31 protein-coding genes are annotated in these 43,497 nt (G+C 70.6%); 7 read left to right on the top strand and 24 right to left on the bottom strand.

The window, feature by feature from the left end; all coding sequences use genetic code 11:
• Nucleotides 1-39: 39 nt before the first annotated feature.
• The 10 genes from secA to ABD172_RS09150 form a co-directional block, all read right to left on the bottom strand.
• Entirely contained in the window at nucleotides 40-2,754 is a 2,715-nt protein-coding gene (gene secA, locus ABD172_RS09195; RefSeq protein WP_344308971.1) for a preprotein translocase subunit SecA, read from the bottom strand.
• 113 nt (nucleotides 2,755-2,867) lie between these two features.
• Nucleotides 2,868-4,124, bottom strand: coding sequence for a winged helix-turn-helix domain-containing protein (locus ABD172_RS09190; protein ID WP_344308969.1), 1,257 nt, complete (start codon nucleotides 4,122-4,124; stop codon nucleotides 2,868-2,870).
• A 66-nt stretch (nucleotides 4,125-4,190) separates the two neighbouring features.
• Nucleotides 4,191-4,862, bottom strand: coding sequence for a ribosome hibernation-promoting factor, HPF/YfiA family (gene hpf, locus ABD172_RS09185; protein ID WP_344308967.1), 672 nt, complete (start codon nucleotides 4,860-4,862; stop codon nucleotides 4,191-4,193).
• A 163-nt stretch (nucleotides 4,863-5,025) separates the two neighbouring features.
• Nucleotides 5,026-5,733: a ComF family protein gene (locus ABD172_RS09180; RefSeq protein ID WP_344308965.1), complete on the bottom strand. Its 708-nt coding sequence runs from the start codon at nucleotides 5,731-5,733 to the stop codon at nucleotides 5,026-5,028.
• A 94-nt stretch (nucleotides 5,734-5,827) separates the two neighbouring features.
• The gene (locus ABD172_RS09175) at nucleotides 5,828-7,609 is read right to left on the bottom strand and encodes an LpqB family beta-propeller domain-containing protein (RefSeq protein ID WP_344308963.1); all 1,782 of its coding nucleotides are present in this window, start codon (nucleotides 7,607-7,609) and stop codon (nucleotides 5,828-5,830) included.
• On the bottom strand, nucleotides 7,606-9,381 hold the full coding sequence (gene mtrB / locus ABD172_RS09170; RefSeq protein WP_344308961.1) for an MtrAB system histidine kinase MtrB: 1,776 nt from the start codon (nucleotides 9,379-9,381) through the stop codon (nucleotides 7,606-7,608). Before mtrB ends, ABD172_RS09175 begins: the two co-directional genes overlap by 4 nt.
• Nucleotides 9,378-10,058, bottom strand: coding sequence for an MtrAB system response regulator MtrA (mtrA, locus tag ABD172_RS09165; RefSeq protein WP_344308960.1), 681 nt, complete (start codon nucleotides 10,056-10,058; stop codon nucleotides 9,378-9,380). The genes mtrB and mtrA overlap by 4 nt, the downstream gene beginning before the upstream one ends.
• 106 nt (nucleotides 10,059-10,164) lie before the next feature.
• Nucleotides 10,165-11,670 (bottom strand): adenosylhomocysteinase, encoded by a 1,506-nt coding sequence (gene ahcY, locus ABD172_RS09160; protein WP_344308958.1) that lies wholly within the window; start codon nucleotides 11,668-11,670, stop codon nucleotides 10,165-10,167.
• A 21-nt stretch (nucleotides 11,671-11,691) separates the two neighbouring features.
• Nucleotides 11,692-13,200 (bottom strand): phosphohexomutase domain-containing protein, encoded by a 1,509-nt coding sequence (locus ABD172_RS09155; protein WP_344308957.1) that lies wholly within the window; start codon nucleotides 13,198-13,200, stop codon nucleotides 11,692-11,694.
• A gap of 1 nt (nucleotide 13,201) precedes the next feature.
• A complete protein-coding gene (locus ABD172_RS09150; RefSeq protein ID WP_344308955.1) occupies nucleotides 13,202-13,528 on the bottom strand; it encodes a DUF3499 domain-containing protein in 327 nt (108 codons plus the stop codon).
• A gap of 50 nt (nucleotides 13,529-13,578) precedes the next feature.
• On the opposite strand from ABD172_RS09150, the gene ABD172_RS09145 reads away from it, so the two are divergent.
• On the top strand, nucleotides 13,579-13,992 hold the full coding sequence (locus tag ABD172_RS09145) for a metallopeptidase family protein (protein WP_344308953.1): 414 nt from the start codon (nucleotides 13,579-13,581) through the stop codon (nucleotides 13,990-13,992).
• 59 nt (nucleotides 13,993-14,051) lie between these two features.
• On the opposite strand, the gene ABD172_RS09140 is transcribed toward ABD172_RS09145, so the two are convergent.
• Nucleotides 14,052-18,749 carry a DUF5719 family protein gene (locus tag ABD172_RS09140; protein WP_344308951.1) on the bottom strand — a complete coding sequence of 1,566 codons (4,698 nt, stop codon included), beginning with the start codon at nucleotides 18,747-18,749 and terminating at the stop codon, nucleotides 14,052-14,054.
• Entirely contained in the window at nucleotides 18,746-18,973 is a 228-nt protein-coding gene (locus ABD172_RS09135) for a WhiB family transcriptional regulator (RefSeq protein ID WP_344308979.1), read from the bottom strand. Before ABD172_RS09135 ends, ABD172_RS09140 begins: the two co-directional genes overlap by 4 nt.
• Before the next feature lie 649 nt (nucleotides 18,974-19,622).
• Here ABD172_RS09135 and ABD172_RS09130 point away from each other — a divergent pair.
• The 3 genes from ABD172_RS09130 to ABD172_RS09120 are packed head-to-tail and all read left to right on the top strand — an operon-like array spanning nucleotide 19,623 to nucleotide 22,191.
• Entirely contained in the window at nucleotides 19,623-20,414 is a 792-nt protein-coding gene (locus tag ABD172_RS09130) for a 2-phospho-L-lactate transferase CofD family protein (RefSeq protein WP_344308950.1), read from the top strand.
• The gene (cofE, locus tag ABD172_RS09125) at nucleotides 20,411-21,532 is read left to right on the top strand and encodes a coenzyme F420-0:L-glutamate ligase (RefSeq protein ID WP_344308949.1); all 1,122 of its coding nucleotides are present in this window, start codon (nucleotides 20,411-20,413) and stop codon (nucleotides 21,530-21,532) included. Before ABD172_RS09130 ends, cofE begins: the two co-directional genes overlap by 4 nt.
• A complete protein-coding gene (locus ABD172_RS09120; RefSeq protein ID WP_344308948.1) occupies nucleotides 21,532-22,191 on the top strand; it encodes a hypothetical protein in 660 nt (219 codons plus the stop codon). The genes cofE and ABD172_RS09120 overlap by 1 nt, the downstream gene beginning before the upstream one ends.
• A 21-nt stretch (nucleotides 22,192-22,212) precedes the next feature.
• Here ABD172_RS09120 and manA read toward each other — a convergent pair whose 3' ends face one another.
• From manA to ABD172_RS09090, 6 genes are all read right to left on the bottom strand, one after another.
• Nucleotides 22,213-23,436, bottom strand: a complete 1,224-nt coding sequence (manA, locus tag ABD172_RS09115) for a mannose-6-phosphate isomerase, class I (RefSeq protein ID WP_344308947.1) — start codon at nucleotides 23,434-23,436, stop codon at nucleotides 22,213-22,215.
• A gap of 182 nt (nucleotides 23,437-23,618) precedes the next feature.
• Entirely contained in the window at nucleotides 23,619-25,799 is a 2,181-nt protein-coding gene (locus ABD172_RS09110; protein WP_344308945.1) for an N-acetylmuramoyl-L-alanine amidase, read from the bottom strand.
• 208 nt (nucleotides 25,800-26,007) lie between these two features.
• The gene (locus ABD172_RS09105; RefSeq protein WP_344308944.1) at nucleotides 26,008-27,423 is read right to left on the bottom strand and encodes an LCP family protein; all 1,416 of its coding nucleotides are present in this window, start codon (nucleotides 27,421-27,423) and stop codon (nucleotides 26,008-26,010) included.
• 169 nt (nucleotides 27,424-27,592) lie between these two features.
• Nucleotides 27,593-28,759 carry an acyl-CoA dehydrogenase family protein gene (locus ABD172_RS09100; RefSeq protein ID WP_344308942.1) on the bottom strand — a complete coding sequence of 389 codons (1,167 nt, stop codon included), beginning with the start codon at nucleotides 28,757-28,759 and terminating at the stop codon, nucleotides 27,593-27,595.
• A 176-nt stretch (nucleotides 28,760-28,935) separates the two neighbouring features.
• Entirely contained in the window at nucleotides 28,936-29,523 is a 588-nt protein-coding gene (gene purE, locus ABD172_RS09095) for a 5-(carboxyamino)imidazole ribonucleotide mutase (RefSeq protein WP_344308940.1), read from the bottom strand.
• A complete protein-coding gene (locus ABD172_RS09090; RefSeq protein WP_344308938.1) occupies nucleotides 29,523-30,683 on the bottom strand; it encodes a 5-(carboxyamino)imidazole ribonucleotide synthase in 1,161 nt (386 codons plus the stop codon). Before ABD172_RS09090 ends, purE begins: the two co-directional genes overlap by 1 nt.
• A gap of 130 nt (nucleotides 30,684-30,813) precedes the next feature.
• Here ABD172_RS09090 and ABD172_RS09085 point away from each other — a divergent pair, with 130 nt between their 5' ends.
• A complete protein-coding gene (locus ABD172_RS09085; protein WP_344308936.1) occupies nucleotides 30,814-31,266 on the top strand; it encodes a GtrA family protein in 453 nt (150 codons plus the stop codon).
• A 139-nt stretch (nucleotides 31,267-31,405) separates the two neighbouring features.
• Here ABD172_RS09085 and ABD172_RS09080 read toward each other — a convergent pair whose 3' ends face one another.
• Both ABD172_RS09080 and ABD172_RS09075 read right to left on the bottom strand, forming a co-directional pair.
• Nucleotides 31,406-32,575 (bottom strand): alkaline phosphatase family protein, encoded by a 1,170-nt coding sequence (locus ABD172_RS09080; protein WP_344308935.1) that lies wholly within the window; start codon nucleotides 32,573-32,575, stop codon nucleotides 31,406-31,408.
• The gene (locus ABD172_RS09075) at nucleotides 32,572-33,171 is read right to left on the bottom strand and encodes a DUF5998 family protein (RefSeq protein ID WP_344308934.1); all 600 of its coding nucleotides are present in this window, start codon (nucleotides 33,169-33,171) and stop codon (nucleotides 32,572-32,574) included. Before ABD172_RS09075 ends, ABD172_RS09080 begins: the two co-directional genes overlap by 4 nt.
• Nucleotides 33,172-33,322: 151 nt before the next feature.
• Here ABD172_RS09075 and ABD172_RS09070 point away from each other — a divergent pair, with 151 nt between their 5' ends.
• Nucleotides 33,323-36,004, top strand: a complete 2,682-nt coding sequence (locus tag ABD172_RS09070; protein WP_344308932.1) for a bifunctional acetate--CoA ligase family protein/GNAT family N-acetyltransferase — start codon at nucleotides 33,323-33,325, stop codon at nucleotides 36,002-36,004.
• A gap of 78 nt (nucleotides 36,005-36,082) precedes the next feature.
• Here the strand turns inward: ABD172_RS09070 and ABD172_RS09065 are convergent, their stop codons facing one another.
• Entirely contained in the window at nucleotides 36,083-36,652 is a 570-nt protein-coding gene (locus tag ABD172_RS09065) for a GNAT family N-acetyltransferase (RefSeq protein ID WP_344308930.1), read from the bottom strand.
• A gap of 118 nt (nucleotides 36,653-36,770) precedes the next feature.
• On the opposite strand from ABD172_RS09065, the gene ABD172_RS09060 reads away from it, so the two are divergent.
• Nucleotides 36,771-39,476, top strand: a complete 2,706-nt coding sequence (locus tag ABD172_RS09060; protein WP_344308928.1) for a DNA gyrase/topoisomerase IV subunit A — start codon at nucleotides 36,771-36,773, stop codon at nucleotides 39,474-39,476.
• A 133-nt stretch (nucleotides 39,477-39,609) separates the two neighbouring features.
• On the opposite strand, the gene ABD172_RS09055 is transcribed toward ABD172_RS09060, so the two are convergent.
• From ABD172_RS09055 to ABD172_RS09045, 3 genes are all read right to left on the bottom strand, one after another.
• Nucleotides 39,610-40,860 carry a Zn-dependent hydrolase gene (locus ABD172_RS09055; protein ID WP_344308926.1) on the bottom strand — a complete coding sequence of 417 codons (1,251 nt, stop codon included), beginning with the start codon at nucleotides 40,858-40,860 and terminating at the stop codon, nucleotides 39,610-39,612.
• Nucleotides 40,857-42,155 (bottom strand): M20 family metallo-hydrolase, encoded by a 1,299-nt coding sequence (locus ABD172_RS09050; protein WP_344308924.1) that lies wholly within the window; start codon nucleotides 42,153-42,155, stop codon nucleotides 40,857-40,859. The genes ABD172_RS09055 and ABD172_RS09050 overlap by 4 nt, the downstream gene beginning before the upstream one ends.
• 77 nt (nucleotides 42,156-42,232) lie before the next feature.
• Nucleotides 42,233-43,497, bottom strand: a 1,265-nt coding sequence (locus ABD172_RS09045) for an adenylate/guanylate cyclase domain-containing protein (RefSeq protein ID WP_344308922.1), incomplete at its 5' end; no start/stop codon positions are given.

The following is a 43,497-nucleotide window of genomic DNA, read 5'->3' as shown; positions in this document are numbered from 1 at the left end:
GCCCACGCGGCGCCTCGGGTGTTGTGGTGATGTCGCGGTTCAGCCGCGGCGGCGCTGTGCCCGGTTCTTCGGCACGGCGTTCCCGGTGCCCCCGGTGCCGCCGGCGGACTGGGCGGGACCGTTCTCCGAACGGACCTCGACCCCACCGGAGTCCGAGGGTGCGGAGAGGCTGAGCTTCGGGGTGCGCGGGCGGAGTTCGGCCGCGTCGACCTCGACCTTGTCGTCGCTCGGGTCCTCGGCGTCCGCACCCGGATCGACGCGGACCTTCACCTCGAGCTTGTTCGTGAGGCGAACGACGTCCTCCTTGATGCCCTCCTGCATCGTCGTGAACATGACGAAGCCCTCGCGCTGGTACTCGACGAGCGGATCGCGCTGGGCCATCGCCCGCAGTCCGATGCCGTTCTTGAGGTAGTCCATCTCGTAGAGGTGCTCGCGCCACCGCTTGTCGATGACGGAGAGGACGACCCGGCGTTCGAGTTCGCGCATCGCCTCCTCACCGAGCTGTTGCTCGCGCTTGTCGTACGCGAGGTCCGCGTCCGCCCGGATCTCCGCCAGCACCTTCTCGCGGGTGAGGTGCTGGATCCCACCGGCGTCCTCGATGAGGTCCTCCGCCGTGATCGACGGGGTGTAGAGATCGGACAGGGCGGTGAAGAGCCCATCGAGGTCCCAGCTGTCCGAGGAACCCTGCGTCGCACCCCGCACGTACGCCTCGAGCACGTCGTCACGGAACAGCTGCACCTGCTCGGTGAGGTCCGCCCCGTCGAGGACCCGCTTGCGTTCGGAGTAGATGACGGTGCGCTGCCGGTTGAGGACGTCGTCGTACTTGAGGACGTTCTTGCGCTGTTCGGCATTGCGCTGCTCGATCTGGGTCTGGGCCGAGAGGATCGCGCGGGAGACCATCTTCGACTCGAGCGGTACGTCGTCGGGGACGTTCGCGGTCGCCATGATGCGTTCGGCCGCACCGGACCCGAACAGGCGCATGAGGTCGTCCGTGAGTGAGAGGTAGAACCGGGACTCGCCCGGATCGCCCTGACGTCCCGAACGACCGCGCAGCTGGTTGTCGATCCGGCGGGACTCGTGACGCTCGGTACCGAGGACGTACAGTCCGCCGAGCTCACGGACCTCGTCGCCCTCCTCGTGCACGCGCTTCTCCGCGGCTGCGAGGACCTCCGGCCACACCTTCTCGTACTCCTCGGAGTGCTCGACCGGGTCGAGTCCGCGTTCGGCCATCTGCGCGACCGCGATGTGCTCGGCGTTGCCGCCGAGCATGATGTCGGTACCGCGGCCGGCCATGTTCGTGGCCACGGTGACGGCGCCCTTCCGACCAGCGAGCGCGATGATCGATGCCTCACGGGCGTGGTTCTTCGCGTTGAGGACCTCATGGCGCACGCCCTTGCGGGAGAGCTGTTTCGAGAGGTACTCGCTCTTCTCGACGCTCGTCGTGCCGACGAGGACCGGCTGCCCCGTCCGATGACGCTCGACGATGTCCTCGACGACCGCGTCGAACTTCGCCTTCTCGTTCTTGTAGACGAAATCCGGCTGGTCGATGCGCTGCATCGACTTGTTCGTCGGGATCGGGACGACCCCGAGCTTGTACGTCGACATGAACTCGGCGGCCTCGGTCTCCGCGGTACCGGTCATGCCCGAGAGGGTGTCGTAGAGACGGAAGTAGTTCTGCAGCGTGATCGTCGCGAGGGTCTGGTTCTCCGGCTTGACCTCGACGCCCTCCTTGGCCTCGATCGCCTGGTGGAGACCCTCGTTGTACCGGCGGCCCTTGAGGATGCGGCCGGTGTGTTCGTCGACGATGAGCACCTCGCCGTCGAGCACGACGTAGTCCTTGTCGCGCTTGAACAGTTCCTTCGCGCGGATCGCATTGTTGAGGAAGCTGATGAGCGGGGTGTTGTCGGAGTCGTAGAGGTTCGAGATCCCGAGGTAGTTCTCGACCTTGTCGATGCCGGCCTCGAGGATGCCGATGGTGCGCTTCTTCTCGTCGACCTCGTAGTCGCGGTCGACCCGCAGGCGCTTGACGACGGTCGCGAACTCGCCGTACCAGCGGTTGCTGTCACCGTCGGCGGGCCCGGAGATAATGAGCGGGGTGCGCGCCTCGTCGATGAGGATCGAGTCGACCTCGTCGACGATCGCGAAGTTGTGGCCGCGCTGGACCATCTCCTCGGACGTCCACGCCATGTTGTCGCGGAGGTAGTCGAAGCCGAACTCGTTGTTCGTGCCGTAGGTGATGTCCGCCGCGTACTGCTTGCGGCGTTCGTCCGGACGCATGTTCGCGAGGATGCAGCCGGTCTCCATGCCGAGGAAGCGGAAGACGCGCCCCATGAGGTCCGACTGGTACTTCGCGAGGTAGTCATTCACCGTGACGACGTGGACACCCTTGCCGGAGATCGCGTTGAGGTACGCGGGCAGCGTCGCGACGAGGGTCTTGCCCTCACCGGTCTTCATCTCCGCGATGTTGCCGAGGTGGAGTGCCGCACCGCCCATGAGCTGCACGTCGAAGTGGCGCATCCCGAGTGTGCGGGAGGAGGCCTCACGGACCGCGGCGAAGGCCTCGGGCAGCAGCGCGTCGAGGCTCTTGCCGTCCTCGTAGGCCTTCCGGAAGCGCCCCGTCTCCTCGCGGAGTTCGGTGTCCGACATCCTCTCGAATTCGTCGGACAGGGCGTTGATCGCCTGGGTGTAGTTCCGGAGCTTCTTGAGCGTCCGCCCCTCACCGGTCCTCAACAGCTTTTCCAGGAAGTTGGCCACGATTCTCCTTGACGGCGACAACGGACGACGATCCCCGACGTCCGCCCCATAGCTTAACGCGAGGTGCTCCGCGTCTCCTCCCGAGCGATTCGGACGAGGCGTTCACCCGCGGTTCACGTTCCGGGTGCCGGTTCCTCCCCCGGCGGCTCCGGCCGTGCCCGGGCCACCTCGTCCGGCAGACCCCCGGACACCACGGTGCGTGCCAACCCGAGCCAGACGCGCATCCGTTCGAGTTCCTCGCCCAGCGCCACCGGATGGTACCGGCCGGGTTCCCAGTACACCCCGTGGACCCGGAGGACTTCCGCCTTCCGGTCCGCCGCGAGGTCCACCCGGCCCACGAGCCGGTCCCCGTGGAGGAACGGCAGCACGTAGTACCCGTACACCCGCTTGTGTGCCGGCGTGTAGATCTCGATCCGGTAGTCGAAGTCGAACAGCCACGCGATCCGTTTCCGGTTGAATACGAGCGGGTCGAAGGGCGCGAGCAGCGCGGTCGCCTCCACCTTCCGCGGTACCCGGGTACCGGCGCGGAGGAACGCCCGATCCCGGGCGACCTCGACCGGTTCGAGCTCACCGGCGGCGACGAGCGATTCGACCGCCCGTTTCACGGGGGTGAGCGGCAGCCGGTAGTAGTCGGCGAAACAGTCGTACCGTCCGATCCCGAGTGCCACCGAGGCGCGGCGCACGAGTGCGAGGACGTCGTCCCGCGGTGCCCCGGGCGCCTTCGGGTCCGGGACCTCGAAGGAGAACTCCGGTACCCGCGGCAGGTCCGGGTGGACGTGCTCGGGCAGCGCGAACACCTTCTCGAAGTGGGCGTTCCGGGCGGCGACGGAGATACGGCCGGACCGGAACAGCGCCTCGAGGGCGGATTTCACGCGGCTCGGGTTCCAGCCCCAGTGCCGGTGGTCGCGTTCGGGGATGTCGTGGTCGACCCGGGCCTCGAGTTCACGGGCGGTGGCGGGACCTACCGCGAGTTCGTCCACGAGCGCGTGCATGAGCGCCCGGAAGCCCTCCCCCGTCTCCGGGTCGGTGTGACCGTAGCCGTACTTCGCCCAGCGTGCCCGCCGGCCGTCGAGGAGGGCGATCGTGCTCGGCGGGGCGTAGGCCGCCTCGTGGACCCAGTACTCGACACCCATCCGGGGAGCGCGGTGGAAGAGCCGGTCGAGGGTCGCCCGGTCGTAGGGACCGAGCCGGGAGAAGAACGGCAGGTAGTGGGACCGGACGACGCGGGCGACCGAATCGATCTGCACGAGCCCGAGGCGTTCGAAGGTCCGGCGCAGGTGGCCGGCGTTCGGGGCGGCCGGACGGGGAGCGGAAAAGCCGGAGGCGGCCAGGGCGATACGCCCGGCCGCCTCCTGAGTCAGTGTTCTCACCCGGTCAGTGTATTCATCGTCCGTGTTCCCACGAACCGGGTGTTCACCGTACGCCGTTGTGCTTCGTCATTTCGCTGTCGCGTCGTCGAGGTCCTTGTCGAGGGCGATGACGCCGTAGCTCCAACCCTTGCGGCGGTAGACCACGGACGGCTTGCCGGACTCCTCGTCGATGTAGAGGTAGAAGTCGTGACCGACCATCTCCATGCGGTTGAGGGCTTCCTCGATCCCGATCGGGGTGGCGGGGAAGTTCTTCTCGCGCAGGACCACGGGGGAATCGCCCTCGGCCCTGATCCGACCACCGGTGGGATCAGCAGCGGCCTCCTCCTCGACGACGATCTCCGGCTCCGCGTCGATCGCGGCTTCCTGGATCGTCTCCGCGGGGGCCAGCTTCGCAAGGACCTCGGCAGTGGACTCGTTCCGGTGGCGACCCTGACGGCTGGTCTTCTGGCGGTCACGTGCCCGCCGCAGCCGTTCGAGGAGCTTCGCCCATGCGAGATCGAGTGCTGCGTACTTGTCCGAGGCGTGGGCCTCGGCCCGGAGGACGCGTCCCTTTCCGATGACCGTGATCTCCACTCGTTCGGAGTTCTCCGGATCCTTGACGTGGGGGTCGTTGGTCACCTGGACCTCGACCCGCACGGCACGCGAGGCGAACTGCTCGACCTTCGCGACCTTGTCCTCAATGTGCGAACGGAAGCTGTCGGAGATGGTCTGATTGCGACCCTTGACGACGGTGTCCATTTTCGCTCCTAGCACTCGGGCGTTACTGCCGTGGTATACGGAGGGTCCCACCCACGGGGGTCGGTTCCTGCCGGTGCTCCCCGTCGGCTGCCCGGGATCCGGGCCTCGTGCGGGGAACGTCGGATCGGATGACCCTCCGCTCTCGTCGGTTTGGCGAGTACCTTCATTTAACACCCTCGAGCGGTTCGAAGCGAGGACCGCCCGGGGTCGTTCCGACAGTTGCGACACCCGGTGTCGGGATGCGGTACCCCCGGAGAACGCGCGCGCTTTCAGCTAGGGTCGCGCCGGTCGTACAGATGTCGTCGACGAGGACGACGGTCCCGGTGAGAAGGCCGGCGAGCGCCCGGCGCCCGGCCCGCGGATCGAGCCGGTGCGTACCTGCGACATTGCGCCTGCGACCGTGCGATCCGAACCCGACCTGGTCCCGGTGCGCCCGCACCGCCAGCACCGGTGCCGGGTGTGTGGGCAGCCCGTCCGCCCGGAGGATCCGCGCGGCCTCCGTCGCGAGGACGAGGACGTGGTCGGCTCCCCGGCGCCGCCGGGCACCCCGGGTGCTCGGCACCGGAACGAGGTGGACGGGCGGACGGGGCGCCCCGGGCAGGGACAGGAGCGCTCCGGTCACGGCCCGGGCGAGGAGGAGCCCCAGGACGGGGGCGAGATCGTGACGGCCCCGCTCCTTGAACCCCACGAGGAGCTCACGCAGGACCCCTTCGTACTCCCCGGCGGCGACGACCGGGACGGTGCCGAACCGCGGCACGGTGCCGTGAACGGGCACCGCGAGCTCGGTGAGGCAGTGCGCGCAGAGACTCACGGACTCGGTCCCGCAGCCGGCGCAACGGCGGGGCACGAGGAGGTCGAGGAGGTCACCCATGGATCCAGGGTCACCGACGCGGCGGGCGGGCACCAGAACGAGCCGAGGAATGTGACCGGAGGAGGTCGGCTGTGACCTCCGGTGCGTGGCGGGGTCAGCCGGGGTACGACACGTCGAACACCGCCGCGCCCACGACCTTCTGCCACGAGCCGCCGCCGTAGGTGAAGAGGTCACCGCTCTCGGTACCGGCGCGCACCGACCGCAGGTCCTCGGCCGCGGTGATGCTCGAGCTGCCGTCGATCGACCCGAGGGAGTCGAGGAGGCCGGGGAGGTGCTGGACGTACGGCTGGGGAGAACCGCCGGCCTCCCGGGCACCGAGCACGACGAGCTGATCGGGGCCGGCCCAGGAGAAATCGGTGATCGACCGGAACGTCGTCCCGACCGCGAGCGGGGCACTCGAGGCGAGACCCGTGGGGTGACCGTCGACGTTGCGCAGGATCCCGACGACGTCGATCCGCGGGGCGTCGTCCTCCCCCGTGCTCAGCACCGCGAGCCGGGTACCGTCCCGGGACACCGCGAGCCGGGCGACGGTCCGGCCGTCGAGGAACTCGGCATTGAGGCCGGTCTCCGTACCGGCGGCGGAGATCGTGCGGATCCGTCCGTCGGACGTCCGCTCCCCCGTCCAGACGAGCCCGAACCGGTCGACACTCGGAGCGACGAGATCCTCTCCCTCCGCCACGACGGCTGCGCCGCCCGTGCCGCCCTGGGCCTGCGTCCCGAGGATCTGCCGGCGCAGTTCCCTCCCGTCGCCGGACAGGTACGCGTACACCGTGCCGGACCCGAAGTCGTGGATCTGCGCATCGGACACCGCGGGGTCGCTCGCGCCCTCGACGGGGGCGTCGAGCCCCGGCACGGCCTCGACCGTGGTGCCGGAGATCCGCACGATCGCGTTCTCGGACAGCGCCACCGGCCGGGCGTCCTTCATCCCGACCCCCGTCGGATCGAGGTTCGCCCCGGGGACGAGCGTGCCGGAGGGGCCGGACACCTGGACCGAGGTGATCGCACCGACCTCGCCCAGCGTCGCCGTGATCTGGTCGATCGCCCGTTCGAGGGTGACGGGATCGAGGTCCTCGATCTGCTGCGAGAGACCGACCTGGGCCTGCCCCTCCGCGACCGTCACCGAACGCGGGTCGAGCTGGGTGCCCTCGGGGATCGCCGAGGCGACGGCACCCGAGAGGTAGTCGGCGGGTCCGCGCAGGTACTCGGTCATGACCTCCGACGCGGTCGCCGGGGACCGGACGAACCACCGGGTGTCCGGGACGAGTGCCGTGTAGTCGGGGGTGTAGAAGAAGAGCGGGTACGCCTGGAAGAGCGTCGAGAAGTTCGCCGAGGACAGCACGATGCCCTGCGGGGCGTGCGCGATCCGCCATTCCCCGTTGACCTGTCGGAGGGTGAACTCGAGGTCGGACATCGCACCCGGGTTCGCCTCGCGCATGATGCGGCGGTCGTCGAGGACCGCCTGGACGGGCACCGAGAAGGACACCGTCTGCTGGTCCGTCGTCACCTCGGCGGTCATCCCGTCGAAGTTCGTGCCCGGGGTGAGGACCGTGACGTTCGCGAAGGGGTTCCATTCCGTCGAGAAGTCCTCGGTGAGGAACGAGCGCGCGACCTCGAAGTCGTCGGCGTACCCGGACCCGGCGGCGAGGAAACCACGGACGATCTCGTCCGGACCGTCGCCCTCGGCCGGGCCCTCCGCGTCGATCTGCGACTGCACCGCGGAGTCCGTGTCGTCGAGCGGGATGACCCCGACTCCCCCGCCCGAGGGGATCGAGGCGCACCCGGAGACGAGCACGACCGCGGCGAGCGCGCCCGCCACCGGCGCGAGGCCGCGCGGGCGGGAACGACGTCCGGCCGGGCTGTGGGTACGGCGGGTCATGCGCGTTCCTCCTGTCCGCCGGTGGTGCCGGGGTCGGGGTTCTCCGGACGGAAGTCGGAGTCCTCGGCGGCGAGCGCCTCGGCCTCGACGACGAGCGGGATGCTCCCGGTCTGGATCCGGACGGTGCCGTCCGAGGTGCTGGGGCCGGCGACGAGTTCGGTGCCGCGGATGACGGCGTCGGCCGGCGGCAGGGGCAGCGGGGAGGACGTGATGGCACGGCCCTCCCGGCGTGGCACCGTGAGGCGGAAGCACGCACCGTCCCCGAGGCGCCCCCAGGCCTGGAGCCACCCGTGGTGGAGGTGCGCGTCCTCGAGGGAGATCGCGAGGCCCAGACCGGAACCGCCGAGGGTCCGACGGCGCGAGGGGTCGGCGCGCCAGAACCGGTCGAACACGTGCTCGACCTGTTCCTCGTCCATCCCGACGCCGTGGTCGCGGACGCTCACCGCGGCGACCTCCGCGTTCGCGGCGACGAACACGTCGATGCGATTGCCCTCGCCGTGCTCGATCGCGTTGACGACGAGGTTGCGGACGATCCGGGTGATGCGCACCGAGTCGACCTCCGCCATGACCGGGGAGGACGGGGCGTGGAGGACGATCTCGGTGTCCATCTCCGCGGCGATGACGGTGAGGTTCTCGAGCACCCCGGTGACGATCTCCCCCATGTCGACGGGCTTGGTGACGAGCTGTGCGGCACCGGCGTCGTAGCGGGAGATCTCGAGGAGGTCGTTGAGGAGCGCCTCGAAGCGTTCGACCTGCGATTTGAGGAGTTCGGCGCTGCGTTTCGTCACCTCGTCGAAGTCGTCCCGGGACTCGTAGAGCATGTCCGAGGCGACGTTGATGGTGGTGAGCGGCGTCCGGAGCTCGTGGGAGACATCGGAGACGAACTGCCGCTGGAGGACCGTGATCTGCTCCATGCGGGTGATCTGGTCCTGGAGGGTCGCCGCCATGTCGTTGAAGCTCTGGGCGAGGGTCGCGATCTCGTCGCGTCCGTGCACCGGCATGCGCTGGTCGAGATTGCCGTCGGCGATCTCGCGGGCCACCTGGGCGCCCGTGCGGACGGGGACGACGACGAGGCGGGTGACGACCCAGGCGACCGCACCGACGAGGACGACGAGGACGATCGCGGCGACGACGAGGGCGCGTTGCACGAACTCGAGGGTCTGACGGTCCTCGGCGAGGTCCGCGACGACGTAGAGCGCGAACTCGCCGCCGGAGGGCACGGACACGGTCTGCGCCATGACGATGCCGGGGGCGCGGTCGTCGCCGGGGAGCGTGACGGACTGGTGGACCTGGGCGTCGGAGCCGGAGTCGGCGACGGCGGTGCGGAACACCTCGGGCAGGGAGGCCACCGAGATCGTCTCCTCGCCGCTCATCACCGCGGACATCGGCTGCATGCCGGTGCCCTCGTCGAGCGGTTCGAGGGAAATGGACCGCAGGTCGATCGACGAGCGGGTGAGCATACTCCGTACCTGCGCGTTGAGGGTCTCCGTGAGCGTGTCCTCGTCCTCCGAGTAGGAGAGCGACTGCAGCTCACCGGCGTAGGTGACGACCTGCTGGGAGAGTGCGTCCCGCTTCGACTCGTAGAGGCCCCGCGCGATCTGCTGGGACACATAGGTGCCGACCCCGAGGATCGCGACCGTCGTGAGGATGACGGTGAGCGCGACGATACGCATCTGGAGCGAGCGCATGAACGCCCGCACCACCGAGCGGTAGAGCCGTGCGAGACGTTGCCGCCCGGCGCGGATCCACTCGGGGAGTCCGCGTGGGTTCACGCGGCCTGACCCGCTTTGTACCCCACTCCGCGGACCGTGACGACGATCTCCGGCTTCTCCGGGTCGCGTTCGATCTTCGAGCGCAGGCGCTGGACGTGGACGTTCACGAGGCGCGTGTCCGCCGCATGGCTGTAGCCCCAGACCTCCTCGAGGAGGGTCTCCCGCGAGAACACCTGCCAGGGCTTGCGCGCGAGCGCGACGAGGAGATCGAACTCGAGCGGGGTGAGCGAGACCGGCTGTCCGCCCTTCGTCACCGAGTGCCCGGCGACGTCGATCGTCACGTCCGCGACCTGGAGGATCTCCGGCTGCGAGGGCTCGGACATCCGCAGGCGGGCGCGGATCCGGGCGATGAGCTCCTTCGGCTTGAAGGGCTTCGGCACGTAGTCGTCGGCGCCGGACTCGAGGCCGAGGACGACGTCGACAGTGTCCGACTTCGCGGTGAGCATGATGATCGGGGTGCCGGACTCGAGCCGGATCTCCCGGCACACCTCGAGCCCGTCCTTGCCCGGCAGCATGAGGTCGAGGAGGACGAGGTCGGGGCGGACCTGGTGGAAGGCGTCGACCGCTCCCGACCCGGTGGCGCAGAAATGCGGTTCGAAGCCCTCGCTCTTGAGGACGATGCCGATCATTTCCGCCAATGCCGTGTCGTCGTCGACGACCAAGATCCGAGCGTTCATGTGCTTATTGTCGCGCACCGGCCGCCCCTGTCGAATCCGTACGCGCTGTGGGGCGTGTCACGGAACGGCAACGAGCGGGCTGGGAGGGCGGCCGGCGCGGGAGTGCTCAGTACCGGTAGTGCTCGGGCTTGAAGGGCCCCGCGACGTCGACACCGATGTACTCGGCCTGCTCCTTCGTGAGCTCGCTCAGCTGCGCGCCGAGCGCCGGCAGGTGGAGGCGGGCGACCTTCTCGTCGAGGGCCTTCGCGAGCCGGTGCACCCCGGGGGTGTAGTCCGCGTGCCGGGCGAACAGCTCGATCTGCGCCATCACCTGGTTGGTGAACGAGGCACTCATGACGAACGAGGGGTGCCCGGTCGCATTGCCGAGGTTGAGGAGGCGGCCCTCGGAGAGCACGATGAAGGAGGTCTCCGTGCGGCCGAGGCGGGATGCCGACTCCGCCGGCACGCCCACCGTCCATTCGTGGACCTGGGGCTTGATCTCCGTGATCCGGGTGTCGGGGAGCTTCTGCAGGCCGGCGAGGTCGATCTCGTCGTCGAAGTGTCCGACGTTGCCGACGACCGCTCCCGGCTTGAGCACCTGGAGGACCTCGACGGGGACCACCCGGGTGTTGCCGGTGGTCGTGATGACGAAGTCGGCGTGGGGTGCGGCCTCGGGCAGGCGCACGACCTCGTACCCGTCCATCGCCGCCTGGAGAGCACAGATCGGGTCGATCTCGACGATCTGCACCCGCGCCCCCTGCCCCCGGAGGGACTCCGCCGCGCCCTTGCCGACGTCCCCGTACCCGACGACGACGGCGACCTTGCCGCCGATGAGCACGTCGGTCGCCCGGTTGAGCCCGTCGGGCAGCGAGTGGCGGATGCCGTAGCGGTTGTCGAACTTCGACTTCGTCACCGAGTCGTTCACGTTGATCGCGGGGAACGGCAGGCGTCCCTCCTCCGCGAGGCGGTAGAGGCGGTTGACTCCCGTCGTGGTCTCCTCGGACACCCCGAGCATGCCCGGGAGGATCCGGGTGAACCGGGTGGGGTCCTCCACGAGCGACGCCGCGACCCGGGCCACGAAGACGTGCTTCTCCGCGGGATCGTCCGCACCGGCGGGGGTCACTCCCCCGGCGGCCTCCGCCGCGGCTCCCTCGAGGAGCAACATCGTCGCGTCCCCGCCGTCGTCGAGCACGAGGTTCGGACCCGCGACGGAGTCCGCCCCGGCGGGGAACCGGAAGATCATGTCGGTGCACCACCAGTACTCCTCGAGACTCTCCCCCTTCCACGCGTACACGGGGACGCCCTGCGGGTCCTCGGGGGTACCGGAACCGACGACGACGGCGGCCGCGGCCTCGTCCTGGGTGGAGAAGATGTTGCACGAGGCCCACCGGACCTCGGCGCCGAGGTCGACGAGGGTCTCGATGAGGACGGCCGTCTGCACGGTCATGTGGAGGGAACCGGCGATCCGGGCACCGGCGAGCGGGGCCCGCCCGGCGTACTCCTCGCGGAGGGCCATGAGCCCGGGCATCTCGCGTTCGGCGAGGCGGATCTGGTGACGACCGGCCTCCGCGAGCGCGAGGTCGGCGACGCGGTACGGCAGGTCCGTGGAGAAGGAGGGGGTGGGGAGTGTCATGGACCGCAGTCTAGACGGCCCTCATCCGGCATCCCGCACGAGCTGCAACACACGTGACGCGAGCGCGTCGGTCCGTTCCCTGTCGGGGGACTCGACGTTGACGCGGACGAGCGGTTCGGTGTTCGAGGCCCGCACGTTCACCCAGGAGTCGGGGCCGGTGAGCATGACGCCGTCGAGGGTGTCGACGACCCCGTCGCCGAACTCCCCCGCCCGCGCGGCGGCCTCGAACCGGGCGAGGACGGCCGAGGTGTCCGGCACCGAGGAGTTGAGTTCCCCCGAAGCGGCGTACGGGCTGAGATCCGCGAGGAGGGAGGAGACCGTCGCCCGCGGGTCCGACCGCCGGGCCTGCGCGAGGGCGGAGATCACGTGGCTCGCGGCGAGGATCCCGGAGTCCGCACCGAAGAAGTCACGGAAGTAGAAGTGCGCGGAGTGCTCGCACGCGAAGACCGCGTGCTCGCTGCGCATGAGCTGTTTGATCCGCGAGTGCCCGACCGGGGTACGCACGGGCCGTCCCCCGGCGGCGGCGACGACCTCGGGCACCGCCCGTGAGGTGATGAGGTTGTGGAGCACGACCGGTACCTCCTCACCGTTCTCCCGGGCCCGGGCGATCTCCCGACGGGCGACGAGGGCCCCGATCGCGGAGGCGGAGGTCGCGGCACCGGTCTCGTCGATGACGAAGCAGCGGTCGGCGTCCCCGTCGAACACGAGTCCGAGATCAGCCCCGTGCTCCGTGACCGCGCGCCGGGCGTCCTCGAGGTTCGCGGGCACGAGCGGGTTGGCCTCGTGGTGGGGGAACGAGCCGTCGAGCTCGAGGTAGAGACCGGTGAGGTCGATCGGAACGGCGTCGAGGCCGGCAGCAGTGCCGAACACCTCGGGCAGGATCTTCCCGGCCATGCCGTTGCCGGCGTCGGCGACGACGTGGATCGGGGTGTCCGGCGGCAGCGCGTCGAGCGCGGTGAGCGCGCGGATCCGGCGGGCGAATCCCGTCGCGACGGCCCGGGCGGCGGGCTCGTCGACGCGCTCCGCCGCGGCGCGGGAGGCGAGGTGGTCTGCCGGTGGCCGGGGCGCCTCGGCGGTGGCGGTGGCCGGGTCACCGAGGCCGTCGGCCCGGGAGAGTCCCGCGGCACCGGGACCGCAGATCTTCACCCCGTTCCAGTCGGCCGGGTTGTGGCTCGCCGTCACCATGAGGCCGGGGAGGTCGCGGTCGCCCGAGGCGAAGTACAGCTGGTCGGTCGACACGTGCCCGAGGAGCACCGGGGTGGCCCCGGCGGAGCGGGCCCCGGCGGCGAGGAGCCGGGCGAAGAGCGGGGAGTCCGGACGCATGTCGTGACCGATGACGAGGGCGTCCCGGGCGGCGGGGCCGGCGGAGAGGAAGGCACGTGCGGCGCCCCAGCCGAGAGCGAAGAGGAGGTCCGCGTCGAGGTCCGTCCCGATCCGTCCGCGCAGATCGTAGGATCCGAGTGCCCTCCCGAGGCGTGCGGAACGCCCGGAAGCGGCGGTGGAGGTGGGTCCGGTGGGGCCGGCTGCCACGTCAGTCCTCCGGTTCGCCGATGACGCGCAGGTGACCGTGTGTGCGGCCGGCGGGTTCGGGGACCGGGCGGGCGGCCTCGCGCACCGCATCCGCGATCGCGAGGAGGTCGTCGCGACTGCGTTCGGGAGCGGACTCCCCGCTGCCGAGGCGGATGAGGTGCCAGCCCTGCGGCGGAGTGAGGCGTTCGGAGTGGTACGAGCACAGATCGTGTGCCCCGGGTTCGGCGCGGGTGGCGAGCGGACCGATGACGATCGTCGCGTCCGCATGCACATAGGTGAGCGTCCACGCGGCGCTGTTCGCGCAGTTCGTCTTGGAACACAGTCTCATCCCGGGCACAGACGGAGAGTCTAGTACACGTGCGTCCTAGACTTGCGGGCATGTCCTCCCCCCGCCGCACCCGCCCGCGGTCCCGTGATCGGCACGGCCGCCGGCTCCGCTCCGAACTCTTCCGGGCGCCCGTTCCCGCCGCCCGCACCCGCTCCGAGCGTTTCGCCCGGATCGCCGGTGACGTCATGGACCGGGTCCGCCGCCGGGCACCCGAGGAACTCGCCGGGGTGGTCCTCGCGGTCGACACCGCACCGCTCGCGTCCGCACTCGATTCGCTCGGCACCGTCGAACTCGGCCGCGTCTACCCCGCGTCCCCCGAGCGGCCCGCGACGATCGTCGTCCATCGGATGCCGCTCGTCACCCGGGCGACCTCCCTCGCGGACCTGCGGGACCTCCTCGGCGAGGTCATCGCGGAACAGGCGGCACTCCTGCTCGGGCGGGACATCGAGGACCTGCTGCCCTGAGCGGGCCCGGTCCCGGACCACCCCGGTCGCCCGAGTGCCCGGACGCCCGGTCCGGCCGCTCAGCGCTCGAGGCGGATCGACCGGTAGCCGACACCGACGGGCGCCGGGGGGACGGACAGTCCGCTCACGCCCTCCGCGGCCTCGACGAACCCACCGGCGTACACCGTGGAGCCCTGACCGGTCTCGAGGACGAGCCCGAACACGTCCTCACCGAACACCTCGCGCGGGCGGAGGACCGTCGACCGGTCCGCGGAGACGGAGACCTGGGAGGAGCCGATCGCCGAGCCGTCCTCCCGCAACCCGGTGACGTTCACGGTGCCGTTGCCGGGCGAGAACACGAACGTCAGGTCCGCGTTCCGCGGGAGTGACAGGAGCTGCTGGGCACGCAGGCGTTCGGCCGAGGCCAGGTGCGCGACGTCCGCCCGCCCCTCGTCCCCGGCGCGCACGAGCGCCACGTCCGCCCGGATCGCGTCGGGTGCCTCGACGACGGCCGTCCCGACCGGCACCTCGCCGAGGCCGAGGGTCGTCGTCGCACCGGCCGGAACGGACACGGAATCCGCGGCGAGGCCGACCGGACCGCTCTCCGCGAGGTACTCGACACCCACGTCGACCGCGTGCGGGAGAGGGTTCGTCACATGGAGGGTGGCCTCCCCGGTCCCCGCGACGGGGACGAGAGTGCGACTCGAGGCCTCCGCACTCGGAACCGCGTACTCGATCCCCTGCGGGGTCAGCCCGTCGCGGCGGGTCTGCTGGAGGACGGCGGACAGGAGCCCGCCCTCGGCCTCGACGTGGACCCCGAGCACGTCCTGTGCGGATGCGAGGCCCGCGAGGACGACGACGCGCTGTTCCCCGGCGGGAATGCTCACGGAGCCCTCGCCGAGAACGGGCACCGGGCCGGTGGGTCCGGAGAGCGCGAGATGTGCGGTCACCGGCGCCTGCGAGGGATTCGCCAACAGCAGTCGCGAATCCGTTCCGACGACGGTGCGAGCGGTCGTGAAGTCCGCCCGGGTCGACGGACGGACGCACTCGAGCGTCGCGAGGCCGGTGAAGTCGCCCTCCCCGGCCCGGACGGTCTGCACCGCGGAGACGAGCGCGGGGCTCTCACCCTCCGGCAGACCGCTCACACGCACCGGTCCGATGACGTCGTCGTCGCCGGAGACGAAGCCGCTCGAGGCACCGACGGTGTAGAGCTCCTGACCGTTCAGCAGTTCCGAACGGACACCTGCCGCACTGCGCGAACCGTCCGGGGCGCTCGTCACCGCCGTGACGTTCTGCACCGTCGCCGCCGGAACCGGATCGGTCGTGAATGCGGAGTCCGTCCCCTCGGCGTCCGCCGCGACCTGGAAGGGCCCCGGGCACACCGAGGTCGTCCGGGCGGCCGGGAGCCGGATCTGTTCCGCGGCCCGGGCGACGGAACCACCGGCGAGCGGGGTGAGGAATCCGGTCGTGGCGATGAGGATGCCGGGGATCGCGATCCCCGTGAAGGTGACGATCGACCGGGCGCCGTCGGGCCGCCGGACGAAGCCGATCACCGTCGGGACGAGCCCGGTCTGCGGGGCCTCGGGCGCCTCGGCGACGACGGGCAGCGCGAGCGTGTCGGGACGGACGTCCTCCGCGGGCGCGAGCGCCGGTCGGCGGTGCCGACCGAAGGGGATCGCGACGAGGACGGTGACGAGCAGCAGGCCGAGGCCGAGTGCGGCGGCGGCCGTGTACCACGGCACCGCGCGTGAGATCGTGAGGTCGCCACCGGCCGCCGGCACCGCGAGGACGGTCCGCCATTCCCCCGAAGCGCTCGCGACGGAACCGTCCGCCTCGCCGAGCGCCTCAAGCGGCAGTCCGTCGAGGCGGACCTCGGCGAGCCCCTCGCGTTCGGCGAGCACGAGCACCCGGTCCTCCTCCCCGGCCGGGATCCCCTCCGCCGGGTCGACGGCGGTGACTGTCCCGTCGGGCGCGACGAGGGACGCCCAGGAGATCGGGGCGGTGCCCTCCGGCGGCGTCACCTGCCAGAGGCTGCCCCGGTCCGTGTCACCGAGGCGCGTGAGTCCGGGCGAGACCCCGACGATCCGCACGAGGTCGGAGTCGCCGCGTGCGTCCCCGTTCACCGCTGTCGCGACGGGGTCGAGCGCAGCCGGGTCCCCGGGGCCGTCGGTCGACCCCTCGACGACGACGAAACCGACCGCGAGGTCCCGCAGTGCGTCGCGTGCGTCATTGCCGTCCCCGGAGGTGAGGCGGCCGATCGCGGTCGCGAGGGCGGTGTCCGCGGCGTCGATGGGTTCGGGGCGACGGGAGAAGGGCCCTCCGCCGATGTCCCGCGCCTCGGAGAGCGTCGAGGTGTGGAGGACCGTCCCCGAACCGGTGTCCGCGAGTGCACCGGTGAGCTCCCCGTCGGACTCCGAGAGCACGAGGGTGCGCTGCTGCCACGGGCCGCTCGCGCGTTCGGCAGCGAAGGCCGGCAGGACGTCACGGGAATCGCGGCCGAGGGGCATCCCCGCGAGGAACACCTGGGTGACGAAGACACCGAGGACGAGGAGCGCCGCTCCCGGCACGAGGACGAAGAGGAATGCACCCTGGAGGCGCCCCTTCCTCTCCTCCGGGCGTGGCCACAGCGCGGCGGCCGCGAGTCCACAGGCACCGAGGGCCATGAGGACGACGGAATCGCCGACCCACGAGGCGACAAGCCGATCGGCGGTGAGCCCGCCCTCGAGGGCCGACTGGACGATGCCGAGGCCGAGGCCCGCGCAGTAGAGCACGGCGGAGACGATGAGCAGACCGAGCGAATTGCCGATCCGCATGAGGGCGAGGGCACCCGCGGCCACGAGCGGAAGCGCCGCGACGAGGAGCAACCACGGGCGGAGGAACTCGGGCAGGAACTCCGTGATCGCGAGGTCCGCGGGGTGGGTGGGGAAGCCGAGGGCGAGCTCGTAGGACCGCGGCGTCGCGTAGTCGAACACCGCGCCCGGGCTCGCGAGGAACGCGTCGAGATCGCGGGCGACGCCGCCCAGCCACGGGCCGAGGAGACCGAGGGGCGCAGCGAGGACCCACAAGAGGGGCATCCGCCGCACGAGCACGAGGAGCACGAGCAGGAACCCGAGGACCGGGAGCACGAGGAACGGTGCCCCGGCGAGGACGAGTGCGAGGGCGAGCCCGGCCCCGGCGGCGGACGAGGCGGTGCCGCGGCCGCCGGGTCGACCGGGCGCCTCGGCGGTTCCGGCGCTCTCGAACGTACCGGGCGTGCCGGGTTCCCGACCCCGGACGGCCCGGTCGAGCGCCCAGGCGGCCGCGGGTGCCGCGATCCACGCGACGAGAGTGCCGAGGCGGCCGGTCTGGAGGGCGAAGACGAAGGCGGGCGAACACGCCCACACGAGGGCGAGGACCGCACGCGGCCCCTGCGCGGGCGCGACCCGTCCGGCGCATGCGTACATGACGAGGCCGGCGAGCGGGAGGGCGAGGATCCACAGGATCCGCAGGGCGAGGTCCGCATTGCCGAGGGTGGGCACCGCGAGTACACCGACCACGGTGAGCAGCGGGTCCGCGGCGGCCTGCGCGCCCAGGCCCGCACTCGAGTAGGGCACGAGGATGCGCTGCCACAGGTCCCCGAATCCGAGGTCGTAACGCGGCAGCGCGCCGCCGGTGAGGGCGCCGGGTCCGATGAGCCGGGCGAAGAGGAGCACCGAGGCGAGGGACAGGGCCGCGAGCACTCCCGTGAGCGGGTGGAGGAACACACTGCGCGAGCGCGCGCGGATGTGGGCGAAGCCGGCGACGTCGCCCTCGGTGTCCCCGGAGAACACCTCGTCGAGATCGGTGGGGTCCCCGGCGGAGTACGTGAGGGGGTCGGGCTCGCGCAGTCCGCGCCGCACGACCGACATCTCCCGGTCGCTCGCGAAGAGTCCGACGTCCGGGTCGGCACCGCTCGGGGTGCCGCGCAGACGGCGCGTGGCCCGCGCGTCCGCACCGAGGGCGAGAAGCCCCCGGACCGTCCACCAGGCGCGGACGGGGTCGTTCGCCAGCAGATGACCGAGGGTGTCGCGGAGTCCGGCGAGGACGAGGAGCACGAGGGTCCAGCCGAGGCGGGAACGTGGGCTCACCGCGAGTCGGTACCGGTGTTCCTCGCGCAGCTGGCGGGCCGAGGCGATCGGCCGTTCCGAGGTCCCGAGGTCGGTGAACGCCCCGGCGGCGACGGTGGCGGTCGCGGTGTGGCACAACTGGACGCGCCTGCCGGCCCCGCGGATCCGGCGGCTGTACTCGATCCCGCGGTACGCCTCGGCGAGCGCCGGGGACGGGGGGCCGAGGCGCCGCACGAGGTCACCGTCGACGAGGAGTCCCGGGACGTCGAGGGCGAGGACGTCCTCGGTCCGGTCGTACTGGCCGGAGTCGATCTCGCGGGGTGCGGCGGGGTTGAGTCGGTGGCCGGCCACGGTCGTCGTGACGCCGGCGGACACGACCTCCCGGGTCCCCTCGCGCACGAGCTTCGGCCCGACGGCACCGAGGGACTCGGAGGAGTTGAGGGCCTCGATGAGCGCCGGGAGACTCCCGGGTTCGGGATCGATCGAGGGTGAGAGGAACCAGACGAACTGGGCGGTGTCGATCGCGGGGTGTGACCGCAGGTCGCGCGGATCGAGGGAACCCGGGAGCGTACCGCCGGGCGAGGTGACGACGAAGGTCGAGACCTCGGTGAAACGTTCGCGCAGGCGGGTCAGCCATCGGGTGTCGGCGGGGGTGTCACCGACGTCGACGACTGTGACGACCTCGAAGCTCACACAGCTCGCTTCATCTCGGCCTTGAGCCTGCGGCGCTCACGTTCGGAGAGTCCGCCCCAGATACCGAAGCGTTCGTCGTTCTGCAGTGCGTAGTCGAGGCACTCGGACCGCACCTCGCACGAGGCACAGACCTTCTTGGCCTCGCGGGTGGAGCCGCCCTTCTCGGGGAAGAAGGCCTCCGGATCGGTCTGGGCACACAGAGCCTGGTCCTGCCAGCCGAGCACTCCGTCGGACTCGAGTCCGAAGAGGACCGAGAGCGGGGAGACGGCGGCGGAGTCGCCGGTGCGCTGTTCGGGCGTCCACGAGGGGACGGGCCCGAGGTCGGTGGGGTCGAGCGACAAGGGGTCCGGAACGAATCCGGGATCCCGCCGCGTGGGGTCGACGAACCAGTCCTCGGCCGCTCGCGAGGTGACTCCCGGCGCGGCCTTCTCGAGCCACTCCTCGGCGTACATCCGTGCTTCCGACACCGTTCTCCCCTTCCTCGTGACATCGGGTCCCGATATCACTGCCTGGAAGAATTACATGGGTGTAGTCCGGGGTTCGTCAAGCCGCCCTGCGCCGGATCGGGGTCGTCCGGGCGCACCGCTCCGAACGTATTGGAACACATGTTCCCATGCTCCGGATGGCGGACCACAAGATGTGGTGATCACGATTCGGTTACGACACAAATTGTGGGCGACACGCCCACCGTGTCGCGCAGGGCAATATTCCTCGGCGGATTTCCGCCCGGGCACCGTCCCCACACCGCCTCCACTCCCGTTCCGATCCCCCGGGCGCGGGCCCGACGCGGCCCCACAGCACGGCACCGCGGATCATGGGGCACGCACTGTGGTCGTGCACGCGCAGGGAGCAGAAGTTTGCGAAACTGGGGGAATGAAGATCACCGTACTGCCTCTGACCGACAGCTCCACGAGCGTTCTCGCCGACGTCCGGGCGGCAGCCGGTGCGATCCCCGATGCCGAGCTCACGATCATCGCCTCGACGCTCACGGACGTCACGGTCCACGGGCTGCGCTTCTGCCCCGACATCGATGCCTGCTACCTGCCGCCGAGCATGCCGCTCGAGGGCGGTGCGGTGAGCGAACTGCGCGACTACCACGTCGACGCCGAGTGGTTCTCGATGACCGAGCGGACCCTCGCGGCCGCCGTCCTCCGCACGCGCCTCCTCGGTCTCGGCTACCCGCTGTCGCAGGTGACGAAGGCGATGTCCTCGCGGTTCGACCTCGGGTACACCCTTCTCCCCCTCTCCGACGACGCCGTCGAGACCTTCGTCGTCGTGCGGGTCGATGGCCACGAGGAGGCCTGGCCCGCCCGCCGGTTCCTCGAGCACCCGGTCTCCGACGTCGTCCGCATCGCCCGGTCGAACTTCGAGAACGCGAAGGCCGCACCCGGTGTGCTCGCCGCGATCCGCCGGGCGGACGCGGTCATCGTCTACGCGGACCAGTACGCGACCTTCGACGCCCTCCCGGCGTTCGACCTCCCGGGCATGATGGAGGCCCTCACCGGTTCGCAGGCCCGGAAGTTCACGATCGGCGCGAAGTTCCTGTCGCCGCAGGTGAGGGAACGCCTCGCGGCGACGGAGATCGAGGACGTCGAGGAGACGCTCGCGAACCTCCGTCCCGTCCGTCCGGCGGTCGGCCTCACCGTCTGGGACTCCCCCAAGTGACCGGTCTCCTCACCGCGATCGCGGTGACGGGCATCCCGCGCATCACCCCGGGCACCGATCTCGTCCGCGAGATCGCCTTCGCGATCGACCGCGACCGGCTCGCCCTCAAACCCGGGGACGTCCTCGTCATCGCGTCGAAGATCGTCGCGAAGGCCGAAGGAGCTCTCGCCGAGGCGCCCGACCGGGCCGCCTTCGAAGCCCTCGTCGACGCCCATTCCCGGGGCACGGTCGCGGCCCGGACCTACGGCCGCGCCGGGTCCCGGCTCACGACGAAGGTCGTCCGCACCGCCGCCGGGACCGTCCAGGCCGCAGCCGGCCTCGACCGCTCGAACGCCGGTGGGCGCGTGATCCTCCACCCCGCCGACCCCGATGCCTCCGCCGCCGCACTGCGACAGGGCCTCGAGGACTACTTCCGTACGTCCCTCGCCGTGCTCCTCACCGACACCTCGTCCCGCCCGTGGCGGCAGGGAGTGAGCGACCTCGTCATCGGTGCGAGCGGCTTCCGGGTCCTCGACTCCCGGCGCGGTGAGCCCGACGACGAGGGCCGCACGCAGTCGGTGACCGTGCGCGGCATCGCCGACGAGGTCGCCGCCGCGGCCGACCTCGTGAAGGGTTCCGCGGAAGGCCTGCCCGTCGCGGTGGTGCGCGGGGTCGCCGAGTTCGTCGACGCCTCGGCCGCCGGGGCGCGGACGCTCTCCCGCCCGGTCGAGGAGGACTGGTTCCGCTGGGGCCACGTCGAGGCGATCCACCGCGGCCTCGGGGCGAGCGGCGAGGTCCGTCCGGCGCCGCACGGCGACGCCGGCGACGACCTCCTCACCCGCGTCGAACGCGTTCTCCACGTCGTCCGCGCCGGTGACGGACGCACGCCCGGCCAGGACCACTGGCGTCTGCGCATCGAAGGATCCGGTGCCCGGATCACCCTCTCCCCCACGGCCGTCCCCGGTGCCTCGACCGCCGGTGGTCATCCGCTCGTCGAGGCGGCCGTCGGGCTCGGCGCGCTCGTCGACCGGATCCACACCGCGCTCTTCGCGGAGGACCTGCGCGCGAGCGTGCGTTACCACTGGGCCGACACCGGGATCCCGCTCGGCGCCGACGTCTCGATCGAACTGGAGCTGTGATGCAGTCCTTCGTCCACGCCCTCGGCACGCGCCGGCTGCCCGTCCTCGTCCAGGAGGGGCCGGGCCCCGAACGGCTCGAACTCACCGGTCCCGTGCTCGCGAACTGGATCTTCAAGTCCGTCGGCCTGCTCGGCGAGCTCGAGGTCGGGCCGGTGGACGCCGGTGGCCGGGCGCTCGGGATCGTCGGCGCCGAGAACCTCCACTGGCGCGCACTCGCCGCGCTCCTGGCCGCCTGGGCGCTCGGCGCCGAGGTCCACGTGCTCGGGGCGGACGACGCGGAGCCGGAGGACGAGTGGATCGCGTTCCTGCCCGAAGCACCCGAGGAGGGCGCGGAGCTGCCCGGGGTGACCGCCTCGGCGGAGGAGGTCCTCGTCTCCGCGCTGCCGGGTCTTGCGCTCTCGGCCCGGGCGCCGCAGGGCTGCCTCGACTACCTCTCCACCGTCCGTACCCATCCGGACGTCGCGGCCGTCGCCGCACACCGGTCCGGCCGGGTCCACGTGGCCGGCAGCGCGCTCGTGGTCGCGATCCCGTCCGTGGGCGGGGCACCGGGTGCCGGACACACCGCCCACACACCGTCCGGGGTGCCCGGCGACGTCGCCGCGTGGGAGGCGCTCCTCAGCGCGCTCCTCACGGGCGAACTCGTGCTCCGCACCCCCTGATACGTCGGCGGAGCCCCGCTCCTACTGCGGCAGCCCGGTCGAGGCGACGAAGAGCTGACCGGAGCCGCTCACGACCGGCTGCGGTTCGTCCGCACCGACGAACACACTCGTGCCGCTCGTGAGCGGGACCTCCGCCTCGCCGCTGCGCACCGTGAAGGCACCGGCGGTGCACAGGATGACCGCGGCGCCGCTCCGGTGGACCGGGCGGTCCGTGGCCTCGTCGATGCGCTGGAGCGCGAAGTCCTCGGTCGCTCCCCGCACGACCCCGTCCGCGTCCGGGGTCACGAGCTCCGGCGCGGAGACCTCGTGGACGAGCACCCGGTCGAGTTCCTCGAGGTCGATGTGCTTGGGCGTGAGTCCGCCGCGGAGCACATTGTCCGAGGACGCCATGATCTCGACCCCGAGGCCGCGGAGGTACGCGTGCGGCACGCCGGCGTCGAGGGCGAGGGACTGGCCCGGCAGCAGCGTGACCCGGCCGAGCATGACTCCGACGAGCGCGCCCGGATCGGCAGGGAAGTCGGCCTCGAGAAGCCGGAGGGTCGCGACCGGGTCGGCGTCGGAGCCGGCGCGCGAGGGGTCGGTGGCGGGCGCCTCGGGCAGGTCGAGGGCGGCGAGGCGGGCCGTGAGTCCGCCGTATCCCTCGGTACCGAGGAGGAGGGCGGTCGCCGCCGCGAGCGCCCGGTCCTCCCCCGGGAGGGCGAGAGCGGCGTCCCACTCCCGCAGGAGCGCGAAATCGGACTCCCGTTCGGAGCCACCGGCAGCGTCGACGGCGGCGCTCAACCGGGCGACCGTCGCGCGGACCGCCGCGATCGGACGGTAACCGCAGAGTGCGGTGAAGGGCGTGAGTGCGTGGATGAGTTCGGGCTTGTGCCACGCGTCCTTGTAATTGCGGTGCGGGGCGTCGACCGGGACGCCCGCCGCCTCCTCCTCCGCGAAACCCTCCCGTGCCCGGGAAAGGGTGGGGTGGGCCTGGATCGAGAGAGCGGCGCCGGCACTGAGGATCTTGAGGAGGAACGGCAGGCGGTCACCGTAACGGTCGACGGACGATCTGCCGAGCGCCTCGGGATGTGCGCGCAGGTGATCGTCCAGACGACGTCCACCGGGCAGGAGCGACGGGGAGTCGGTGTGGGCGCCGATCCACAGCTCGGCCCAGGGCCTGCCGTCGGGTTCGACACCGAGGATCTCGGGGATGCCGGTCGGGCTGCCCCAGGCGTAATCACGGACCGTGTTCTCGAGAATCTCCACGGAAGGCGAGTCTAATCGTCCTCCGGCGACGCCGGTGCGCAGGGAACGCGCGCGCACGGAACGCCGGGTCCGGACGCCACTGTGCCCACGGGCAGGTCCGGATCACTTCCCCTGTCCGCACAGGAGGTCCCTGTGCGGACATGATCCCGAACTGCACGTGGGCAGGTCAGTGGTGTCGGGTGTTACTTCCCGAGGTCCTTCGCGCCGGCGGCGCCGAGGTCCGTCGCGCCGGCACCGATCTCGCCGGTGAGGGAGAACTCGGTGACGCCGCGGCCGTTCGCCCACACGAGGCGCGCGCCCTCGAAGGTCTGTTCGCAGCGGTCACCGGCCTCGTTGCACTCGGGGTCCGAGGTCGGGTACCCGAGGTGGCCCTTCTCGTAGCCCTTCGAACCCCAGTAGTTCTGGAGGCCGCCGCTCGTGTAGTACGCGTCCGTGTTCGGCGACCAGTGCATGGTGCCCTTCTCGAACTTCTGCACGACCCCGCCGTCCTTCAGCCCGGTGATCTCCTGCGAGATCGGGAAGCCGAGGATCTCGCGCATCGCGCCCTGGTACCGACCGAGGATGCCGCCGCGGACGACGACCGCGCCGAGGTCGTGGCGGTAGAACACGAGGCCGTTCTGGAACACCTGGGCGTACCCGGAGCCGCTCTCGAACTCGTTGCCGTAGGCCTTGCCGAGGTCGGTGCCGAGCGCCATGTAGGACTTCTGCAGCATCGTCTGCGGGGCCCCCGCGGCGATCCCGGTGTCCTGCATGGTGGAGACGGCGTCGCGGATCGCGTCCATCTTCGCGTAGAACGCATCACCCGGGCACGTCGTCGCACCGATGTCGCGGTGCGCGGACACCGTGCGGATCTTCTTGCCGTTCACGGTCGTCCAGTCCTTCGCGGACACCCCGTTGAGGGAGAGCTTCCACGCGATGACGTGGGCGACGGCGTCGAGGGTCTCCTGCGGCGGGGCCGAGGAGTCGTAGCTGCCCATGACGGACACACCGAAGGTGCCGGAGTTGTAGTTCGCGACGTGTGCGCCGATGACGTTCTTGTCGAGACCGCCGGCCCGGCCCTCCCAGAGGCGGCCGTACTTGTCCGCGAGCACGTTGTAGCCCACGTCGCTCCAGCCGCGTCCCTGGGTGTGGTAGCTGTAGATGCCGCGCAGGATACCGGGCACGTCGGTCGCCGAGTAGCTGTTCGAGCCGGCGGTGTGGTGGATGACCGCGGCGTCGGTGCGGGAGGCGTACGACGGCGAACCGCGCAGGCTCTCGTCGGCACCCCACGAGGCGCGCGAGCCGATGTCGGGCATCGGCACCTCCTCCACGGAGGTGTTCTGCACCGTGGCCGAGCCGGGCACGTAGTTCACCGTCGCGGCGTTCGCCGCCGGAGTCGTGCCGTCGGCGGCGGCGACCCCACCGGGAGCCTCAGCGGCCTCGGTCGTCGTGCCCTCGGAGGCCGCGTCCGCGGAGGAGCCGGCCGGCGCCTCGGCGCCTTCGACCTTCGGGCTGCTCTCGTGTTCGCCCGCAGTCTTCGCCTTCTCGAGGTCCTCGTCGGAGATGTCCTCGTCGGTCGGGACCTCCTCGGTCGTCTCGATCGAGGTCGTCGGGGCGAGGACCGGCGCGTTCGCGGCCACTGCCGCGTCGTCCGCACTCGAACGCTTCGGGTCGATGACGAGGAGCTTCGCCTTCGCCGGGGCCGCGGAACCGAGGACCCGCAGCTGCACATCGGTCGCACCGTTGACGACGAAGGGCTCGGTGCCGTCGACCCCGCCCTCCCCGTCCTCGCGGTCGAGGTCGGTCCACGGCGACCACTCGCCGTCGCTCTTCGTCCGGACCTCGAACGCGACGTCGGTCGCACCCTCGTAGGTGATACCGACGACGGACGAGCGGGTGTCCGGCACGTCGAGCACATCGGTGATCGCGGAGATCGTGATGCCGTCCTCGGTCTTGTCCTTGACGCCGGCACTCATGTCCGGGACCGGTGCGCCGGAATCCTTCTCCGCCTCCGCGGAGTCGCCCCGAGCGTCATCGGACGTGCTCACGTTCTGCACGACTCCGACGGCCTCGGTGGCGGAGTCGCCCGAGTAGGTGCCGAGAGCCGTGAGCGGACCCGCGGCATCGAAGGTGCCCTCTGCCTTGAAGACGTTCGGGAGGTTCGTCGTGTGGCTGCGGGTCGTCACGGTGGCCGTCGCGGCGGAGGAACTGCGAGCGCCGGGCTCGAGCAGTCCGTCCTCGCTCACCGAGAGCGAGTGTTCGGAGATCTTCGGCGTCACCGTGGTGCTCGCCGCGGCCGGTGCCAGTCCGATACCGGACAGCAGCGCCGCTGCGGCGCAAGTGGCCAGGGCGGGCAGCCCGAGAGTACGCATGTACGTGTGCATCGTTTCAGCCCTTCGGGGGAAGTCAGGGAAGATGAAGGCTTTCACGAGTCGACATCACCCCGCGAACGGGGCTGATTCAGCTCAACAGCTTCGGATTCTTGCACAGGACACACAGGCACTCACAGGCGGATTTCGGCCCGAGCGGGAATTACACGGATGTCGTTTCCCGAGATCAAGCGCGACACGCCGAGAAGGAAAATTTCCGGATTCACTCCACGTAGCAGATCGCACGGTCACCCTCGCCGTCGTCGGCGTTCCCTGCGTCGGTGCCGGCAGCGAGCACGGCCGGGGTGCCGACGCCCATCGCGAGGACCGTCACCGGTGCATCCGTGCCGGGGATCCCGGCCGCCGCCTCCTCGGTGGGGGCCTCCGCCGAGGCGGCGATCGCCTCGGCGACGAGGGCGTGCGCCTCTTCGAAGTCGGGGGTCGAGGGGGTCACGCGCGGCGGCGTGAGGTTGAGCGTCTCCATGTTCCCCGACTTCGCCTCGAGAGCGAGGTCGACGAACCGGTCCACCATCGACTGCGGGATGTCCGTGGAGACGACGTCGGGGGCGGCCTGGGCGATGGCCTGGTACCGCACGAGGACCGTCGCGGGATCGAGCTGTCGGAGCATCGCCTCCTGGACGCAGCGTTGCCGGACCATGCGTTCGTAGTCGCTCGAGAACTCGCGGGAGCGGGCGTACCAGAGGGCGTGGAAGCCGTCGAGCTCGAGTTCTCCGGGCTCCATCCACTCGCGCACCGGGCCGTGCTCGCCCGTCGACTTGTCGATCGGGGCCGACACGGGCACCCGTACACCGGAGACGAGGGAGATCCCGCCGAGCGCGTCGATGAGGCTCTCGAAGCCCTTGAGGTCGATCATCGCGTAGTACTGGACCGTGAGGCCCGTGGCGCCGCTCATCGCGTCCATCATCGCCCGTGGGCCGGCGAGCGCCGGATCCTCGAAGCTCTCGGCGTGCTGTTCACCGAGCTGATAGACCGCGTTGAGGAGGCACTCGTCGCCGCAGTCGTAACCGTCCGGGTACTCCGCGTGCAGCGGCGAGTCCTCGGGGAAGGGCACGTTCTGCATATTGCGGGGCAGGCCGATGACGACGGTCTGCCCGGTGTTCGCGTCGATCGACACGACGGAGATGCTGTCGGGGCGGATCCCTTCGCGACCGTCCCCGGCATCGGAACCGAGGAGGGCGATGTTGTACCGGCCGTCGACGGGTTTCTGCGCGCCGCCCGAGGCGAAGATCGACGACATGAAGGACCGTTGGCTGTTCATCATCACCGCCCCGTAGGACAGTCCTCCACCGACGACGAGCGCGCACACGAGTGCGACAGAGAGGAACTTCTTCCGGGTCCCGGCACTCAGGGTCACGAGGCGGATGCGTCGGATCGCGTCGAGGAACGTGAGGATCCACCCGACGGCGACGACGAGGAGCCACAGGGTGAGAAGTGCGAGCGCCACCGGGCTCGTCCCGAGGGTGAAGACGAACTCACGGCGGACGAACACCGCGACGAGGAGGAGAACGAGGAGAGCGAGGCTGCCGAGGTACCCGCCCATCGCGATCCGTCCCCACCGCCGGGCACCGAGCAGGGACTGCACGGCGCCCGGGAGGACGAACGCGGCACCGAGGAGCACCCAGCCACGCGCGTCCCGGCCCCGGGAATCGGCGTACTGGGGGTTCCTGATCGGGTCGACGTACGTGAGCCGACGCGGGGTGTGCGTACTGATGGTGCGGTCCTCTCGCGGTGAACGGGTCGGTGTGGGTGGAAATGACCGGGTGGGGCCGGGTCCGGTACCGGCGGTCTCAGCCCCTGAGGAGGGCGCGTCCCATGACGAGTCGCTGGATCTGGTTCGTCCCCTCGTAGATCTGGGTGATCTTCGCGTCACGCATCATGCGCTCGACCGGGTGGTCCTGGACGTATCCGGCGCCACCGAGCAACTGCACGGCGTCGGTCGTGATCGCCATCGCGGTGTCGGAGGCGAGGGCCTTCGCCGCCGCACCGAAGTAGCCGAGGTCCTCGTCGCTGCGCTCGCTCTTCGCGGCGGCGACATAGGTGAGCTGGCGTGCGGCCTCGAGTTTCATGCCCATGTCCGCGAGCATGAACTGGATGGCCTGGAAGTCCGCGATGCGTTTGCCGAACTGCATGCGCTCCTTCACGTAGTCGCGCGCGTAGTCGAGGGCGCCCTGGGCGACACCGACGGCCTGCGCGGCGATCGTGACCCGGGTGTGATCGAGGGTCCGGAGGGCGATCTTGAGTCCCTCGCCGACCTCGCCGACGATCCGGTCGCCGGGGATCCGGCAGTTCTCGAAGAAGAGTTCGCGGGTCGGGCTGCCCTTGACACCGAGCTTGCGTTCCTTCTCGCCGAAGGTGAAGCCCTCATCACCCTTCTCGACGACGAACGCGGTGATGTTGTTGCCGCGTTTGCCGTCCGGATCGGTCACGGCCATGACGGTGTAGAAATCGCTCACCCCGGCGTTCGTGATCCACGTCTTCACGCCGTTGAGCACCCAGTCGTCCCCGTCGCGGACCGCACGGGTCCTCATCGACGCGGTGTCCGATCCGGCTTCGCGTTCGGACAGGCCGTAGGAGAATCCTCGGCCACCGGCGAGTGCGGAGAGGTACTTCGCCTTGATCTCCTCGTTCCCGCCGAGCTGCACCGGCATCGAGCCGAGCTTGTTCACCGCGGGGATGAGGGAGGAGGACACGCAGCCGCGGGCGACCTCCTCGATGATGATCGCCACCGCGAGCGCGTCGGCCCCGGCCCCGCCGTACTCCTCCGGCACGTGTGCCGCGTAGAGGTCGGTCGCGAGGAGGGCGTCGTGCGCCTCCTGCGGGTACCGGGACTCGGCGTCCACCTCGGCGGCGTACGGGGTGATCTTCTCCGTCACGAGGGACCGGACGACGGAACGGAGTTCCTCGTGGTCGTCGGTCGTCCGGAAGAGATCGAATGCGGTGGTCTTCGCGGGCATGGGCGCTCCTTCTGCTTCTACGGTGTCTGCGGGCGGCGGCACCCGTGCCCTCGGGCACGACTGCTCCGTCGCGCGGCACCGGTGACGCTCGCCACGAGCCTATAGCGGCGAGGGGAGGCACCGCGTCCACGACCCGCGGAACCAGCACACGTGCGCAGGTTTCGCGCAGCGGGTCCTCAGGAACCCGCGGCCGCTCCCGCACCGGCGCCCGGAGCCGAGGCGCCGACCCGGGCGGCGAGTTTCGCACCCTTGGCCTCGGCCTCCGCCCTGAGGTCGCCGCGGTACGTGTCCATGGCGCTGCGGATCGCCTCGGCGTCCGCCCCGGTGCCGGCACCGAGGATGCGAGCGGCGAGGAGTCCGGCGTTCTTCGCATTGCCGATGGAGACCGTCGCGACGGGGACTCCGCCGGGCATCTGCACGATCGAGAGGAGGGAGTCCATACCGTCGAGGTACGTGAGCGGGACGGGAACACCGATGACCGGCAACGAAGTGACGGAGGCGATCATGCCCGGCAGGTGGGCCGCTCCCCCGGCACCGGCGATGACGACGCGCAGTCCGCGGTCGGCCGCGGTGGTGCCCCATTCGATCATCTCGTGCGGCATCCGGTGGGCGCTCACGACCTCGACCGAGTACGTGATCCCGAAGGAATCGAGGATCTCCGCGGCGGCGGACATCGTCGGCCAGTCGGAGTCCGAGCCCATGACGATGCCGACGACGGGGGTGGTGGGCGCTGCGGGCGCCTCGCCGGTGGTGGACGCGGTCATCACGCGGTCTCCTCGCGGTCGGGGTACGGGTTCGTGTCGACGCCGGCGATGAAGTCCGCGGCGTGACGGGCACGGCGGAGCACCTCGTCGGCGGATTCGCCCACGAGGTTCACGTGGCCGAGCTTGCGGCCGGGGCGTGCCGCCTTGCCGTACATGTGCACCTTCACCTGCGGGTCGTGTGCCATGACGTGGAGGTACGCGGGGTAGAGGTCCTCGCGGTCGGCGCCGAGGACATTCACCATCACCGTCACCGGGGCGAGCGCGGAGGGGTCGCCGAGGGGCAGATCGAGGACCGCACGCAGGTGCTGTTCGAACTGGCTCGTGACGGAGCCGTCCTGGGTCCAGTGGCCGGTGTTGTGCGGGCGCATCGCGAGTTCGTTGACGACGTAGCCGTCCGCGGTCTCGAACATCTCCATCGCCATGACACCGGTGACACCGAGGGCACCGGCGACGGTGAGGACGTCGCCCTGGATGCGGGTCGCGAGCTCCGCGGGGATCCCCGGTGCCGGTGCGACGGCCTCCTTGCAGATGCCGTCCTGCTGGTAGGTCGCGACGACCGGCCACACCGCGGTCTGTCCCATCGGGGACCGGCCGACCATGACGGCGAGTTCGCGCGTGAAATCGATCTTCTCCTCGGCGAGGAGGGCATCGAAGTCAGCGAACCAGTCGGCAACCTCGGACGCTGCGGAGATCACGCGGACGCCGTGACCGTCGTATCCACCGCGCGGGGTCTTCACGACGATCGGCCAGCCGGTGCTCTCACCGAAGGCGGTGAGTTCGTCCTCGTTCGTCACCTTCGCCCAGGTCGGGTTGGGCAGACCGAGGTCGTCCATCTTCGCGCGCATGACGAGTTTGTCCTGCGCGTGGATGAGGGCGTCCGGGCCCGGGTGCACCGCGTGCCCGGCGGTGACGAGCTTCTCGAGGTGCGCCGGCGGGACGTGCTCGTGATCGAAGGTGAGGACGTCCACGGTCCGTGCGAACGCCTCGAGAGTGGCGTAGTCCGTGTAGTCACCGACCGTCGTGTAGGCCGAGACCTGTGCGGCGGAGGAGTCCTCCGCCTCGGACAGGAGATGGAACTGGACGCCGAGGGCTTCTGCTGCGGGGGCCATCATGCGGGCCAACTGGCCGCCGCCGACGACTCCGATCTTGGGAAAACTCACCCCCGAAGTCTATCCGAGGCGGCCCACCACCCGCGCACGGGTTCGGGTCTCACAGTTTCCCCGTGAGAGAATCGTCTCCGGCCCGGACGACCGGGCGAGGCACACGACACGAGGGGGGAACTGCAGCGACATGGGTGCGCGCCGGGAGGCCCTGCGGGTCGCGAAGTTCTCCGTCATCGGCGGGATCGCCTTCGTCGTCGACGTGCTCGTCTTCAATCTCCTGCGCCCCGAGGACCTCGCCGGTCCGATCGGGGCGAAGATCGTCTCCGTCGTGTGCGCGACCGCCGTCTCGTGGGTCGGGTCCCGGTACTGGACCTTCCGCGACGGGAGACGGAACTCCGCCGGCAAGGAGGCGGTCGGGTTCTTCCTCGTGAACGCCGGCGGCCTCCTCATCGCCCTCGGATGCCTGTGGTTCTCGAACCACGTCCTCGGCCTCACGAGTGCCCTCGCCGACAACCTCTCCGGCAACATCGTCGGCGTGGGCCTCGGCAACATCTTCCGGTACGCGATGTACCGCTTCGTCATCTACCGCGTGCGCCCCGGCCGGCCGCCCGTCCGTCGCGAGGTCGTGCCGCTGGAATGAGGTCCCCGGGGTCCGGGCAGAATCCCGATGTGCCACCTGAGTCGTGCGGATTCTGCCGCCGACTCGGGACGTCACCGGCAACTCGAGCCACCGGGCCCCGGTCGTCGGGTTGCCGACAGTCGTCGGTTCCCGAATGCCCTCAGTTCCCGAGGGCGCGCAGCAGCGGGATGCGCAGTTCCTGCTCGGTCACTCCCCCGTGGTGCCCCACGAGCGACAGAGCGGACGGGGAGTCGTGGGCGGAGTCGACGATGCCGAACCCCTCACCGCACACGACGAGCACATCGCCGATCCGGTCGAGGTTGCGCGGCCGCACGGGCCCGAACCAGCCCCCGGCGACGGCGTCCTCACGGGTGAGGACGTGGGCCCGCTCCCCCACCCGCTCGGCGAAGGCGGCGCGGACGTCGGGAGCCGCGCCGGCCTCGGCGTAGAGATGCACAGCACGCGGTTCGCCGCCGACGGCCCGGACCCCGTTCAGCAACGCAGGATTCTCCGCGAGGTCGAGGCGGTTCGCATGCGGCACGTCGACCATCCCGTGGTCGGCGGTGATGAACAGGCCGGTGTCCGGCCCGATCGCCTGGGCGAGCGAGGACAGGTGGGCGTCGAGCGACTCGAGCTCCTCGAGCCAGTCCCAGGAGTCGACGCCGTGCATGTGCCCGGTCTTGTCGAGATTCCCCCAGTAGAGGTAGACGAGGCGCCGGCCCGGTGCCCGGACCTCCTCGATCGCGTGCCGCACGCGGTCCGCGAGATTCCCCGATCCCCGGAACCGTCCGCCGCGCAGCGACGCCTGGTTGAGACCGCGGCCGGCGAACTTCGGTTCCCCGAGGCTCACGACGTCGACGTCGGCGTCCTCGAGACGTTCGAACAGGGTGGAGTCCGGCACCCAGACCTCCGGATCGACGTCCGGATCCCATGTGAGCTGGTTGACGACGACGTCGCGGGACGGATCGAGCACGCGGTATCCGACGACCCCGTGGGATCCGGGCAGCAGGCCGGTGCCGAGGGAGGACAGCGAGTTCGCCGTCGTCGACGGGAACCCCGCACTCATCGGCACGAGGTCGGGCAGGAGCGAGCGGAGGAACGGGGTGTGCGCGGCGCGGGACCGCAACAATTCCTCGCCCATCCCGTCGACGAGGACGACGACGGCGACCCGGAGGTCGGTGTCGGGGGCGAGCGCCGCGGCGCGGGTCCGGGCTGTGTCGTCCAGCACCTCGGCGGCCCCGAGGCCGAGTGCCGCGGCGGGCACGAGGTCGGACAGGAGGTGCGAGCCCCGGTAGTCGGGGGCGGCGAAGGCGCCGGACGCGCGGGTCATCCGCGTGCGCCCGCGTTCCGGCGGGCGTCGAACACCGCACGCCGCAGGGTGAGGGCGAAGTGTTCGGCGCGGTCGACGGCGGGTTGTCCCTCGGCCTCCTTCGAGACCCGGAGCACGACGTCGTCGCTGAGGATCCGCCCGCCGTAGCCGTGGTCCTCCTGGCAGTTCGGGTCGGTGCACGCCTCGGGGTAGACGTCGAGGTGCCGGGTCGAGCCCCAGCCGACCGTCACCTGGACCTCGGCGGGCCGGTCACCGACGCGGTACCGGGCGGGGTCCTCGTAGGTGCGGCCGATGAGCACGGTGCGGAGGTTCTCGAGCGGCACGTCCTCGACCGAGGTGGCACCGCGGGGCATCCGGCCCGGTGCCGCGGCCTCGTGCTCGTCGTCGACGTGGACGAGGAGCAGGCGGGTGTCGGTGACGGCGAACGCGGTGACGTGGCGGTGGATCGAGTCGTAGTCGACGTGCGTGTCCATGTGCACGAGATGCGCGAGCACTTCCTCGCCGTACAGGGCCTCGACGAGCATGCTGCCCGTGAGTTGCGGGTAGTACCCGGCGGCCTGGAGATCGGAGACGAGCGCATGCGGAATGGACGACATGCACTCCATTCTAGGGGCGAGGTCGCGTCGGACCTGCGCCCGTCCCTGGCCGGACGAATCGCCGGACGGGGCGCCGGACCCCGGCCGGTGCTCGTGCCCCGTTCCCGCGGCGGCAACCCGGACGACATGCGCATTCCCTATAGTGAGCGGCATGGAATCGTACCCCGAGTACTGGGAAGCCGATGTCGTGCTGCGCGACGGTGCAACGGCGCACCTGCGGCCCATCGTCCCCTCCGACGCCGAGGCGATCCAGGAGATGCACTCCAAGCAGTCGCCGGAGTCGATCTACCTGCGGTTCTTCGCACCCCTGCCCGCCATCCCCAAGCGTGACCTCGACCGTTTCGTCCACGTCGACTACCACGACCGCGTGGCGTTCGTCATGACGATCGGCGACGAGATCATCGGCATCGCCCGGTACGACCGCCTCGACGAGCGTTCCGCCGAGGTGGCCTTCAACATCGCCGACGCCCACCAGGGGCGGGGACTCGGGTCGATCTTCCTCGAACACCTCGCCGCTGCGGCCCGCGAACGCGGCATCTCCGTTTTCACCGCCGAGGTCCTCCCCCAGAACCGCTCGATGCTCCAGGTGTTCGCCGCCGCCGGGTACGAGGTCTCCCGTGAGTTCGACGACGGTGTCGTCGCCGTGCGCTTCGACATCGATCCGACCGAGAAGTCGATCCAGGTGCAGGAGGCGCGCGAACACCGTGCGGAGGCACTGAGCGTCCGGCAGGCTCTCAGCCCCCGGTCGGTCGTCGTCATCGGTGCGAGCCGCAAGAAGAACTCGACCGGTAACCTCCTCCTGCGCAACCTCACGACGGCCGGGTTCAACGGTCGCATCCACGTCGTCCACCCGGAGGCCGAGGCGGTCGTCGGCATTCCCGCGGTGAAGGCCCTCGACGAGATCGGCAGGCCCGTCGACCTCGCGATCATCGCAGTGCCGGCCGAGGCCGTCTCCGACGTCGTCCGCGACTGCGCGGCCCACGGGGTCAAGGCCGTCGTCGTCATCTCCTCGGGCTTCGCCGAGACCGGCGAGCACGGCCTCGAGCTCCAGCGCACCATGGTCGCGACCGCCCGTTCCCACGGCATGCGGGTCGTCGGACCGAACTCCTTCGGCCTCGCGAACACCGCGGAGGACGTCTCCCTCAACGCCTCGCTCGCTCCCTTCCTGCCCGATCCCGGCGCACTCGGCCTGTTCAGCCAGTCCGGTGCCCTCGGGACCGCGCTCCTGGCCGCAGCGAAGACGCGCGGGCTGGGGATCTCGACGTTCGTCTCCGCGGGCAACCGCGCGGACCTCTCGGGCAACGACGTCCTTCAGTACTGGGAGGAGGATCCCGCGACGAGCGTCGTCGGCCTGTACTTCGAGTCGATCGGCAACCCGCGAAAGTTCAGCCGGATCGCCCGCCGGGTCTCCCGGGTCAAGCCCGTCATCGTCATCAAGAGCGATTTCACGGGACGGGAGCTGCCGCCCGGGCACACCGTCCGCCTGTCCTCGCTCTCGGGCAAGGCTCTCGACCAGGTGCTCACGCAGGCCGGTGTCATCCGCGCCGACACGATCCACCAGCTCTTCGACATCGCCCAGGTCTTCACCTCGCAGCCGCTGCCCGGTGGCCGCCGCGTCGGTGTCATCGGGAACTCCGCCGCTCTCTCGACACTCGTCGTCCAGCGCGCACGTGCCGCAGGCCTGCGGGTCGACGCACCGCCGGTCTCCCTCCACCCGGAGGTGTCCGCCGAGGAGTTCGGTGCCGCGCTCACGGAGGTCTACGAGGACCCGACCGTCGACTCCGTCGTCGTGATCTTCACCCCCTCCGCCGGCGCCGAGGAGGCCGAGGTCGCCCGCATCGTCGCGACCGAGGCGGCCCGGTCGGGGCGCACGACCGTCGCCTGCTTCCTCGGGGTCCACGGCGTCAAGGACGCGCTCACCGCCCACACGATCGACGAGGACGGCAACCGCACCGCGCACGCGGTGCCGTCGTTCATGGGTCCGGAGGACGCCGTGTGGGCGCTCTCCCATGCCACCGAGTACGCGATGTGGCGGAAGTCGGACCGCGGCACCTACCCGGAGTTCGACGCGATCGACGAACGCGGCGCCCGCGCGATCATCGAACGGAACCTCTCCGGCGTCGAGGCCGGTCGCCGGGTGAGCCTCTCCCGCGAGGACGCGAATGCGCTCCTCGAGTGCTACGGGGTCTCCGGTGTGCCCTACCTCGCCTCGCACTCGGTGGAGGAGGCGAAGGCCGCCGCCGAGGAGCTCGGGTACCCCGTCGCCCTCAAGGCCGTGAGCACGCGACTGCGCCACCGCCTCGAACTCGGTGGAGTACGCCTCAACATCGACGACCCGGAGGAACTCGAGGAGGACTGGAACGGGATCCGCCGTGTCATCGAAGCGGTCCTCGGTCCCGACGACGACCACGGGATCGACGTCCAGCCGATGGCGCCCCCGGGCACCTCGTGCGTGATCCGGGCCGGTGAGGATCCGCTCCTCGGCCCCATGGTGTCGTTCTCGCTCGCGGGGGACACCTCGGAACTCCTCGACGACGTCGCCCACCGCGTCGCCCCGCTCACGGACGTCGACGCCCGGCAGATGGTCCGCGGACTGCGGTCCTCACCGCGCCTCTTCGGCTACAAGGGGTTGCCGGTCATGAATGTCGCCCCGATCGAGGACATCCTCCTGCGACTGTCGACGCTCGTCGACGACTTCCCGGCGATCCGCGAGGTGGAGATCCGTCCGGTCATGGTGACGGAGACCGACGCACACGTCCTCAGCATCAAGGTCGAACTCGTGGCCGCGAGCGACCGCATGGACTCGTTCCGCCGCCGCCTCTTCATCGGCTGAGATCGAGGCGCCCGACGGCCCCGGCGATCCCGGCGACACGTCGATCCCGGCGACACGGAACTCTCCCGTGTCCTGCCCTCAGGGTCGCCACTCGTACTCGACGAGCGGGCCGATCCCGCTGTCGGCCGGCAGGTCCGCGCCACGGGTGAAGCCGTGTTTGCGGTACATCCGGATCCCCGGCGGGTTCTCCTCGCTCGTGACGACGACGAGGCCCTCCCCCTTCGCCTGCACCTGTTCGAGGAGCCTGCCCGCGACGCCCCGCCGGTGGAACGCGGGATCGACCATGACGCGCGTGATGAGCCACGGGGCACGCGACCGGACGGAGCGTCCGCGTGCCGCCGCTCCCGCCGCGGTGTCGGTGAGCGCGATGGCACCCCGGACCTCACCGGCCCCACCGAGGTCGACGAACCACACGAGCGCCGGATCGACGATGTCCTCCTCCGTCTCGCGGAGGTACGGGATGTCGTCATGGCCGAGGATCTCCGCCTCCACGCGGAATGCCGCGTGCTGGACGCGCAGCAGCTCGGAGGCGTGCGCGGCGACCTCGGCGGGCGTGAAGCGCGTGGTGCGGGGCGCCTCGGCAGGTGCGACGTCGACGGAGGAGGACACGGGGGCGAGGACACCGGTGGCGGCAACGGGAGCATTCATGCTCCCATTCTCAAACACCGAACGCTCGTTCGGGTACTTCATGCCCGCATCGTGGAAGGCCCGCGGGAAATAGGACGTAGAATCGGACATCGCATCCGGATTCGAATCGAGGAGTTCTATGACCGAGTCGGTCGCTGGAAAGACCGTCGACATCGACGTCTCCGAGGAGATGGAGACCTCGTTCCTGGAGTACGCGTACTCGGTGATCTACGCCCGGGCGCTCCCGGATGCGCGTGACGGACTCAAGCCGGTCCAACGCCGCATCGTCTACCAGATGGGCGAGATGGGACTGCGCCCGGACCGCGGGCACGTGAAGTCCTCGCGCATCGTCGGCGACGTCATGGGCAAACTCCACCCGCACGGCGACTCCGCGATCTACGACGCCCTCGTACGCCTCTCGCAGGACTTCGTCATGCGCGTGCCGCTCGTCGACGGTCACGGCAACTTCGGTTCGCTCGACGACGGCCCGGCGGCGCCCCGGTACACGGAGGCGAAGCTCACGCAGGCGTCGATGGCGATGATCGCCGGTCTCGACGAGGACGTCGTCGACTTCGTCCCGAACTACGACAACACGGTCCAGCAGCCCGAGGTGCTGCCCGCAGCGTTCCCGAACCTCCTCATCAACGGCGCCTCCGGCATCGCGGTCGGCATGGCGACGAACATGGCACCGCACAACCCGGGCGAGGTCATCGCCGCGGCCCGCCACCTCCTCGAGAACCCCGAGGCCTCGCTCGAGGAACTCATGCGGTACGTGCCGGGACCGGATCTGCCCTCCGGCGGACGGATCATCGGCCTCGACGGGATCCGCGACGCGTATGCGACCGGCCGCGGCACCTTCCGCACCCGCGCCACGGTGCAGTTCGAGAGCCTCACCGCGCGCCGCCGCGGCATCACGGTCACCGAACTGCCGTACGGGGTCGGCCCGGAGAAGGTGATCGAGAAGGTCAAGGACGCGGTGAACAACAAGAAGCTCGCCGGCGTCACCTCGATCGATGATTTCTCCGACCGCAAGCACGGCCTGCGCCTCGTCATCGGCGTCAAGAACGGTTTCAACACCGAGGCCGTCCTCGAGGAGCTCTACCGACTCACCCCCATGGAGGAGTCGTTCGGCATCAACAACGTGTGCCTCGTCGACGGGCAGCCGCAGACCCTCGGGCTCAAGCCGCTCCTCGAGGTCTACCTCGGTCACCGCATCGACGTCGTCCGTCGTCGCACCGTGTTCCAGCTCGGGAAGGCGAAGGACCGCCTGCACCTCGTCGAGGGGCTGCTCCTGGCGATCCTCGACATCGACGAGGTCATCCAGCTCATCCGCGGCTCCGACGATGCCGCGACTGCGCGCACCCGCCTCATGGACGTCTTCGATCTCACGGAGATCCAGGCGACCTACATCCTCGACCTCCAGCTGCGCCGCCTCACCCGGTTCTCCCGCATCGAACTCGAGGCCGAGCGAGACTCCCTTCAGGAGCGGATCGCGGAACTCGAATCGATCCTCGCCGACGGGGCGAAGCTCCGGGCACTCGTGTCCTCGGAGCTCGGTGCCACCGCCGAGGCGATCGACTCGCCGCGCCGCACCGTCCTCGTCGAGGGCTCGCTCAAGGAACTCAGGTCCCGCAGCAAGAAGGTCGCGAAGGACCTCACGATCGCGGACTCCCCCTGCTGGGTCCTCCTGTCCACCTCGGGGCGGATCGCCCGGACGAACGCCCGCAACCCGCTGCCCACCGAGGGCCGCCGTGTCTCCCACGACGCCCTGCGGTCCCAGCTCGCGACGACGAGCCGCGGGCGCCTCGGGGCGGTGACGCAGACCGGACGGATCATCCCCCTTGAGGTCGTCGACCTCCCCGTGATCCCGCCCCAGGCCACCCGACCGGGACTGGCCGGCGGGGTGAAGATCACCGACTTCCTCACGCTCGAGGCCAAGGAGAAGGTCGTCGGAGTCGTCGACTTCTCCCGGGACTTCGTCCTCGGCACCCGCGCGGGCGTCGTGAAACGGGTCGCCGGAGGTGCCGCCCCCGGGTCGAAGGACACATGGGAGGTCATCGGTCTCAAGCCGAAGGACGAGGTCGTCGGCCTCGGACAGACCGAGGACATCGACTCCGCCCGCGCCGTGTTCGTCGCCTCGAACGCGCAGCTCCTCACCTTCGGCACCGACGGACTCCGTGCCCAGGGCTGGGGCGCCGGCGGGGTCGCGGGCATCAAACTCGCGGCGGACGCCCACGTGATCTCCTTCGACCTCGTCCGGCCGGAGGACGACAACCGGGTCGTCACCATCGCGCTCGGGGAGACCTTCGACGGCAATCCGACGCACTCGGTCAAGGTGTCCGAGCTCGGCGAGTTCCCGATGAAGGGCCGTGCGACCGGTGGTGTCCGCGCCCATCGTTTCCTCAAGAGCGAGACCGCTCTCACCCTCGCCTTCGCGGGCCCGTCCCCGCAGGCGGCCGCGAGCGCCGGCGGCGCACGCAAGCTCCCCGACGAGCTGTCCCGGCGCGACGGCGCCGGTTCCCCGCTCGAACAGAAGGTCGATGCGATCGGCACTGTGCCGCACGCGCACGGAGCGCTCGCGTCGAGTGGTGACGGAGCGACGGGCACCACGGCGGAGGCGCCGGGCGCCGAGGACCCGGCGGGCGCCTCGGGTGCGGGCGCCGGGGCCGCTGCCGGAGGTTCCGGTGCGAGTGGTTCCGGAGCCGGCGGAATGGCCGTGCCGCTCGACCTCGGGGACGACTCCCGCGAGGACCGGAAGGCGGAGATCGCCCGCGCCGCGAACGCCGAGGCGGCCGACGGCGCGGTCATCGTGTCTCGTGACGACGAGGAGAAGCCGCTCTTCTGAGGTTCCCCCTCTTCAGGCACCGCGCCTCTCACCGACACGCATGGGCCCGGCCGACAACCTTCCGCATCCGCAGGTGGTGGTCGGCCGGGCCCATGCGTGTCACCGGCGGCTTGTCAGTGGCGCGTCCGGAGCGTCAGGCTCCCCCGTCGATCCGGAGGACCGCGCCGAGGAGCACGTCGACCCCGCGGAGGATGTCGTCGAGCTCGGTGAACTCCTCGGGGCAGTGGCTGCGGCCGCCGACCGAGGGCACGAAGATCATGCCGACGTCGGTGAACGGCGCGAGGATCTGCGAATCGTGGCCGGCGCCGGAGAACATGCGGGCCTGCGAGAGTCCCTGTTCGGAGGCGACCTGCGTGATCGTGTCCATGACCCGCGGCGCCATCGGCATGGGTTCCTCGGTCGCCCGCCAGTCGAGTTCGAGGGTGACTCCGCGACCTGCGGCCTCGGAGTTCGCGGCGGCGGTGAGGGCCGCCTCGGCGTCACGCAACCAGGTGCCGGAGTCCGACCGGAACTCGCCCTGGACCACCGCGGACTCGGTGACGACGTTCACGGCCATCGGGGTGAACGTGAGCATGCCGCACGTGCCACGTGAGGTCGGCTCGTCTCCGGCGATGCGTTCGACCGCGAGGATCGTCCCGGCCGCCGCACAGCAGGCATCCGCCCGCACGTCCATCGGGGTCGTACCTGCGTGGTCCTGACGCCCGGAGAACAGTGCGGTGAACCGCGAGATACCGGTGATCGTCTCCACGACGCCGATCTGCACACCCTCGTTCTCGAGGTTGGGGCCCTGTTCGATGTGGAGCTCGAGGAACGCCGTCACCTTCGAGAGGTCGTAGCGGGCGTCGAGCATCGCGTTCGGGTCGATCCCGGCCTCGGGCAGGAGAGCGTCGCCCATCGCCGTGCCGTGGTCGTCCTCGAGGGCGAGCGCCGACTGCGGGAGGACCCCGGCGAAGGCGTGGGAGCCCGAGCAGATCATGCCGAAGCGGTTGACCTCCTCGTTGAAGAACACGACGACCACGAGGTCGTGGTGGAGGCGGATCCCGGACTCGCGGACGAGTCGGACGACCTCGATCGCGCCGAGGACACCGATGATGCCGTCGAAGCGGCCGCCGCCCTCGACGGTGTCGGTGTGCGAGCCGAGCATGATCTGCCGCCCGCCGGCGGTGCCGTCACCGGGCAGGACGCCGATGACGTTGCCGGCACCGTCGATCCGGGTCTCCATGCCGGCGGCCTCCATGAGCCCCTTCGCGTGGTGGCGACCGGCGATGTCGTAGCTGCTGAACGCCTGACGGGACCAGCCGGGGAGAGCGGGATCGACGATCCCCGCGAGGTCCTGCAGATCGCCGGCGAGTCGGGATCCGACAGCGGTGGGAACGGCGGTCATCGGGTGGCTCCTTCCGGGGAGGTGTTGTTGCGCACCGTGCTGTTCTGCGCGTCGATGCGGACGACGGAGCCGAGGAGCACCTCGACCCCGCGGAGGAGGTCGGCGGTCTCGGTGAATTCCTCGGGGCAGTGGCTGCGGCCGCCGACCGAGGGCACGAAGATCATGCCGACGTCGGTGTGGAGCGCGATGTTCTGCGTGTCGTGTCCCGCGCCGGAGAACATGCGGGCATGGGAGAGGCCCCGCTCGGAGGCGACGGAGGTGATCGTGCCCATGACGCCCGGGGTCATCGGGGTGGGGTCACCGTCGGCGGCGGTCTCCACCTCGACCTCGACGCCGCGGGTGGACGCCTCCGCGGTCGCTGCCTCGAGGATCCGTTGCTCCGCCTCCCGCAGCCAGGTGCCGGAGTCCGAGCGGAACTCGCCGCGGACCTCGGCGAGTTCGGTGACGACGTTCACCGCCATGGGGGTGAAGGTGAGCATGCCGCACGTGCCACGGGACGTCGGCCGGTCACCGGCGATCCGTTCGACCGCGAGGATCGTGCCGGCGGCCGCACAGCAGGCGTCGGCCCGCACGTCCATCGGGGTGGTGCCCGCATGGTCCTGCCGGCCGCGGAAGAGAGCGCTGAACCGGGCGAATCCCGTGATCGTCTCCACCACGCCGATCTGCACGCCCTGGGCCTCGAGGTTGGGCCCCTGTTCGATGTGGAGTTCGAGGAACGCCGTCACCTTCGAGAAGTCGTAGGTCGCCCGGAGGAATTCCTCGGGTTCGATCCCGGCGTCCGGCAGGGCATCGCCCATCCGGCGCCCGTCGACATCCGTGCGGTCGAGGTGGTGGGGGCGGATGACTCCCGTGATCGCCGCGGACCCGGTGCAGCCGAGGCCGAAGGGATTCGCCTCCTCGGCGAAGAACACGACGACCACGAGGTCGTGGGCGAGGGTGACCCCGGACTCCTGCAGGAGGCGGGCGACCTCGATCGCCCCGAGAACACCGACGATCCCGTCGAACCGGCCACCGCTCTCGACCGTGTCGGTGTGGGAGCCGATCATGATCTGCCGGCCGCCGGCGGCACCCGTGCCCCGCAGCAGGCCGAACACGTTCCCTGCCCCGTCCATCCAGGTCTCGAGGCCCGCCTCGGCCATCCGACGGCGGGCGAAGGCACGACCGTCACGGTCGAAGGCGGTGAAGGCCTGACGGGACCACCCGGGTTTGTCCGGGTCGACGATCCGGGACAGGTCGTGCAGATCGGCCAGGAGCCGGTCCTCGGGCGGGGATTCGAGCGTGGGGGTGGGGATCACGCGGGAGTGTGCCTTTCTGTGTGCGGAACCTACGGGAGCGGGGGAACTCGAGAGGGCAGGAGCGACCGCGGAGCGCGCTACACGTCGATCGACAGGGGCGGAGCGGTGCCCCGGGACATCGTCACGACGCTCACGTCGCCGAGTCCCTTGAGATGCAGTTCCGTCCGGTCGCCGAAGACGTAGTCGTCGGTCCGGCTGATGATGTGCGCGGTGTCCCAGTCGGTGAGGACGGTGCCGGGTTCGGCGACCGCAACGAGGCGGGCCGCGAGGTTGACGGTCGACCCGAAGATGTCACCCATGCGGGAGAGGACCTTGCCCCAGGCGAATCCCACCCGGGACTCCGGCATGAGCTCGTCCTCCTTGAGCCGTTCGCTCAGGGTGAGGGCGATCTCCGCGCCGGCGTGCGGGGTCTCCGCGGAGAAGAAGATCTCGTCACCGATCGTCTTGATGACCCGGCCGCCGCCGGTCGCGACGACGTTGTACGCGATGTTCTGGAACCGCTTCACCATCGTCGCGAGTTCCTTCGGTTCCATCTGCTGCGCAAGACGCGTGTACGACACGAGATCCGCGAACCCGATGGCCCGGGCGAGCGGCATCGAGGAGTCGTACCAGCCCTGCCGGTTCTCCATCGCGAGCGCCGTCGGGACATTCACGTTGAGCCGGCCGAGGGCGTTCGACAGGTTGCGCCGCCACGCGTACACGAGGACGTCCTGGAGCGGGTCGACGATCTTCTCGAAGAGCGCGATCGCCTGCGCCCGGGCTTCGACATCGCTCAGGCCCTTCGTGTCCGAGAGGTACTCGACGAGGGCCTCCATCTGCCACACGACGAGGCGGTCCGAGGTCTGCCCGATCGCGCGGGCGAGGGTGAGAGCGGTCTCGTCGTCGAGGAGGTCGTCCGAGCGGGTCATGTTGACGACGTCGCTGAGTGCTTCGACGTCCGCGACCGTGTATGCCTTCTGCCCCTCGGACACGCGCGGGAACCCGAGTGCCCGCCACACCTGTCGGGCACTGCGCACCGAGGCGTTCGCGAGGCTCGCGACCTCCGCGCGGGTGAGCTGGCGCTTGCCACCGAGGAGTTCGTCCTCGAGGTGCTGCGCCGCCTCCCGCAGGTGCTCGACGGTCGCCTCGAGCTGTTTCCGGTCGTCCTCGCTGAGCGAGTCCGGGTCCACCGCAGGCATCATCGGGCCCTGGGCCCGGTCCGGGATCGGCTCGGCCGAGGCGCTTCCTCCCGGTGCGGCCTCCCCCGCGACCGGGGTCGTCCGGCCCGCCGGGTTCCGGCCGGTCTCCGTCCGCTCCGGCGCGGCGGCCGGCGGAGTGCGGGGCGCCTCGGGCGCGGGCGGTG

The organism is Brevibacterium samyangense, from assembly GCF_039529845.1.
Classification (GTDB): domain Bacteria; phylum Actinomycetota; class Actinomycetes; order Actinomycetales; family Brevibacteriaceae; genus Brevibacterium; species Brevibacterium samyangense.
This window is presented reverse-complemented; position numbering and strand designations above follow the sequence as displayed.

Bases quoted from the DNA above. Each gene is read 5' to 3' on its own strand.
- hpf (WP_344308967.1), bottom strand. From the start codon at position 4,862: ATGGACACCGTCGTCAAGGGTCGCAATCAGACCATCTCCGACAGCTTC.
- ABD172_RS09055 (WP_344308926.1), bottom strand. From the start codon at position 40,860: ATGACCGCCGTTCCCACCGCTGTCGGATCCCGACTCGCCGGCGATCTG.
- ABD172_RS09150 (WP_344308955.1), bottom strand. From the start codon at position 13,528: ATGAGACTGTGTTCCAAGACGAACTGCGCGAACAGCGCCGCGTGGACG.
- ABD172_RS09100 (WP_344308942.1), bottom strand. From the start codon at position 28,759: ATGCCCGCGAAGACCACCGCATTCGATCTCTTCCGGACGACCGACGAC.
- ahcY (WP_344308958.1), bottom strand. From the start codon at position 11,670: ATGACACTCCCCACCCCCTCCTTCTCCACGGACCTGCCGTACCGCGTC.
- ABD172_RS09180 (WP_344308965.1), bottom strand. From the start codon at position 5,733: ATGGGTGACCTCCTCGACCTCCTCGTGCCCCGCCGTTGCGCCGGCTGC.
- mtrA (WP_344308960.1), bottom strand. From the start codon at position 10,058: ATGAACGCTCGGATCTTGGTCGTCGACGACGACACGGCATTGGCGGAA.
- ABD172_RS09120 (WP_344308948.1), top strand. From the start codon at position 21,532: ATGCAGTCCTTCGTCCACGCCCTCGGCACGCGCCGGCTGCCCGTCCTC.
- ABD172_RS09075 (WP_344308934.1), bottom strand. From the start codon at position 33,171: ATGTCGTCCATTCCGCATGCGCTCGTCTCCGATCTCCAGGCCGCCGGG.
- ABD172_RS09065 (WP_344308930.1), bottom strand. From the start codon at position 36,652: ATGAATGCTCCCGTTGCCGCCACCGGTGTCCTCGCCCCCGTGTCCTCC.
- ABD172_RS09175 (WP_344308963.1), bottom strand. From the start codon at position 7,609: ATGACCCGCCGTACCCACAGCCCGGCCGGACGTCGTTCCCGCCCGCGC.
- ABD172_RS09130 (WP_344308950.1), top strand. From the start codon at position 19,623: ATGAAGATCACCGTACTGCCTCTGACCGACAGCTCCACGAGCGTTCTC.
- ABD172_RS09060 (WP_344308928.1), top strand. From the start codon at position 36,771: ATGACCGAGTCGGTCGCTGGAAAGACCGTCGACATCGACGTCTCCGAG.
- ABD172_RS09070 (WP_344308932.1), top strand. From the start codon at position 33,323: ATGGAATCGTACCCCGAGTACTGGGAAGCCGATGTCGTGCTGCGCGAC.
- ABD172_RS09085 (WP_344308936.1), top strand. From the start codon at position 30,814: ATGGGTGCGCGCCGGGAGGCCCTGCGGGTCGCGAAGTTCTCCGTCATC.
- ABD172_RS09110 (WP_344308945.1), bottom strand. From the start codon at position 25,799: ATGCACACGTACATGCGTACTCTCGGGCTGCCCGCCCTGGCCACTTGC.
- ABD172_RS09145 (WP_344308953.1), top strand. From the start codon at position 13,579: ATGTCCTCCCCCCGCCGCACCCGCCCGCGGTCCCGTGATCGGCACGGC.
- ABD172_RS09080 (WP_344308935.1), bottom strand. From the start codon at position 32,575: ATGACCCGCGCGTCCGGCGCCTTCGCCGCCCCCGACTACCGGGGCTCG.
- purE (WP_344308940.1), bottom strand. From the start codon at position 29,523: ATGACCGCGTCCACCACCGGCGAGGCGCCCGCAGCGCCCACCACCCCC.